Genomic DNA, 56,702 nt, shown 5'->3' with positions numbered 1-56,702 from the left:
AGGGACTTTGGACGATCGCCTTTGGTGCAGTAAAAAAAGGTCTTTTCGCAGATAACTTAGGAATTTATGTCGATTTAAGCTTTACCAACTTGCAGCGGGCGGGTAGCGAGGATTTGTGGCTGGCTATTTTTGCTTACGGGCTGCAACTTTATCTCGATTTTAGTGGCTATGTTGACATGGCGCGCGGTACTGCTTTGCTGCTGGGTTGGTATTTGCCACCAAATTTTGATTTTCCTTATTTTAGTGCCAGTATAGCTGATTTTTGGCGGCGCTGGCACATGACTTTAGGCGATTGGCTACGCAATTATTTGTATTTTCCTTTGGGCGGTTCGCGAGTCGGTTTGTGGCGCACTTGTCTGAATTTGGCTATTGTCATGTTAATTGCGGGAATTTGGCACGGTGCGGCTTGGGGATTTATTGTGTGGGGGGGTTTACACGGTTTGGCTTTGGCGGTTCACAGGCTGACTGATGTGCTGTTTAAGCGGTTGCGGATCGAGTTTTTGTGGGAAAATCCGATCGGGATTGCGATCGGTTGGCTGTTGACTCAGGCGATGGTTTTTGGTAGTTGGATATTTTTCCGTCTTCCCGATTTAAAAGATTCTGGATGGGCGATTTCGCATTTGTGGGGACACACTGCTGACGTGCAGTTTGCTGAGAAAGTTTATGGGGAAGCTTTGGGTTTGGAAAGAGTGCATTTAACTTGGATGTTGGCGGCTTTGGCTGCGGCGATGCTGGGGAATTATGCGTTGAGTCGGGGTTTGAAATTGGAGTTAAATTGGCCGCTGAAATTGGTGTTAGTGCCGCTTTGTTTGTATGCGGTTTGGGTGTTGGCTCCAGAAGGGGGTTTGCCTTATATTTATTTTGATTTTTAGGTGATCTTTGATTCCCGTTTTACTCCCCGTAAGGTGCGCAATGCGCACCTACAAATACATTGAGTTGCGCATTGCGGTTCCTGCAAGGTGCGCAGTTTTACTCCCCGTAAGGTGCGCAATGCGCACCCTACAAATACATTGCGCTTCCCGTAAGGTGCGCAATGCGCACCCTACAACTGATAAGAACACCAGTCACTCCAACTACCGACATAAAGTTTAGCATCGGAAATTCCGGCGATTTCTAAAGACAGTAAATTAACGCAAGCCGTCACCCCAGAACCGCAATAAACAATAATTTCTTCGGCTTTTTCTAATTCCGTCCACCGCTGTTTTTGTTCGGATGCCGATCGCACTTTTCCAGTTTCATCCGTCACCCCTTGCCAAGGATAGTTAACCGCACCCGGAATGTGACCTGCAATGGGGTCGATCGGCTCCCGCAAACCTTCATATCTCTCGCTTTCTCGCGAATCAACCAAAACCTTTCCCGGCAAGTCTTTACGCTCTTTTACAGCCTCAATATCTACCGCCAAATCCTGCTGCAAATGAGCCACAAATTTACCCTCGCGGGGGTCTGGCAAAATATTTGTTACCGGATAGCCCGCCGCTTTCCAGCCACTGAAACCGCCGTCTAACAAAGCAACTTTGCTGTGTCCCATATATCGCAGCAGCCACCACAAACGAGCCGCAAAAGCTAGCCGCGAATCGTCATAAGCTACGACTAAAGTTTCTGGTGAATTAATACCGATCGCGCTCAATTTCGCAGATAATTCTTCAATATTTGGCAGGGGATGTCTACCGCCGTGTTTGCCGACTGAACTCGCCAGGTCGCGGTTTAAATCTAAATAGAAAGCTCCGGGAATGTGACTTTCTTGATATTGTTTTTTTCCCAATTCAGGGTCGGCAAGGGAAAACCGACAGTCAATAATTACAACTTGCGGGTTGTCGGTATTGGTGGCTAACCATTCAGGAGAAACGATGTAGTTGTTGTCAGTCATAATTAGTCAAATCTATATTTTAACATCTATCTGGAAGGAGATTTTTTCTCTGGTTCTGCCTTGTCGGAAAGAGATTTATTAGAATTGGCTTTCTCTGAAGCTCTATTTTCAGAATTGGATTTTTTAGGAGTTGCTTTCTCCGAAGTTTCTTTGGGCGAATTGGATTTTTTAGGGGTTGCTTTTTCCGCAGGTGATTTTTCGGCTGGTGCCGGAGTTGGAGTTGGCAGAGGCGGAGTTACTGCTGCTTCTTGAGCGTAAAGCAGATATTTCTGATACTCAATTACTTTTGCTTGAGCTAGTTGATGGTTGGGGCTAGAAACTGGTACTCTTCTCATTAATGATACCGCTTCTTGCCAACGATCGGTAACTGTAGTCCAATCTTCCTTGGTTTTTGCCGATCGCCCTAATTCTGCTGCTTTGAGTGCGCTGTTAACGGCTTCTCGAAAAGTATCTGGTGCAGTTGCTAAATCTGCTGTTTCATCGGGATTATTCCCCGCAGTTGCTGTCGGCTCGTTTAAAATCTTACCGACAAACGCCACCACGGCGATCGCCAACATACCCGTTACTAGGCCGACTACAATGAAAGTCGATCGCAGCCGATTCTCAAATGCAGCAAGTTCGGGCGGTTTTTCCTCCTCAAAATTGTTCTCCATCTCTGTGCGATCGTCTATATTAGCAACAGCAGTATTTGGCACAGATTCTCCTGCAAAGCTCTGTTGTTCAAAATTGATGTTCTCCAAACTAAACTCTTGACTCCAAGCAGCAGCAATCTGACCGCTTTCTCGCCCCTCAACCTTCACTTTGCGAATCGAATCCGGCTGCAAATTCGTCAGCTCGGTGCGAACAAAATCAACTAATGTATCTTCTATCGGTACCTGCTCGGCCTCAAGAATTACATCCAAACAGTCGCCGTCGAGATTCGCCGAGGCTGTGATGCCTTCAGATTGTAACTTGCTGTTTAGCCAAGATGCGATAGCAGTGGCGAGATTTCCCTGCTTGGCAAGTTCCTGAAAATTAACCTCTGTCATAGCTGGACACCTGATAACGCAGAAGATAGAAGAGAGAAGGCAGAAAAAATAAAAAATTCAGAAAGAGTTTTTTGGAGTTGAAAACACAATAACTGAAATTCAACAAATAGTATAATGTATCGTGGCAAATCCCAGCCCAAAGATGCAAATTATCACTCTCGCTAGGCCTGGCATCCCTTGGGGCAGGACTTGCATTCCTAGCTAAAAACCGAATTCAGGTTTTTGGTGATGAATCCAAGTTCTCTCGCTCAGCCGTCAAATACTGCTGCAACCGGGTTTTTGATACCGGGCGCGCCAGTCCAGATATTGCAAGCATCGCCCCTAAAACCAGCCTCCGCCTGGAAAAATCCTCGATCGCGCGGATGGGAGATGGGAAATTTTAGGTGAAAAATTTGTGCGATCGCAGTGCCATCGGCCGGCAGCGAGTGATATCATCAGTTTGTCAATATTCAAGTTTTTATAGCAAATAACTCGATCGTACAATGGTAGCAATAGCAATTTTAGCGGCTGGACGCGGCACGCGCATGAAATCTGACTTGCCCAAAGTTCTACACGAATTGGGCGGTCGATCGCTAGTTGAGAGAGTCCTCCAAAGTTGTCAAGAAGTTCAAATTACCAGGCGACTTGTCATCGTCGGTTATCGAGGCGAACTCGTTAAAGAATCTCTAATTAGAGGCCAAGAAATATCGGAGAAAAATTCTCAACTTCCTCCCCTAGAATTTGTCGAGCAAACCGAACAATTGGGAACAGGTCATGCCATCCAACAATTGCTGCCTCACTTAGAAGGATTTCAAGGAGACTTGCTGGTCTTAAATGGGGATGTACCTTTGCTGAGGGCAGAAACTATCAAACAATTGATAGCAATTCACAAACAGCACCAAAACTCTGCTACTTTATTGACAGCTAATTTGCCGAATCCTCAAGGGTACGGCCGAGTATTTACCGACAGTCAAAACTTAGTCCAGCAAATTGTCGAAGACCGGGACTGCACACAAGCTCAAAAGCAAAATCACCGCATTAATGCAGGTGTTTACTGCTTTCACTGGCCGGATTTAGAGAAAATTTTGCCAGAATTGAAGGCAGACAATGACCAAAAAGAATATTACCTAACTGATACGGTAAATTTCCTCAATCCGGTGATGGCCGTGGATGTGGAAGATTATCAAGAAATATTGGGAATTAACGATCGCAAACATTTAGCCACAGCTTGCGATATTTTGCAAACGCGGATCAAGGACAAGTGGATGACGGCGGGAGTGACGCTGCTAGATCCCAACAGCATTACGATCGACGATACAGTAGAGTTGCAGCCGGATGCGGTAATTGAACCGCAAACTCACTTGCGGGGCAAAACTTCGATCGCCTCTGGGAGTCGCATCGGCCCCGGCAGTTTGATCGAAAACAGTCAGATTGGGGAAAATGTGACTGTGCTTTATTCGGTGGTTTCTGACAGTATAGTTGCTGAAAATTCGCGAATTGGCCCTTACGCACACTTGCGGGGACACGCAGAAATTGGGGCGAACTGCCGCGTCGGCAATTTTGTAGAGTTGAAAAATACTCAAATAGGCGATCGAACTAATGTCGCTCACTTGTCTTATTTAGGCGACGCGACTTTGGGAGAAAAAGTCAACATCGGTGCTGGGACAATTACGGCAAATTATGACGGAAAAAACAAGCACAAAACTCAAATAGGCGATCGGAGTAAAACTGGTTCTAACAGCGTGCTGGTGGCACCGATAACTGTGGGGGAAGATGTTACTGTAGCGGCGGGTTCTGTGGTAACAGAAGATGTGCCGAATGATTGTTTAGTAGTTGCGCGTTCTAGGCAAGTTGTCAAACCAGGTTGGAAGTTGAAAGAACCAAAAAAGTGAACAATTGTTCACTTTTTAGATGATTCAGTTTCCACCTGCGAGTTTGGCACTGGATACCAAAGAAAGCCGGTCTTTCTAACGGCAGCGATCGCACTCTAGAAGAGATTTTGGTGAAAAACCCGGTTTCTGCGTAAGTCCGCAACCTTGAGAAATCGGGTTGATCGCGATCGGCTATTTTGTGTTATTTTTGCTCGTGCAGATAGTTGTTAATCGCTTTGGCGATTTCTACTTGCTTGTAGGGACTCATCGTGTGGGGCAGGGATATTCGAGATCCTCCACAAACTAACAGTCTGACTTCGTACCAAGTGTCATTCTGCCGATCTTTGGTTCGATCGACTTCCACGCCATAAATCTCGCACAGAGAGTATTCAATTACTTTACGTGCAAGCAAACCCTGCTGTTTAACAGTCAAGGTGTTTAAATTTCCATCGAAGCTGAAGGTTTCATTATTTCTCAAGACGATCACTGCGGCTGCTGCGAGCAAAAATATGCCTCCTGTCCATCCCAACCAGCGATCTTCTTGGCTTAAGCGCAGCAATCGATCTTTGGCATTTTTAACAAAAAAATTGATGTCAGAAGCAACAGCGTCTTGGCTTCCCCAATTAGGGGAGTTAGCAGTGAAAGGAACATTGCCAACAGAAGTTAGAAGTACAACTCGGGTTTTATAGCCGCATCTTTGAACTTTAGCTCCCTGCAAAGAAGCCAGCTCAATTTCTTGGATTTTTGAACCCAGTAAATTCGATCGCACAATCTGGCAACTGCCTTGTTTGGCCTGCAATCGTTGGCAGCTCAGGGTTGCTTTATGATAATCAAAAGCCAGCCCGAACAGTCCAAAAGCCATGAATAAACAGCTAGGCAACCAAAAATCAAATATGCTTTGAGTCTGAATTATTAATTCACTTGCTGTTTGCTTGATTATTTTCATTTATTCCACCCTTCAATTCCAAAAATGATGTTACAGATCGCCTTACTCACCCCGGTTAGCCGAATTGTTAACTTATATATTATTTGAAGTCGTCCTCTGCCATGACCCCTTTTATTTTTGTAATAGGTTAGCACTAAAATTGCTGACCGACAACAAATATCGCTAGTTTACCTGCTGCTGGATTTAAGATAGCTTTCCATGATTTTAAATATATGAATCTTAAAAATATATTAATTATATTATGGGGAATAAAACGTTAACTTCGCGCTCCCTAGGAAAATAATCACCCAGATGAGTACAGGTTTACATTTTGTTACATTATCAGGTTTATTTGCGCCTACCTAATTATCGTTAGTTATCCATTTGGGCGATTTCCTACAGGATAGCTACGATTCACGGACTTGCACGGCAAATACATTGCTAAGGCTGCGATTATCGTTAATCGAGATATAGCTGCGAATCAAGTCAGCCATTTTGTGTTGTTCTGTTAGTGAATAGCTTCTTAAACAGATGATATCGCCCCCGAACATCCACAAATCGACATAATAGCTACGATTTCCCTCGCTATCTCTCACTTCCTCTAATTCCACCGCAGAAATCTCGTGAGTTGAGCATTCGGTAACATCATGAAACCATACACCCCGTCGTTTAATAGTCATTTTGCTAAAAGTTTTATCAAAAATGTATGTTTCATCTATCGGGCCGTCCAACAAAGAAAGCGAAAACAACAGAAATATGCCTCCCCCTATCCAATTTGATGCTAAAATAATCTGCAATAATCCAATGATGATGAAGGGACAAACTAATAGCAAGCCATCCCAGCAACTCGCAGTATTAATTATTAGTTTATTTGGTGTTTGCTTGAGAATCTTCATGAGTTTAATTGTTGTTGAATTTTAAAAAAATGTAAATTACTTATCTATCCGCTGTAGGCAACTTTTAATGCACGGATTATTATTTGACATTGTTTTGGACGATCGCACTTTTGGTGTTGTAAATAGCCTTGACAGCATAAGCATCGCCCGGACGTACCTGTAAAGCTCTGTTAAAATTGATTAAAGCGGTTTGATAGTCTCCCTGTCCGTAGTAGATATAACCGAGTTTCATCGATTGTTTGAAGTCATATTTTTGAGCAACAGGAGCAGAATTAGGCTCAGCAACAGGTGCTGCGGCAACAGGAAATGACTCGAAAGCAGGAGATAACTCTTGATAGGGTGATGGAGAAGTGTTGAAATCAGAAGGAAAATAAGAGGGCGATTGCTCGTTAGCCGCCTGCTCTACATTAGGCGCAGATTCAGAGATTTTTACAAAATTTTTGCCATAAAATACTGAAGTAGTAATTCCTCCCAATACAAACATCAGCAATCCCGCACCTTGAATTAAGAATGTTTTTCTGATTTTTTTATTGCTCCAATTTTTGATATAAAAAACCAATGAAGCCAAGGGGACAAGCAAGTAAAGCACTCCCCAAATAGTTTCCTCTCCAAAAGCTTGAATTAATCCCCAAAAATAGCCAACAAGACTTACAACTAAACCTAGGATGAAAAATAAGGCGATCGCAATTCCAGGCATTTTCTATTTTTCCGATTGAGGGATAGTTATTTTGCCAACTGTAAAAGAGCAGATTTTCTACCTGAAACTCACTACCCTGTTGGCTGTGTTAAAAATAGATTAGCGGTGACAACAGTTCGATCGCGCACAGCGAATGTTAGGATTTTGGTTAGGAATTTGACTAGGAACTCGATCGCGACTGCCGCAAATGATACCCTCTACCCTCGATCGACCCGAAGAACCATTTGCACGCGCAAGCAAAGGCTGGGACATCCAAAAGCTTTATACCGACTTGGCAAATGCCAAACAAGAATTCGCCCCCCACACCAGAAGAGGGCTGACACCCGTAGAAAAGCGGCATCTCTGTGGCTTGTTGTGCGGCTACAGCCCAGCGGAAATCGCGGTTTTTCTCAACAAACAAATCAAAGGTGTCGAAGTTGATTTGTCAAAAACTTTGTACCGATACATAGAATTATTGACAAATCGACCCCGAAATGCTCTCAAAAATTGGAGAGATGCGATCGACTGGCTGGAAATAGCCGGATATAAAACGCAGCCAAAAACCTCAACCGGCGCCATCTTAAAAGCGACTCTTCACCATTCAGACAGGATTTTATCTGCAGCTATCAGTCCCGACGGACAATTAGTGGCAACGGGATCTGACGACAGTACAGTGAAAATTTGGAGTTTGCACAGCGGTGAACTGCGGCAGACGATTTTCGGACATTCAACAGCGGTATTGCTAGTGGCTTTCAGCCCTGCCAGCAAAACGCTGCTGACACGATCGCGCGCGGGCACAGTCAAACTCTGGAACCTGCAAAACGGCGAACTGCTGAAGCGTTTGGCAGACGTGCACCGCCACGAATCCGTCGCCGTCAGCCCCGACTGGCAAATTTTGGCGATCGGCACCACCCGCGGCACCATCAAGCTTCTGCACCTCAACACCGGCCAACTGCTGCAAGTTTTGGAAGGCTATAAAGGGGATGACATTAGTGCGATCGCCCTCAGTCCCAACGGCAGAATGCTAGTAGCCAGCGGCCTCAATGCAGCCAGCGGTTTCTGCCGCGCCACAGTCACTTTGTGGGAATTGCCGGGAGGCGAAGTAAGGCGAACGTTTGGCAGCGAAAATTATGTAGCAATTTCTCCCGATAGCCAAATTCTTGTCAGTCACGGCGGCAAAACTATCAAACTGTGGAATTTGCAAACAGGCGAATTATTGCATTCGCTGCATACAGGAATTCGCATCACTTCCGCCGCCGCAATTAGCCCTGATGGGAAATACTTTGCAGTCGGCTGTTTTGACGGTACTGTTAGACTTTGGAATCTTCGCGGCGAATTGCTGCACACTTTAGATGGACATTCTAGCGCTGTGTCTGCGGTGGCGATCGGGCTTTTGGGCGAAACTATCGTCAGCGGCGGGGAGAATGGTACAGTTAAACTTTGGCAACTGCAGATTTAAGATTGCAGAGGTGACGGGCGATGGCTTAAATTATTAGTCCTGGACGCATAAACTTTATCTGTAGGGTGCGCAATGCGCACCTTACGATTATCTTATTAGAGTATAATTGATTTAAGGTTTTTTAGAATTGCCCAGACAATGCAACTGTCAGAAGAAAGAAATATTGCATTGAAACAGAATCGTCTGGCAGAACTGAGACAAAAAATTGCTAGCGGTACTCAGCAAATTGTTCAAGGAAAAGTGACTGATGGTGAATTAATTTTTACTAGATCGCAAGAAAAAATTCGCTCAATTTCTGAGTCGAAGGAATGAGGACAAGGCATTGCCGTTTCCCTACCCCAAAATAATCAATTTTCCTGGCTTTGTATGTAAGCATCGCCCGATTAATTGTAGAGAAACGGCACGGCACCGAGTCCTGACTGTGGGTAATATCAATTCGGATGCCACCAGATTTGATATAAAACTAACGCCGATCGAAAACCCCGACTTCTTGGAGAAGTCGAGGCTCAGAATCACCGATTAAGAACCATTTTAAGCAATAAAAATCAGCGTTCCCTTGCTCATTTCCAAAGTATCGCCCATTTGCATACCGTTGTGAAAAGCACCCAAAATCACCTCGCTAGTTTTGCCGAAAGCGATCGCCCCGCTAGCATCAATTCCAATTGCCCCAAAATCCCGTTGACGTTCGTCAGCTTCAGTAAAAGAACGCTCAAAAGCAGCTTTCAAACTTAAACCATCTGTCACCCTCACCACAATTCGCGCCGCCAAACACTCGTCCATAATGTGCTCGCCAATCCCCGTACAGCTTACCGCTGCATTTCCAGTCGCGTAATTACCCGCCGGCATCGCCGAGTCGCTAACCCGCCCGATGCGCTCAAAACCCTTGCCACCAGTCGAAGTCCCAGCAGCCAAGCGTCCATGCACATCCAAAGCTACGACTCCGATCGTACCAACACCGGCAGGTTCGGCCACCACGTCAGCCATTGCTTTGCTAAAATTGCCTTGGCGTTCCTGCATCCACTCGTGCAAACGCAAATCCGTCATCGGATCGTAAATCGGCAATTGAAGTTCTCGCAGCAATTCCGCCGAACCAAAATCAGAGAGAACTCGATCGTCCGAATGTTGCAAAAATTGAGCAAGTTCGATCGGATGTTGAACGCGAGAAACATTAATCGCCCCGCTGAAACGCTGCATCAAACCGTCCATCAGCGAAGCACTCATCCGAATTTGACCGTCCGACTGCACCACAGAACCAGTACCGGCATTGAATCGCGGGTCATCTTCCAACAATTGGCAGCCCCGCACCACTGCATCTACGGCACTTGCACCGTCTTTCAGCAGCGGATAAACTTCCTCCAAAACATCGTAAAGCGATTTCCGCACGGCCTCAATTCCGCCTTTACTGTGTAGAGAACTGCCGGCACCGCCGTGAATAACTAACTTTGGTTGCACTTGTTGCGATGCCATATTTTTTAACCTAAAATTTTTCCTTTGCAATCTTAACTTCGATCGAGCAACTTGCCCTAAATTCTTAATCTTGAGCCGCTTTCGCGGCGGCGGCGACAACGTTCGGAGCAGTATTTGACCTCATCCCAGCAGCCCGCCCATTTTTTGCGCCAAGTAAAAGGTCGATCGCACACTGGGCACATTTTTGTCGGTAAATCAGATTTCGATCTCTGCTTGGCCATGCTAACTTTGACATTACATTACTGATTAAATTTTAATCAAAACAAACAACACAACCAATTTCTGCCTAACACCTCCCCAAATAAAAATGCTCTCAACGGCCGGCGCCAACATCCGAATAGTCTTAGTCGAACCTGCAGGCCCATTGAATGTGGGTTCTGTTGCCCGCGTCATGAAAAATATGGGTTTGCACCAATTAGTTTTGGTAAATCCCCAATGCGATCATTTAGGGGAAGAAGCCCGACTGATGGCAGTTCGCGCCGCCGACATATTGGAAACTGCCAAAGTAGTCGAGAGTTTGCCTGCTGCTTTGGTTGGGTGTGTCAGAGCGATCGCAACTACAGGGGATGATTGTCGATCGTTACCAACACAACTAGAAGATCCCGCAGATGCCTTGCCTTGGCTCCTTGAAGCCCCCAGCGCCCTCATTTTCGGCCGAGAAGACTGCGGGTTGACCAATGCCGAATTAAACCGCGCTCAACGCCTGATCCGCATTCCCAGCAGCGATGCCTACACTTCCCTAAATCTCGCCCAAGCCGTCGCTATCTGCTGTTACGAACTATACCGGGAAGAAGGAAGAAGGAAGAAGGAAGAAGGAAGTTCGGCAACGGATTCTGTAACGGATGTAACGGATGTAACGGATGTCAGTCCGAGGGAAGTCGGAAGAGGGAAGAGGGAAGAGGGAAGAGGGAAGGAAGAAGAAGATTCCTCGTTCCCAGGCTCAGCCGGGGAACGCATATCCAGAGGCTCTACCTCTTCAATACCCGATGCCACAGATAATTTATCAACTTGTTACCAAGAACAACTTGCCACCCGCCAGACAGAAAATCCCTCAATTCCCCTCGCCAGTGCTCCCTTGGAAAATTTAGAGGGATATTACCAGCAACTAGAAACTTTGCTGTTAAAAATAGGATATTTGCAGTACCACACAGCAGCAAGCCGGATGGAAAAATTTCGGCGTTTGTACAACAGAGCCTATCCGACAATTGATGAAGTCGCCATGCTGCGGGGCGTCCTCCGCCAAACAGAATGGGCAATCAAAACTTACCCACGAGAGGCAAATTCTGATACTCTGGATGGGGCGTTGCCGGAAAATCCAACGGATAGCTAGGAGAAATGCTGATAATTGGGGATGTGAGATTGAGGATTTTTTTCACAGAGAACTTTCCTGCCCCCACTTGTCACCTTCCTAACCGGGTTTCTTGACTAAAAACCTAAGCTTTGGGATAATTTGCGAGCAATAAACTTGGTTGCTGATACCATGCAGCGTCTGGGGTAAATCTAAAATCTAAAATCTAAAATCTAAAATTGATTGGCTGGCAAGCTGAAAAATCTTAAACTTGAACTTTACATTAGTGATGAAGGAGTAAGACGTGGCAGAGCGGTTTCCCAAAGGATCGATATTATCGGTGATATCCTCGTCGATATCCTCTCCCAACTCCGGCTCAAAGCAGCCTAAGTCCGGCAAGGCCAGTCAGTCTGGCAACTCCGGCCGTCGCCGCCCGGAGCAACCGCGAAACGGCAATTCAGAAATTCGATCGCCCGAACCTGCGATTGTGCCACTGCAACAGGGCCGCGGCAGCAGAAAAGGAACCAATTCTCCCACATCTTCAGAAGAATTTACCACACAAGACTTTTTATCCGATCCTCGCTCGGCAATTAACCCCAGAAAACCCAGAACCAGCAAAACTCCGCAGTCGAAGACTCGCCAACCACGCAAAAAAGGTCTCGCTGCTGTCGATATGTTTGAGTTTCCAGACCCGACTCTGGAGCGGGAAAATGTAAGTTCGATCGCCAGCAATCCCAACAGCCAGATCCCCACAGCCACTCCCCCTACCACCCGTGGAAGTCGTCCCAGTTCGCCCCCTGTTCGCATTCAAGACACCGTAATCCCCGCAGATGCCAAAAAACCCCCCGTGCCTAAACCGCGCCCACAAGCGAGTGAGAGAACGGGTAAACGCTCTGCTCCTCGGAGCGTACCGCCGTTGGTGTATGCTACTCGCTTGCTGATTTTGGGAGTTGGCATAGCGGTGATTTGCGGTACGCTGCTGTCGGTGGTAAATGCTGTGAGTCGAGCATCCACTGTAGCGCCAGAAGAACAAACCACCGCAGGGCAGAACAACCCAGCCGATACCGCATCTGCGGCACCCGCGACCCCAGAAGTGCTGCAACTGAATCAAGAATTAGGAGCTTTGAAAACGCAAGTTCAGGTTTTAGCAACAGAAAATCCTAGTCTGACAGCCGGAATATTTCTAGTCGATTTAGATACTGGAAGCTACCTAAATTTTAATGGCGATACTGCTTTTGCTTCAGCTAGCACAATTAAAGTGCCAATTTTAGTAGCTTTTTTCCAAGCAGTAGATGAGGGCAAAGTGCAGTTAGATCAGGTGCTGACGCTGAAGCCGGAACACATTGTAGGCGGTTCTGGGGAGATGCAAGACGACTCTCCGGGTAAGAAGTATTCGGCTTTGGAAGTTGCCCAAAAGATGATTGTTGTCAGCGACAATACGGCGACAAATATGATGATTGAGTTGTTGGGAGGTGCTGAGGTTTTAAATCAGCAGTTTGCCAGTTGGGGTTTGAGTAGCACGGTTCTCCGCAATAATTTGCCTGATTTGGAGGGAACTAATACTACCAGTCCGCAGGATTTGATTAATATCATAGCCCAGATTGATCGGGGTAATTTGGTATCCGTCAAATCGCGCGATCGCATTTTGCAAATCATGCGCCAAACTAGAAATGATTCTTTGCTGCCGAAAGGTTTAGGCGAAGGTTCAGTTATTGCTCACAAAACCGGCAACATTGATACAATGCTTGCGGATGCGGGGATGGTGGATTTGCCCAACGGTAAGCGTTATTTGGTCGCGGTGATGGTGAAGCATTCACCGGAAACCGAAAAGCCTGCTCAAACATTAATTCGGGAGATTTCTCGGATTAGTTACCGCTATTTGTACGGTGGGGAAACGCCAGCGGATTCACAAGTGAAAATTAAAAATTGAAAATTCAACCGGGGTTTTTCCGGCTAGTCTCGTAGAGTTTATCAAACTATAAATCAGTTTGTATTATGAAACTAAACATTCGACTTGCTTGTCTGGTAGCGCTTTCAACTTTAGCTGTTGGAGTATCCCCCACCTTGAGTAAGGCTAATCCTGCTCCTGAATATGACACCGACGGGGTGAGAGTGATTAACAATAATATCGAACTCAATCGGGCGAAAAACTTAGCCCGTCAAGCAGCAGAAAGGGCTAATGGGGGTTTAGGCAACTATCGAGCTGAAGCTTCTATGCACGGTACTTCTAAGGAATCGCCGTTTGTTGACAATGGTGATGGAACTTGGACTTTTACTTTTAAGGGTTCCAAGCCTGGTTCGTCTGTCTTTACTGTAGAAACGGTTGTTACGGTTTCCCAAGATGGCCGAATCAGAGTTGATTACAACGGGCAAATTCGCCAGTGATCTCAATTTTGAACAACTTTGCAAATATCGGGCGCAGTTACAATCCTCGATCGGGATTTCAGTTAACGGCATTTTTTCCGTTTGTTACAATCAAGGGAATTCCCATCCTCACATCAGCACTAATGCAAATTATCCTAGAAGTTCCCGAAAGCCTGGGCGAAAAACTGCAACAATTGGGCGATCGTCTCCCGGAAGCCCTGGATCGCGCACTTCGGGAACTCGCCCCCGCAGAAACCATCCCCTACCAAGACGATCGCGAAATCGTCGAACTGCTAGCGAGTCAACCCAGCCCAGAAGAAATCCTCGCAATCCGCCCCACACCTGCGTTGCAAGCCCGCATGAGCGAACTGCTCGATCGCAATAAATCCGGCACTCTTTCGGCCAGAGAGGAAGTCGAACTCGATCGCTATTTGCTGTTAGAACATTGGATGCGTTTAGCCAAAGCTCACGCCTATAAACGCTTACAGACAGAAGCATGAGTTATGCTTGATGTTGGATTTTGGGTTTCAATATAGGGGTTTAGGTTGATTCCGGCGTTGACGCCGCGGGCGATCGCTTTTACAGCTTTTCGGTTTCAATCCCTGGTAGGGGTTTAGGTTGATTCCGGCCGACTCTGTTGCAGTCCGAGCGGTCAAAGTAGCCGTTTCAATCCCTGATAGGGGTTTAGGTTGATTCCGGCAAATTCTGATCGGCTCTCTCCCCTCTGATTTGGTTGTTTCAATCCCTGATAGGGGTTTAGGTTGATTCCGGCTTGAGTTCCTCAATCTCGTTTTCCTCTGCCAGTTTCAATCCCTGATAGGGGTTTAGGTTGATTCCGGCGAGGTTTAAGGCTTCCATTTCTCCATACTTTTTGTTGTTTCAATCCCTGATAGGGGTTTAGGTTGATTCCGGCATCATGCTGCTGCCAACTTCCAAAATCAAAGAGCTGTTTCAATCCCTGATAGGGGTTTAGGTTGATTCCGGCTTTCATGGCTTCCAGCCCGCATGGATGAAAACAGCCAAACTTGCAAGTTTCAATCCCTGATAGGGGTTTAGGTTGATTCCGGCATAAGTGTGCCATTTAGATCCTTTTTGAGTAGGAGTTTCAATCCCTGATAGGGGTTTAGGTTGATTCCGGCTTTCAATAGAATGGGAATATTATAAAAAGCAGCTAATGTTTCAATCCCTGATAGGGGTTTAGGTTGATTCCGGCCGATCGCTCCAGAAGCATTACAGTATTTAGTTTTCAAGGTACTGTTCCGTCAAGCATCCAAAAAATATCATTTCAGGCACCGACCTGTCAAGAGGCAAAATTTTCAACAAATCTTAAACCTATACACAGCAATGATTGCAGCGTTTCCGCGAACAGATTTTTTCAGCATAGAGGCTCAAACCCTTGTCGCACAAGCCATACAGCCGAAAGATTTGACCCCCTCAAAAAAACACCTATCCATTCACGGAAATTCCAGAAACCGGAAAGCGATTAAACACTCGCGACTGCTAACTGTTCGGCGGCCTCTTTTTCGTTCATCTCGTCGAGTTTCTGCCAAACTTGCTGCATCAATTCATCCAATCCAAGCCTACTAACGGCGGAAATCAACAACACAGGAGCGCCGCTAATTTCTTTAAGTCGGCTGATTAAATTACCGATTTCTTCGCTTTCGAGGTCGATCGCATCTACCTTATTAAAAGCCAAAATCTGCGGTTTATTGGCTAAACCACGCCTGTAAGCCTTCAATTCTTCCTGAATTGTGACATAATTGGCGATCGGATCTTCATCGGTAATATCGATCAGATGCAGCAACAACCGAGTCCGCTCAATGTGCCGCAAAAACTCGTAACCCAAACCAGCGCCTTCGTGAGCACCCTCAATCAATCCCGGAATGTCGGCAAACACCGTACCGTCGCCGCTGGGTTTTCTGACTACGCCCAAGTTCGGGACTAAAGTTGTAAACGGATAATCTGCTATTTTCGGGCGGGCTGCAGACAAAGCGGAAATTAAGGTTGATTTGCCAGCATTCGGCATCCCCAGAATTCCCACTTCTGCTAATAGCTTCAATTCCAAACGCAAAAATTTGTGTTCTCCTTCTTTACCCGGCATCGCATAATCAGGAGCGCGGTTAGAATTGGTCAGAAAACACTTGTTTCCCAAACCGCCTTTGCCGCCTTGGGCAACGCAAAAAGTCTGTCCGGGCGTTACTAAATCTGCTAAGATTGCCTGAGTTTCCGCGTCGTAAACAACTGTACCGCAGGGAACTTCGATCGTGCGATCGTCCCCACCGGCACCTGTCATATTTTTCGGCGCGCCCCGCTTCCCGTCTTCGGCTTTAAAAATCCGGTTGTACTGAAAATCTAGCAGCGTTTGCAGGCTTTCCACCGCCACCATATACACGGAACCGCCTTTGCCGCCCGTCCCACCAGAGGGGCCGCCCGCTGGTACATACTTTTCTCTGCGAAAAGCTACCATACCGTCGCCGCCTTTGCCGGCTGCGACTTGAATATCTGCTCGATCGATAAATTGCATAATTTAGTCAGTAGTCAATAGTCAGTGTCAATAGTCATTACTTATTATGATACCAGATCCAAGCACAATATTCGTCTTTGCCTTTAGTCGGGGTCGGTGAACGACAGCCAAGTTTAGTGGCGATTTACAGTTGCAGGAAAAATATAATTATACCAATTCTGAAAAGTAGTGCAGAGTTAAAAATTGTACGCGAGCATTTGTAGGTAAATGGCACTGCCCTGTCCGGCTCTCAAATCTTTTAATAATCTGTATAAGAAGTTGAGGATGATACCAATACTTGTGTTGAATTAGTATTATCAAAGCAGATTTGATATTAACAGGAATCACGCACACAAAATGAATTAACCGGGTTTTTCTACTGGCTTTTTCTGGCGCGGATGGTGTAACGATGTTTTGTCCTAGAAAAACCCGTTTTTTGTATCTTGGACTAATTAGTAGTCATTGGTTAATAGTTACAGTCATTAATCCCAGATTTCACAAGAATGACCAATGACTAATGACTACTGACTAATGACTACTAACTACTAACAATATGACGATACATCTTCCTTACATTCATCTGCCAAATAGCAGAGAGCTCGAAAGCGCATCCCGACTAACTGTTCGTAAAGCGGGTTAATCTGGCACATCGCCGGAATGTGGACGATTTTGTGACCAAATAACACGACATCTCGCTCAAACGGACACTGGGGCGGAATAATTTTACAGACAAAGTGTGCCAATTTTGGGTCGTGAATCTCCCAGCCGTCAAGCCAGTCTTTGACTGGTTGCAGGACATTTTTGTGGTGAGGTTTAGGTAGCCGAGATGAAAGAGGTGTTCCGGCGACGGGGGCGACATTGGCATCAAAGACTATTTGGCTGCTGGGCCCCTGCGGATCATCGCACTTGCAGTCTTCGATGGTGTGTCGCAGAGCTTCGAGCGCCTCTACATTGTGCCCCAAAGCTGTGCAAAACTTGTAGATTACCTCGTCTTCGCTGAGCGAGTAGGTACCGTCTGCCAAAGCTACCATAACTGCTGTCCTCAAAAAATCCTCGCCTTTGGCGGTGTCTTTCCCTAACACAGCGGCTAATTCCTCTGCGGCAATAGGTTCAAAACCCTCCTCAAAAGATACCGGGTGTACTTCATCCTGAGTTAGATTTGCAATCATTTTTTGCTCGTCTTCGTCAAAGTTGCCGTCTGCCCAAGCAATTGTCAGCAATCCCCGCAGCCAAGCAGTAATCTCTTCATTGGTGCAGGAAGATTTAGCGTTACTCATTAGCATTTCCACTTGGATGTACCAGTCAATTTGTTCGTTTACAGCGGACTCAATATTCCCCTCCCAATAATTTTTACTGGTTTTGTGGTCGATGGATGATCTATTTGTGGAAGGTTTGTGGCCGAAGATTGCTCCAAACGCTTGTAGTGGATGTGTTAAAAGCATATTTGTTTCTCAGCAGCATCGCTGACTAGCGAGCTAATCTATTGGCTAATCCTATTCCCTAAAAAGTCATCTATCGGGAGGAATAGGTTGGTTGAATTCATCTTAACTCTAGTTGCACCCATCAAGATGGCGATCGAATTTTATGCAAGCCCGATTGCCATTAGCCACCCGATTTTTCGCAAGAAACAAAAGGTTGGCAAGCGTTAAATCTAATCAGGCACTGGGTTTGTCTCCCAAAGGCATCGAACTTCGCTCTCTTTACATTTTAATATATATTTTTGTAAATTTTTCTGTGCAGGATGCACAATATTAACAACGAGCCTGATTTAAGCTGTTGAAATAAAAATCTTTGAGGAAAATGTTACTGCCGGTTAACAGTTTTGATTGCTGTGTCCGCCTAGAAATGACCAAATTTTTAACTTCGGCGGCACAAAATCCAGCGCAATTCCATTGGCGGGCGTGCGTTTGCCATCGGGAAGACATCTCGACCGGTGGCCCAACTGGGAAACCAGGGCGTCGGCGGCCAGGCTTCTTCCGGCAGGTGGTGGCGTTCGTATTCAAACACCAATTCGTTGGATATTTGGACTAAGGGCAACCCTTCCATTGCGGTGGCGAGTTCTTGGGGGGTAAATAAAGTAGACCAGGAGAGTTGGGCAACTTGTCGCACCAGGGCATCCGGCTGGTAGTCGCCGACTGTTAAAAACGTGCTGAACAGCAACAGACCTCCTGGACACAGGGAATCGCACATTTTAGCGAGGAAAAGCCGTACTTGATCGCTGTCTCGAAAATGTGAGATGACTTCGGCGGCAACTGCTAACTGATAGCGGGCCGGTTTCATCCGCATTAAGGGGTCGAGCACATCGCCTTCTGTCACTGTCACGGGAAGGTTTTCGGCTGTTACTGCCGCTTTCAATTGTTCTGCAAAAGCTGGAGTTAGTTCGATCGCATCTACAGAATAGCCCAATCTCGCCAGCGGCAAGGTATTGCGACCGGTACCAGCGCCCACGTCCAAAATCCGCACTCGATCGGGTGTACCCAATTTAGCAGCCGTGGTCATTAATTTTGCATCGGGATGAGAGCCGAAAAGCGGAGGTTCTCTGGTGTCTACCCAGCTTTTGTACTGTTCTCCAACTGTTGAGGTAGTAACAATCACTTTGCAAGCTAAACCGGTTTGTGGCGGCTGCACTGATTCGTATTGCAGGATCAGCATCGATGCTGTGGAGGTGCGGTAGCCTTGTTCCAACTTGGTGGCTAAAAGCTTGCTGAGTTCGTCTCGGCGGTCTTCGGGCAGGGGTCTGTCGAGAGTGCTAAATAGCTTTTCTATCGACTTGAGATAGTGGCTTAGCATTCCCGGTATGCAGGGGAAAACTAATTCTCCGCGAGCGTTTATGCGAGTATTAATTTTGTAGAGGATAGCTTGCTGGAGAATGTCGGGATTTACTACCAGCGGTAGCTGTTCGGTTTGGTCGATCGTACTTTCGGCGCCCATAGATTCCGCGAAGAAGGAAGAAGGAAGTTCGGCAACGGATTGTGTAACGGATGTAACGGATGTAACGGATGTCAGGAAGAAGGAATCCGCGTACAAGATTTAACGGATTTAACCCATGGATTTTGAGGAGCGAGGTTGGAGGTTCGGGGGAATTACGTTGAGAGCTGACTGTACAATTTAAGAGTATAAAAAAGCCGATTTTAGATTTATTTGGTTTGGTTGCTTAGTCTTTTTAGATTGTATAAAATCCGATTTGAGAGCTTTATTTTGGATAAATCTCTAATCTCAAATTTCCAATCGACCAAGCCCAAAACCCGCGTAGGTTCCAAAATCGGAGTTAGTATCTGGATAAGCTGTAGCGCATTGAAATTGTATGTTTTACGGCGAGGTGGAAAAAGCGTCAAATCCTCTCGCCTTCTCCCCTCTCTCCTTCCCCTTGTGAGCCATAACAGGCAATGTATATGGGTAGCAACTTAAAGCTGGGCTTAGTTGCTGCCGGTAAAAGTCACTAGGGGGAACTTTGATTGAGCTTCAGTCATCGGGCGCCGTCTGCCTTCCTCTTGCCAGTAGTTGATTACTTCTGTGGCTTGGTTGAGGATTTCGACGCGATCGTTGTCAGCAATCCAGTGTTTGGCTTCGAGTTCGTTTTTGAGGTCTTCCCACGCATCTTTGCGAGGCCAGAAAAAGTAGGATGTCAGCGGGCTAGTTCCTTTGCCGACAACTTGGTCAACGGCGAGGGCAACATTCTCTTCTAGCCAGAGAACTTTTAAGATGAACTTGGACAAGCAAACCTCCAGGGTTCCGATCGAACTTGTTAAAAATTTCTACAATCGCTAAGCGTAGCACACTCTGTTCGATAATTGGTCATCGGCTATGAAAAGTTTTGTGGCGCGGCTGGTTTTAGCGCCACTCAGGGGCTTGAAACCGATAAAATTTGGGTTCTCACGCGCCCTAGGTACAAGGATGGTTAAATTGTGAACAGAGTTATTTTAGTCTTTGACATTGATGGTGTGGTGCGGGATGTGTCCGGTTCCTATCGGCGGGCGATCGCCGATGCGGTGGAACATTTCACGGCGGGTGCTTTTCGCCCGGATTCTCTCGATATCGACTCTCTGAAGTCTGAGGGTGTGTGGAATAATGACTGGCAGGCGTCTTTTGAGTTAGTTTGCCGTTATTTTGAGGGGATTGGACGATCGAGAAACGAACTCGCTCTCAACTATGAGGAATTAGTGGCTTTTTTCCAAAGTCGCTATCGCGGGCCCGATGAGAAAAATTGGACTGGTTACATTTGCGACGAACCGCTGCTGTTAAGTCCGGCTTACCTGGAAAATTTAACGGTTGGGGGCATTGTTTGGGGCTTTTTTAGCGGGGCGATGCGGGATGAAGCTGCTTATGTTTTGTCAGGGAAACTGAGTTTAAATTCCCCGGTGTTGGTGGCGATGGAAGATGCACCGGGAAAACCCGATCCGGCTGGACTTTTCGCGGCAATTGAACAGTTGGAAACTCTGCACGGTTTAGAAGAAAATTTGCCGGTGATTTACGCGGGAGATACTGTTGCGGATATTTACACGGTTGTGAAGGCGCGGGAAGTGCAACCAAATCGCGTTTGGCTGGGGGCTGGAATTTTGCCGCCTCATGTTTTGGATGATGCTGGGCGCTGTGAGGCTTATGCTGCGGTGCTGGAAAATGCGGGTGCTGCAGCGGTTTTTAGGAATGTTGAGGAGTTGACGGCTGCGCGGATTTGGGAATTAGTCAGTTGACTGTTGGCTGTTGACTGTTGACTGTTGTCAGTTGTTAGTTGTCAGTTGTTAGTTGTCAGTTGTCAGTTGTCAGTTGTTAGTTGTCAGTTGTTAGTTGTCAGTTGTCAGTTGTCAGTTGTTAGTTGTCAGTTGTCAGTTGTCAGTTGTCAGTTGTCAGTTGTCAGTTAACTAATAATCACTAACCAATGACAAACAAATGTAATTTTGTTAAAAAATTTGGCAGCTTATTCTATTGACAAGTAAATGTAGTTTTGTTACATTTATTTGTCAATTTTTGCATCGTTGAGTTGACAATATCTGCTGCGGCGGCTTAGTACAGAGTAGAGGTCAATCTCTAGGAGAGTGCCACTATGTTAGTTTCGCGATCGACTGATAAACAACCTACGCTGGAAGAAATTCGGCAACTAGAAAAGCTCAAAGTCCAAATCGAGCGAGCTGTTGCTGACGGCAAGATATCTAAGCAACAAATGGAAGACATTAAGAGAGCGATTTGTGCGGACGGAAAAGTTACTGTTGAAGAACTGGAACTGTACAGAATATTGGTGACAGATAGGATTGTTGCTGGAGATGTGGAATACGAGTTTTGATAAGAGAATTCAACGGAGGAAACGGATTTAAGGGATGAATATTGAGGAAATAAGAAACCTGGAAGAAGAGTTTGAATTGTTCTTCAAGAGTTTATTTACTGCTAGCTTAGGATGATATTTGGCAATTCTTGGGAGCATCCCTTTTAGGAACTATACCCCACAATTATGGGATGCTCACAATTTTTCATTGGGGTTGTGAGATTATTGCAAGTGCAAGAATTTGTCTAATGCACTGACTGCAAGTGGCGGCCAGCGGCGGTTATTGGCAACCCAATCGAGGTCTTTGTAGCGGGAATCGAGGCCGATCGCTGCTACCCAATTGCTCTCTGCTTCGCCGCGATTTCCTGTTTCCCAAAGACAGGCGCTGAGGGCGGCTCTCATGTCGGCAAATTGGGGGTATCTGCGGACGATGTTTTTCATGTTGCGAATGGCTTCTTTGGTTTGCCCGTTTTGATAAAGTGCGAGGGCGTGGTTGGCGCGGGCAAAGGCGTATTCGGGGGCTAGTTCAAAGGCTTTGCTGTAGTCGGCTATTGCTTGTTCCCATTTTCCTAAACCGGCTTCGGCGTTGCCTCGGTTGTTGTAGGCGGCTGGATCTTGGGAGTCTAATTCTAGTACGTGATTGTAGTCGGCGATCGCCTCTTCCCAGCGTCCTAAACCTTCTAAGGCGGTGCCGCGGTTGAGGTAGGGATCGGGGGCGTCGGGTGCTAGCTCGATCGCTCTTTCGTAGTCGGTAATAGCGGCTTGTAGTTTGTTTTGGCTGACTCTAGAGTTGCCTCGGTTGCTCCAAGCGGCGGCTTCTGAGGGAAATTTGTCAATGATTTGAGTCCAAAAAGTTTCTGCGGCGGGAAATTTGCCTTCATTTGTAGCTTCAAAAGCTTTTTGAACGAGTTCTCCCAATTCCTGTTGGGGATCGGCGATATCTGTTGGTTGTACTTGGGCGGCTACGGGGGCGATATTTCCTAACCACACTAACCCGGTTACAATTAATACTGTAAAAAATGTGAAAAGTGAGCGAATCATTGTTGTTGGTCGTTTAAACTTGACTAAGCATATTATCAACCGAATTTGCCGGGGTTGGTTAGAAGATGTTTGAAAAGTCTCGGCGACTTAAGTCGCAGCTACACAGACAAAACCTGCCTCCGCAGGTTCGGGATTTGGTTTAGGCGGCGTAGGCGGACTTTGGTTGGGTAGTTGCGGGTTTAACTGAGATGTTGCACTATTCTCAATTACTGGTTTAGGAACAGGCAAGATGCCTGTTCCACAAGAAAATTCACTCTTTGTGGAACAGGCATCTTGCCTGTTCTTGAGAATGGTGGAAGATGTGAGTTTTAACTGCCAGTTTGTGTAGTTGGTAAGGATAATTTGGTGAAAAAACGGTTGCTAATTTTGGGGGGGACGGGGGATGCTGCGGAACTGGCGGTGAGAGCGTCTCAAATTGCTGAAATAGAGGTGGTATCTTCGCTAGCAGGACGCACTCAACAGCCTTTTACCCCAAAAACGGGTTCGGTGCGAATTGGGGGGTTTGGTGGGGCGGCTGGGCTGGCGGCGTTTTTGCTCGATCGCGCAGCCCTAGGAGTCGATCGCCCGATCGACTTTTTGATTGATGCTACTCATCCGTTTGCGGCTCAGATTTCTGCTAATGCTGCTGTTGCTGCTGCTGAATGTAATGTGCCTTATTTGATGCTGGTGCGGCCTGCTTGGGAGAGGGTGGAGGGCGATCGCTGGATTGATGTTGCGGGCCACTCGGAGGCTGCAAGGGCTTTATTAGGGCAGTCTCAGCGGGTGTTTCTGACGATTGGTAGGCAGGAATTGGCTGCTTTTGCTGGTTTGGATGCTATTTGGTTTTTGATGCGGGCGATCGATCCTCCGGCACTCAATTCTCCTATTCCTAATGGTAAATTGTTATTGGCAAGGGGGCCTTTTTCTTTGGAAGAGGAGCGCCAATTACTATTAGAATATGAGATTGATACTATTGTTAGTAAAAACAGCGGGGGCGGTGCTACTTATGCGAAAATTGTGGCGGCTAGGGAACTGGGAATTCCGGTGGTGATGGTGCAGCGGCCACGGATTGCCGATGTTGAGCAGGTTGCTGATGTTGAAGGGGCGATCGCTTGGTTAGTTAAGCAGTTATGATATCAATTTCGTTAGCATCGGAATAGTAATTTCGAGTTGACTGTTGACTGTTGACTGTTCACTGTCAACTGTCAACTGTCAACCGTCAACATCATTCTGGTGTTACCGGAAATGATATTAGTAGGGTTTCAAACATCGACCAGGTTCTGTCTTTGAGTAATAGTTGATTTCCTGGCTGGATGATTATTTGTTTTAGTTCTAGCTGCATTTTTTGACGGTTTTAAGAGGATTTGAAATATAAAATAATTTAAGTTAATAGATTTTAGCAATTCAGAACTTATGCGGAATTGCTGTTAGAGATTAAGATTAAATTTATTGAAAGCTATCATCGACGCTCAGTTAGTTACATTGTGCTCCTTCAGCAGTTCTCATTCCTCCTATGATAGTTTCCACGATCGCACACTGCTTAGCACCGCCATTAGCGGTAGAAACAGTAACTTGAAAAGGCAGTGTTGGTCTATTGTCTGGATCGAAAGCACCATTAAACTTAAAAGTGAGGGACTTTTGAGTAGAAGTAAGAGGAGGAACAATAGAAGGAGGAGGATTTTGTTGATCTTGACCAATAAACTCAAGTTTAATAGTACCTGATTTAACTTCACCTCCAGCATCTAACTTCTGCTCACTACCCCCCGTGGCTAGTGCCGGGTTAAAGGTAACTTTTGGTGGATCAAAAGATGTATCAAATATAATAGTCACATCGCGCTTAGTTCGCTTTGCTTCGCTTTGTGCCAGTCGTAATGATTGCAAAACGCGATCGTTCACGGTGCGAACTCTTTGTCTGTTGATGAAGGCCTCCCAGCTTGGAGCGGCGATCGAGCTGAATATACCTATGATTAAGGCTATCACGAGCACTTCTAGAAGCGTGAATCCTCCATCGCCTTTTCTGGATGCAGTATTTTTGTAATTGGGGTTTGCTTTTGTTGCAGAAATCTGCAAAACTTTTAATAATATTGGGGTTTTCATTTTATTCTCCTGTTTTATCTGCTAGTGTCGCGATTCGGAAATCTGTTTCAGACATAAGTTATTGTCCTCGCGCACCTAGACCTTGTACTTGCACGCTTGCTGTTGGGAAAAATGCCGATTTGTTGGGGTCGTAATTAGCATCGGTTTGAATGCGGCGGAGGCTGTTTCCTCTGAGCGTAACTCGGGCTATGTTTTTAGATGTATCAACACAAGCGTAAAAGCTCTTTACGATGTCGGGCGGCGCCGGGGGTATTCTTAGCGTTGTTTCTGGGATATCTGTGGGCGTGACTCCTGTTGTATCCTTGGGATTGCCAAGAGCGGTCTGGCATTCGGCTAGGTTAATTGGTATTCCTGTTAGCGGGCTGTGGTCGATGTAATTAACCAATACTTCAGCATCCTTCGTAAAACCGGTTCCTTTCGTCACATTTACTAAAGGCTTACTAATGTCAAAAGTTGGCTCAAAAGCTGCATCTGGTGCATATTCGTTTGCGTCAGTAAGACTGTAGTAAGGATTAGTGGGATCGGATGAATTTGGGTTTTTCACTCCATCCCTAATTTCATAGCGAGCAATACGAGTAGGACAAGTGCCTCCTGAAGGCTGACACCAAGTAGGGTTAGGTGTAGTATCTCTAATCTGGTAGTAGACAACTAATGATAGTACATAAGTGTCGTTGCACTCACTACCGTTAGGTGGGCAATCGCTTGGTTTTTTTGCATTAGCCGAATTAATAGGAACAGCATTTTTAATTTGCTGTCGCTTCCAGAATACTAAAACTGGAGTCCCTGTGGTATTTGTAGGAGGAGGAGGAAGTTTAGCAGTGGTAGCAGTGATTCCCGCCTGATCGTAAATATAAATAGCTTGGCTCAAATCTTGGGCGATGAAATCAACGGCCGCCTGAAGGTCTTGCTCGGTATTTGACTTTACTTGTTCCCTCCTGTCGGTATTCAGCATATCTACTACAAAACCGAGCATCGGCGTAATGATTATAAACGCCATAATTGCTCCGACTAATAGCTCGACCAGAGTCATGCCTTTGTCTGTTTGATCTGGCCCTGAGCGGTTTCGCTGGTGATGAGTTTTGAGAAGCAACCTGAGTAAAGTTTTCATTTTGACTGTTTCCTTTGTCAAATGGGGGGAGCGATTTTAAAGTTAATAACGGGGACTTTGATTATTACTTACAGCCTTTGGTACCTTTGAGTCGAGCGCACAACGATTCATACGCGGAGGTCTCTCCTGTAGTACGGGGAATTTGTGTAGTCATTTCTACTACCGGCATGGTACGATCGCCCAAACCCCCCACAACAGATTGCTTTTTCTCACTCTTTGGGTTCTGCTTTAAAGTCACGCCAGACGCAAAAGAATCAGCTCTGTAAACCCGCACCATTAACTCGTAGCCAGTTTTTGTGGGATCGGGGGGATTTGATGGATTTCGCCAAGCACCTTGAACGTAAAAGTCTGTGCTGCTGGTAGGGCTAAAACCTCCCCCATCCATGTCAAGGGGATATAATTTGCTGGAGTCGGCCGGAGCAGTCGCCTCTGCCACATTATTATTTTGGTTGGTGACTGGGATGGGGAAGCCTCGTACATCTGCTGGTTTTATAGCCCCCGTCCTGAGAGCGTCGATGTAAGTTCTCGCCGCCTGTGTGGCCAGTTCCGTCCGCCGCGCTTGTACGCGAGTCGCTACTGAGAAAGCCATCACAGGGGCGATCGCGATCATCAGCACGGAAACTACAATCATCGCTACCAATGACTCGATAATCGTGTAGCCACCATCTTGTGACTGGGATAAATTTTGCTGTTGTTGTCGCTTAGTCATAAATAGGACTCCAGTAATTGCGCGGCGGAAAGTTAGAGGGTTAAGTAGGACATTTAGCTCGGTCTGCAGGAGTGAGGGTTTCGGTGGCTTTCGTGGCGGGTGTCTCGTCAATGACTCCGCACATCAAAGTTGTTACCCACTCGTCATTGCGAGGTACTTCCCGGAAATACTCAGCCGGCTCAGTCTTTCTGGGAGGAGTAGTGAACCTTTGGGTAAACAAGTCAGGTGGCTGAGATAGCTGGCCTACATCAAAACCCCAATCCCGAGATGGCGGTACGAAGAAGGGAATGATAAGGTTATCAATTTTGTATCCAGGGAGCCTATTGTTGCTGACATCAAGAACTTCAAGAGGTGTATAAGCAACTGTCCCCCCCGTTGGGGGCGTGAAAAGACTTTTTAGCTTCTTAGCAGGATCTATCCTCGGCGGAGAGGTTGCTGGCAAAAGTGGCTGATAAGGCCCAGTGCTATAGGCACTGCGGTTTAGTTGGATGAAAGAACCTTGAATCTTAGCCTTAATGTTGTTTGTGCCATTATTCCAGCTCTCCAAGAAGCGGGGCAAGTTTTGCAAGCCACCGTTAAAGTCACCTGTAGTGCTGCTGCCGAGCTTTCGTGAAGGAATGTCCCCGGAGCCGATGATTAAATTAAATGTTGTCTCTGTGGCTCGTGTTATCCACCCCGTGCTTTTAACGGGAACACCTTGCGGTGGAGTATTTCCCGATCCTGTAATCTCTTTCACTGTTTGGAGCTGATCGACTGGCATCAGCAGCGGCTGGAGGGTAGGAGTGTCTGTGGATTTCGGCAAGGGTTGATTATTCCAGTCATTGACATTGGTGTTGAGTGCATAGGGCACACCAGAAGTCCCGTTGTAATTTATAGAAGCGCCATCTACCGCGGCAAACCACAGAGAATTGAGTTTGGGAGCACCACGACCAGGAGCAGCATTTCCCCCAATAATTCCTAATGGCTCTCCTGTCAGAGCATAAGTATTAGGGTCTCTTTTAAAAGCAACGCGGCGGGGGAAACGTTGCAACTCTGGTACTGGGGGAGTAGCAGTTGTTCCAGCTTTAAAGTTAGTGGCTGGGGCATAAGGCCCGCCGGTAGGAATGTTTGCCCTCACTCCTGCTACCGGATCGACATACCAGTCGTCAGCTTTGCACTCAGAAACAGGCAGTTTCATACAAACTTCCATCAAATACTCTGGGAAGTTCCCGCGCCGCTGGACTGGGGTGACGAAGTTAGTGAAGTAAGAACTATCAAGCTTACCGGTGACGTTCTGGTAGCTTTCGTCTTTAAGCCCTCCACTCCCAACGAGACTGCCAGTATTTGAAAATGCCTCGCTAGTGAGCCCGTTAGTGACAAAGTTGTTGTTGAAAAATCCTTGCTGTTTGCGAGGCACTACAGCAGCAGCGCCGACATTATTTCTGAGGTCAAAGTCACCCTCGTTGCGGAAGCCAAAACGGTAATTCTTTGACAGCAGGGTGACAGCATCTGCTAGTACAGTTGCCTGACGCCAATTGTCACCCAGACAATTTTTAAGTCGGGGATCGCCCTTGCGACAGGCAAAGCTATCATTAAGCTTGATCCGCTGTTCGTAGAAATTAGCTGCAGTCCACTCACCCGTCAGCGCCTGCTCAAACTCTTGTCCAGTAGTGCCCCCGGTGTGAAGATTAAACTCTCCTTTGATATAAACCGGCACGTTAGAAACTAAAATCAAGCCTTTTTGCTTGACCAAATCTGTCACACTCGTTACATCCGGGGTCGTGCCGCGGAATAGTTCCTTACCGTTGATTAGGACAATACCGTTGGGTTTGCGGCTTGGATCGAGCAGAGAGTCCGAGGGGCTGACTCTTTTGCTGGTCTTTTCATCGCCTGTCCGATTGCTGCGATCGGGCAGCGCGTCATCTCGGCTAGCATAAATTATCCCACTGTTAGGAAGCAAATACTCCGGGCTTGGGCCAGTAGTATTTGCTTGAGCGATAACTTTCTTCCGAAGTTGATCTAAGTCAATCTGAGTGGCGCGAATTTCTAGGGGTTGCCGTTCTTCGATGGGCTGATTGTAATCTCCTGTTAATTTGGCTGGTTTTATGTTTCCTACTCCTGGTACGAGAGGACTGCTCAGCGTAAAGGCTTCATTAACATTGGTATTCGGATCGTCCCGATCTACTGCCTTGATTTCTCTGGCATCCAAAAATGCTACTTCTTGAATTGCCCCGTGAGGAATCTTTGCGGGAGCGGGAGTGATAGCGCCTTTTAGAATGTCGAGTGCACAAAGCGTTGAATCAATAGCAGCTTTTTGTGCCAATGTGCGCTCCGTGTCAGCCACTTGGAGAGCGGATCTCAAAGGCCCGTTGGCAAAGCGACCGTCGGGGAAGACTAAGTTGGCTTGATTATCCAAAACTGTATTGCCACCGGTCAACAAGCCGTTAGTCCCACGAGTGGAAGCACCAGTTGGTCTGCCTGTTGTAGGAGCGGGGTAGGTGATGCCGTTGTTAGATCCGATGAATTTCCGCTGGGCTCCTCCAAGTGCCGGTAGCCCTGCTAATACGGCTGGTGACTGTGCTCCCTGTCCGCTGACATTGGCTAGCCCGTCGAGATTGAGGGCTGTCAAAGCGCTGCTGGGGTCGTAATAGCTGCTGACGCAGGCGATCGGCTTTTGGACTGGTTGAGCTGGTGGAACAATGTCGTCAGCCTTGTAGCCTTCCTCTGCATAGTGATAAACTGCCGATGCCCGCATCCGCAAATCGCCTTTGGCAAATTTTTTAGCGGTGCTGGCTTGCTCAACAATACCTGGAAGTAGAGTAGTAGAGTTGACTGCTGCTGGGAGATTTGCACTGATATCGGTAGGAATAGACCAAGCTGGCAGCCAAGAAGTCCAGTGATTGATGGGATCAGGATCAGTGAGAGTATTGTCATACACTTTCGACCCCGGCCCGAGGGGTGACATTGGCATAGAGTCCGGCCAGACGACACGGTACTCCTCCCTGTCGGCCGTTGCTGGGTCGTCGTAAGTATTGGTGATATCGGGATTGATAGCGATCGATGCGGGACCGCTTTTCGTCGTACCGGCCGGATCTATCCACTTAGGCGGCGGTAGGAAGGAATTAGTGCGATCGTAAACTCCAGCACTGGTGATGACACGCAAACCGCCAATCCCATCGACTGTTGTTTTAGGTATTCGGGCTGCTGATGCTTCCCAGAAACCGTCTCTTAGGTCTGGATCTGTCTTTTCTCCTAACCCGTTGCCTCGGTCTGTCGCCCCCACGTCAGCGAGCTGTGTTATCTGCGAAGTGCGCGTGCGAGTTGGTTGTGTTGCGTCGGTATTCCACTTTCCAGCGACTGCTTGCTCTGTGCTGACTAATTCACTTTTAGTGCTGTCCCACCACTTATTAGGCAAGCTGTTGCCTGCAACCACGCGATCGCCGAGGTATGTTTCTTCTTCGATCGGCTTGTTTGGAACGATCTCTGTTGCTTCTAGCTGGTTGAGATTGAGAGTTAGTTTAGTGTTGGCATCAGTCGGAAGGTTCCATTTCTCGACCGGTCGTAGATTCTGTCCGCTACTACCTGGTTCAATGGGCGAGGGTCCTGTTGGTGGAGGACCGTAGCCAGTAATTCCGCTGTCTCCAAATGCCACTTCAGCAAAGGGAACTTTTCGGGTTGTGAGTTTAAAATAATTTTCTAGTGCTTGCTCCCGGCTCTGAGTAGTCGGTCTCTTCTGGACTGACAATGGGTCATCAGTAACGGGTTTAAGAACCTGCCACTTCACTAGCAAATCGATGCGATCCTGAAAAGCGGCGTTGTTGTAAAGTACGTCTAAAGCTGTACTTTTGTTTTTGTCAACAGATTGACCCTTTAGTTTAGGATCTAGTGTCGCACTAATTTTTTGATTTATTATTGGAGCCGGCTTTTTAAACAGGTGTACTTGAACTGTCTTAGAGGGAAAATTATCACCCGAACCGCCATTTACTACATTACCACCTACAATTATTTTGCTATTTTCTTGTTCGTAATAACACGAATTCTGGCTGCTAACTTGATACAATTTTAAATTGTCATCACCGCCTATCCCCGACACAAGAAGATTACTATTTGTAACTATTCGCCCGTTGATATTTATGGGAGGACCAGGAGATATTTCTAAGTCGTCTTCGTACACAACCGCGTTGTTGCTGAGGGGAATGCGACTTTGATCTTGTTGGTATTCGAGAGCGGATATGCTGCTAGTGCCTGTGAATTCTTTATAATTACCACCTAAACTGCTAGCTTCCGAGGCTGTAATCGGTACATTAACCGTGTAGACAAAGAAACTTTTTGACAGTCGGCCGTTCATACTGTACCAACTGGAATCCCCAACCAAGCTAGCACTATTACCTGCCGCCGCCTCACATCCTTTTTTCAGTACCCCAAGGGACATCGGCGGGGTTCTGGCTTCCAGCGTTTTTCTTGGCCTGGTGAACTCGCCTGCATTAGCACCTGATGGAATGCGTGGGGGGCTGCGGAAAAATATGCCGTAGAGGGTAAAAGTGTCATATTGGCCGTCGTTATTCGTATCGACAGGATATCTCCAAGCAGTGTTTAGAGATTCATTGAGCTCGACACTGCGAGTATCGGTAAGGGGAAGATCGGGGGATAATATAGTACCGTTACCGTCTAGGTCAGCTTTAAGTTTTAGGCGTGTCTCGTCCCCAAAGGTATAATTATCGATACCAGTACCACCACCCGTGCTATCGGCTATCAGCCGGTACAATTCTGAATCGGATGGAGTTGCCAGTGGCTTGCGCGGGTCTTCCAGCAGCATAAACTGAATTTTTGCTTTTGCCCGATCGAGCGCGGGAGTCGCGGCCGCCAGCACCTGCTGGTTCACGCGCACGTTACGCGCCGTATTAGCCCGATCGAACGATCGCAGGGTAATCGCCACAGTCAACAATATAACTACCAGCAACACCATCGTCACCGTCGGCAGCACAAACCCCGCCACCGGCAGTCTCGCCCTCCGGCCCATAGCCATCAGGGTTTGCAGCATTGCTCTCATCAGCCGCTTAGCCCCGGATCTGGTAACACCAGCAATCCGCCGCAGCAGGGATACGATAATTTTGGATAATTTGCTCTTAAACATTGACGCCTTCCTGAATAATTTCAGAGATGGTATTGCTGGTAGTGACTGCTCGACAGTACAATCCCATCTTTATTGTTCCCATTTTTTGCAACTTGCATATCAGCCTCTTGCACAAATTTAAATCTGTACCTTGGCTGAAAAATAAAACCCACAAACCCGCAACCAAAATCGCCACCGATTATATATTTTTCCGCGAAAGATTTGACCCGCAGGGATTAGATCTTCCTTACTCCACTCTAATCTACTTAAATTGAAATGTCAGTGGTCAGACCCAGAGTGAATTCGATCGCCCAAAAACAGTGATCCCGATCGTATCCCATGTATTTCCCAGCCCTTATCTGGCCCGCTTTGTTGGTGTGTTCGCCTTGCTAGCGCTTTTCAACCACCGGAATCTACAATTACGATCGGTCGATCGAGAGATTATGCCTGTCAGCGCCATCGAATCTAAATTGGGCGATCGAACTTCCGTTTTGGGTCAAAGTGCGATCGAATTGCTGTAATGCCCCCAAGTGCGATCTCAACTGTTGCACCATAGTCAATAAGCCTTTTAGGGGCGGGCAAGATGCCCAACCCCTACTCCCCACAATAAAATTGATATGTTGTGGAACAGGCATCTTGCCTGTTCCGGGCAAGATGCCCAACCCCTACTCCCCACAATAAAATTGATATGTTGTGGAACAGGCATCTTGCCTGTTCTCCAAAATAGTGCAAGATATCAGTGCGATCGAATTTTCGTTTTACCCCCCGGCACACTGTCAGTACAAGTGCAAAATATAAACCTACCATCCCCACCCATGAAACAACCCTCCAAACCCCCCGACTTCATCATCATCGGTGCCCAAAAAGGCGGCACAACATCCCTGTACAATTACCTAATCCAACATCCCCAAATCGCCCCCGCCGCCCAAAAAGAAATCCATTACTTCGACTTCAACTTCGACAAAAGCCCCGACTGGTACTATGCCCAATTTCCCCAGCCCCAACCAGGCGAAAACCTACTAACCGGAGAAGCCAGCCCCTACTATATATGTCACCCCCAAGTTCCCCAACGAATTTATGATTTATGTCCCAAAGTTAAAATAATCGCCCTGCTGAGAAACCCAGTAGAACGCGCAATCTCCCACTATTATTACTATATCAAAATAGGCTACGAATCGCTATCATTAGAAAGTGCGATCGCCGCAGAACCCCAAAGACTCAAAGGCGAAATAGAAAAACTCCTAGCCAACCCAACCTACTATAGTTACGAACACCAACACCACAGCTATCTAACCCGCGGCATTTACGCAGATCAACTCCCAGCCTGGATGAAACTTTTTCCCAAATCACAAATCTCAATCATCAAAAGCGAAGACTTATATAGCAACCCAGAAAAAATCTGCAACAGCGTCCTCGAATTTTTAGACTTACCGCCCCACCAACTAAAAAGCTACGGCAAGCACAACTCCAGCGAATATCCGCCCATCAGCGACACAGTATACGACCAATTGAAAGCATATTTTCGATCGCACAACCAAAGACTAGCCGAATTGTGCGATCGAGACTTCGGCTGGGATTAATATCGAATATCCGTAGTGTGCAAAAGTTAAAGATTTTTTAGGGACGTAGTTGCCAAAAGAGCGCTATTTCATAGATATTAACAGCGCTTAAGCGCAACTACGTACCTTTTTTAATGTGTCAGTTGCGCTCAGGGCTAAAATATTAAACAGTGGCCGTAGCATTTGCTTCCAGAGGCTCGATTTCCTCCGGCGTAGCGTGACGGCGCGGATCATTAAAGCCCCAAGCAAATAACCAATCGGGGTCAGCGTGTCCGCAGCCGATCGAATATATCTGACTGTGCCTAAAATGTTTAAAAAACTCCTGACACTTTTCCTCAGTCATTAGCGACTCATCTAGCGGCAAATCATGAATCAGGGCATACAAATCAAATTCATCTCGCTCTGGATTCCATTGATAACGCAATTGTGGACTGTAACCAAGTTCGCTCAGTTTTGCCAAAGCCTCATCAGAATTGGCATAGCCGTCTAATCGAACGCGGTTGAGACAAACCACTACCTGAACCTGGCGGTACTTTGCGGGTGTTAATCGATATTCAGTCATGAGTTTTTCCCTCTTTTCTCATCACAAGTGTAATAAGCTCTCCCGGTTACATCCGAGTGTCTCGTTGCTTCGCGATTGTGTTTCTCGCAGCGTTTAAAAGCTTCTGCGTCACTCCGGGCATAAAAAGGTCTGTCCGGGTTTTCCGCTAGTTCGGCTTCTAAATCCTCCCAAGATTTCTCTGGGTTGTCTGAATCTCTCAGCATTTGTCCCTCGCGGTTTGTTCGAGGATGCCGTTTATTCGATATAGTCGATCGGTCATCAGTCTGTTTCCTCAGTTTGGGCGATCGTCTTGACGCGCTGCGGCTTTGGCTCTAAAACAGGTTCGTTTTCCTGTAACCAAGTTTCGATGTACTCCAACAGAACCTCATTCATACTGAGGCTACGCATGGCGCAAGATGCTTTGAACTTGGCTCTTGTCTCTTCAGGTAGATAGATTTTTACCGAAACAGTTTTACTTGTCGTCAAAGTTTCCATATCGCTATATCGATTTGTCTATGTGTCTAGCCTGACACACAGGCGCGCGATCGGATAGGGGCGCTTGTCGATATAAGGACTTGTCGGCTTGTCCCTATATCGATATAATAACAGACATAGCCAAAAAACGACAACCGCGCCGAGTTAAACGCGATTGCCGTTTGCCTACATTTTGCAAAAAATAACTTGACATCCCCTTCTCCCTGTGCTAGGTTGTCGAATAGTATTGTGTTTAATCCACAAATCGCAGCACTTCAACTATGTTCACAGCCAACAGCAATTTTTATTTTTGGTACTGGAGAGTTCGCCCGGAGTGAATTGCCAATTCACTGTGAACATCCGGGCGAACCGCAGATTAACACCTGCGGTTTTGTTTTTTCTACTTCTTTTCCCAACAACCAATCCAGTACAAGCGAAAACAGCAATGACATTATTCAGTAACTGGTACTACAGCTTTTATTTTTGGCCCCACAGGAGTTCTGGGTAAATTGTCGTGCTGTCTTTTCGCACCAACCCGGAACTCCTTAAAAGTTCCGGGTTTTTTGTTGTCAACCATCCACTTAATTTGCCAGGAAAATACCCTCATGTTAGAAGCCAAACTCGTAACCAAATCTCATCCCGAACACCAAACAATTGTCAAACTCTCAGAAACAGTCTCAGTCGGCGGCGAAGAATTATTAATCATCGGCGGCCCCTGTACCGTCGAAAGTTCCGCCCAAATGGAAACAGTCGCCCGCCAACTATCCGCCGCCTCCGTGCAAGCTTTGCGAGGCGGAGTCTACAAACCCCGCACTTCTCCCTATGCTTTCCAAGGCATGGGAATTGAGGGACTCGAAATTTTAGCCGATGTCAGTCGCCGTTACAGTTTGCCCGTCGTGACAGAGGTAATGTCGATCGCCCAAATCGAGCCAGTTGTCACATATACTGATATGCTGCAAGTAGGCAGTCGCAATATGCAAAACTTCGAGTTACTAAAGGCGATCGGTCAAGCCGGAAAACCAGTCCTACTAAAACGCGGCTTATCAGCCACAATCGAAGAATTTGTGATGGCCGCCGAATACATTCTCAGCCACGGAAATCCTCATGTAGTTCTCTGCGAAAGAGGCATCCGCAGCTTCGACAATTACACCCGGAATGTATTAGATTTAGGTGCCGTCGTAGCGCTGAAACAGTTAACTCATTTGCCAGTAATTGTAGACCCTTCTCACGCCGTCGGCAAGCGAGAATTAGTCGCACCACTAGCCAAAGCAGCGGTTGCTTGCGGTGCAGACGGATTAATTATTGAGTGTCACCCGCAACCGGAAAAATCGGTTTCTGACGCGCGGCAAGCTCTTTCTTTGCCAGATATGGTAGATTTAGTGGCGAGTTTACAGGCTGTAGCCGCCGCCGTTGGGCGGTGCATACCTGATACTAATTTACATTCAAAGCTATTAAGTTTGAAGTGATATTGGTAGGAAATAATGTATAACTTTTAACGTCAAACTCTACAGTCGGTTAAAACTGATATCTTGCACCATTGTCAGCAACAGGCTTTCCGGCCTGTTCCACAAGAAAATTTATCTTTTGTGGAACAGGCCAGAAAGCCTGTTCATAAAAGGTTAATTGAGAATGGTGCAACATATCAGTTTTAACCGAATTGAGCTTTGAGGCAGGGCTTAAACCCGTGCCGAAATCGGGAAAAGCGCGTGTTTCACTAATTTACATTACAATAAAAAATAATACTGTCATCTACAAAAATTTGCTGAATTATGGCAATACTACTTAACGTTCCGTCGATCGTCTGCTCTGGCTGCGCTGATACAATTACCAAAGCCATCAAAACTGTTGACTCCGATGCTACTGTCAATGTGGATGTCGCAGCTAAGACTGTTACAGTAGAAGCTCAAGCTTCTGAAGAATCAATTACACAGGCGGTTGTTGCTACGGGCCACACCGTCCAAGATTGATATTGAGTTTGGTGAGGGCGGGTTTACGAGATTATTGGTCTTAGGCTGAAATTATTGGTAAAAACCGCCCCTACACAATTTTAAATCCATTATCAATGCCCAATGCCTAAAAGCTTAATCTGCTTCGTCTAAGTGTTCGGCGACTGCTTGGTAAAGTTCAAAAACGTGACGATCGAGTAAACTATAAAAAACTTGTCTCCCAACCTTGCGGTAACTTACCAACCGCATCGCCCGCAATGCCCGCAACTGATGCGATACTGCTGACTCGCTCATACTCAACGCCGCAGCCAAGTCACACACGCACAGTTCTTGTTTTGCCAAAACCGACAGCAGCCGCAGGCGGTTCGCATCTCCCAAAAGACTGAAAAACTCAGCCATCCGCTGCGCTTTGGCGGTGTTGAGAACTTGTGTTTGGATTTCGCCGGCTCGCCAACTCTCAACTAAGTGCGGTCGATCGCACATTGGTGTATCGTTTAGTTCGCGAGGCTGACTTATCGCTCCGTTAACAGCAGAGTTGGGTGACATCTTTATCCCGGCTTGTTTTAATTCTCATTTTCATTTTAGTGCGATCGACAAACCTTTTGTAACAAAGTTTTTACATTCCCTTGACTAATATCTGAATATATGTTCAGATGTTAGTAGAGACAAACAAACCCACGAGGAAAATCTAAAATGACTACTGCCACCCAAACAAAATGTGCCTGTCCTTCATGTTCGTGCGTTGTCAGCCCCAGCGAAGCCATTGAAAAAGACGGCAAAACATACTGTTCCAGTGCTTGCGCTGACGGCCACCCCAACGGCAGCGGCTGCGGCCACACCGGCTGCGAGTGCCACAAATAAATATTCGGCTTCAGAAAAGGTTAATCACCAACTGCCAAATATATCTCAAGGGAGATGCGAACCGCGCATTTCCCATTTTTTGTGCTTTTAGGTTAAAGAAAAGTTAAAATTAAGCTAAATTAAGGTTAAGATTGCATTAATAGACTCAATACAGAGCGAAAAAGCACAATTGCTACTTACGCCATACAATAGAAGCAAGTTAGCGCCGCGAGACTGAGTACCCATAGTGCTATTAAAAGCAGAGACCGAACCAAAAGTTGAATACCAAAAGTTTAATTAGGAGGGGGCAATGAAAGAGCGGGAAGATTTTTTACATCCTCGCAATCGCTACTACGGTGATTTCACGCCAGAAAACTTGGCGTTTAATGCCAACTTGCAGGAGTTTGCTCAAAAAATAACTTATATTTGCTCGCTGGAAACAGGGGGGAAAATTAGTGCTGAGAAAGCCTATAAAGATATTAAGATGCTTTGGAAAGACTTAAAATCCTCTAAGAAGCAATTGGGAATTGGTCAAAAACCACCCAGTACCGAGGAGCAAAATTCACCTTAAAGCCATAGCAGCAAACGCAGCGTTTGCAATCGAAAACCCCTGCGATTGCAAACGCAGCGTTTTGCTGCGTACCCAGCAAACATCAGGTGCTTGCTAGGCGAACTTTAGAAAGTCTATGGTTTGGGATTTGGTGCAGTTTCTCCTGCAAAGGAAGTACAATTGCCACCGAGGCCAGAAATAATCGCGCAAGTATTAGTTTTCAGCATTCCCTGATATGTATCAGCACCGGTGCCGGGGCCGCCCAACTCGTCGCTGTAAAGTTCCTTGTCGGAAATTTCGACATTTGCCTCCCTCGCCACAGTCTCCATCAACTTCGGATTAGTTGTAGTTTCGGCAAAAATTGTCGGCACTCCTGCAGTCTTAATTTCTGAGGATAATTCGGCAATTCTTGCTGCCGTGGGCTGTTCCTCTGTCGTCACACCCTGCAAAGCTCCAGCCATCTCCAAACCGTAAGCATTGGCATAGTAACTCAGAGCATCGTGAGTTGTTACTAACTTGCGTTTTTCTGCTGGAATAGTCGCAATTTGAGCTTTGATCCAAGTATCTATTTTTTGCAACTCATCTGTTAAGCTTGCTGCATTTTTTGTATAAAGTTGAGCATTGCTGGGGGAAACTTTGATCAATTCATCGCGAATTGTTTCTACCATACGGATGCCATTTTTCGGGTTATGCCAAACGTGAGGATCAGGGACTTTTTCGCCTTCTGCGTGAGGTTGGTTTTCTGCTTTCTCTTCACCGTGTTCGTGTTCGTGTTTGCCCATCAGCGGTTTGGGAACGGCGAGTTCGTGGACGGCGATTTTGGGTGCGGAATTACTGCTGGATTGAATCAACTTAATGATGCTGGGTTCGTGGTTGTAGCCACCGTATAAAATCAGATTTGCTGTTTCAATGGCTTTGCGGTCTTCCGGCTTGGTTTGATAGGCGTGAGGGTCGTCTCCCGGCTTGATCAGACAGGTGGTGTCGATCGAACTTTGAGCAATTTCTTTAGTTAGGTTACAGATAACGCCAGTCGTGGCCACGACTTTGGGCAAGTTGCCGCCGGGACTGGCTTGAGTTGGAGTTGTGGCGGGACTCTCTGGCACTCCATTGCTTGCGTTCTGTGCTCCACTGCACCCAACCAGCCCGCAGCCAATTGCCAAAACAGCCACAGCACATAATCTGCCTGTTTTTCCAGCCAAGTTCGTTAACATTTTTACCTTTGGAACGATAATCGTTATTGCTTTTTCGAGTTATCCTATTCTAGTAGCTACGAACAAGAATCGTTCTCAAAATCTCTAATTATGCTAGAAGTGCAAGACTTGGCTGTCAATTATCGCGGAATTGCGGCCCTCAGCAGCGTGAATTTCCAGTTAGATCCCGGACAATTAACTGGTGTGTTCGGCCCCAACGGCGCGGGGAAAAGCACGATGGTGAAAGCGATGCTGGGATTGATCCCGACCTGTCGCGGTTTGGTGAAATATCAGGGACGGCTGCTGAAGCAACAGTTGTCGCGGGTGGCTTATGTGCCGCAGCGATCGCAAATTGACTGGGATTATCCGATTACGGTGTGGAATGCGGTGATGATGGCGCGAACTGTCCAGACTGGTTGGTTTCGCAGTCCCTCGAAGCAGTCGCAAGAATTGGTGAAAGCTGCTTTGCTGCGGGTGGGAATGTGGGATTTGCGCGATCGGCAAATTGGCGAACTCTCTGGCGGACAGCAGCAGCGGATTTTCTTAGCAAGGTCGATCGCCCAACAAGCCGATTTATTCTTCTTCGACGAACCTTTTAACGCGATCGACAAAGCAACCGAAGAAATTATTTTCGATATTTTTGCCGAACTAAAAGCCCAAAATAAAACATTGCTAGTAATCAGTCACGATTTAGGCGAAACTTTAAAACAGTACGACAATTTATTATTGCTAAATAAGCAGTTAATTGCAACTGGTTCCTGCCGGGAAGTGCTCACCTCAGCCAATATTCAAAAAGCCTATGGATACGATTTAAGTTTAGTTTCGGCGTAAGCAAAAAAAGATTTATCTTTAAAATTGATAGTGGCACGGGCGTCCCACCTGTGCAGTTGATTGTAGTTGAAAAAATCCTATTATTGACCTAATTCAATGTTAAACCTACTAATTGAGCCACTAAAATTCGAGTTCATGCGAAATGCGATCGCCGTCGGCATTTTGCTAGGAATTCTCTGCGCCGTTGTCGGCTCCTACTTAATTGTACAGCAAATGGGAATGATGGTTGACATGATTGCCCATTCAGTATTAGCAGGACTGCCGGTGGCTTTTTCTTTAGGTTTCAATATTTCCATCGGCGCGTTTATATCGGGAATTATCAGCGCGGTAATTATGGCGTGGATTCAATCACAATCGCGCCTAAAAATTGATGCTGTGATGGCATTAATTTTATCTACATTCTTAGCAATTAGCGTCACCCTAATTAGCCTGTTACGGACAACCAAATTAGACTTAGACGGTTTTTTGTTCGGGAATATCTTATCCGTTGCACCGACGGACGTGCAGCAGACTTTTGTTATAACTTTGATAATTTTGGTAGCGGTTAAACTCCTTTACAAAGAACTGCTATTTTATACTTTTGATCCACTAGGAGCGCAAGCGTCCGGTTTGCCGGTAAACTGGATTTATTTGGGGATGATTTCGGCGATTACGCTGACGATTGTTGCGAGTTTGCAAACTGTGGGGGCGCTGTTAGTAATTTCGCTGTTAATCGGGCCGGGAATAACGGCATATTTGTTGGTAAAAGAGCTACATTTAATGATGGGATTAGGAGCAATTATTGGGATTATAGCTAGCGTGACTGGTATGTATCTCAGCTATTATTTTAATATGCCCTCTGGGGCGGCAATTGTATTAGTTATTTTTGGGTTATTTTTAGGGGCTTTGCTGTTCAGTCCCAGTCAAGGAATTTTGACAAGAAAGAGAGGATAACAGTCCTAGACGCACTCTATCTGTTGTGCGATGGCGAGGTCGAGTTTACCTTCGTTCCACATTTAGTAGAACGAGTATTTCAGCAGGTGGTTTTGGTCGATAATAGTGTTTAGTTGTTCGAGAAATTGCTGCTGGGTGATAATTGTCGATCGCCTTTGAGGATAGTGCAGCCACTAAAATGGTATTGTAATCTAGCATTTTGTCAAGAGCAAGTTTTCAATTTTTATCTTTTGGTCAAACAGGTGCGCCCGTTATGCCCACTTAGCGCCGCCCGAAGCCTTGGCCGCGCATAGACTTTGACCAAACCAGCAATTCACCTCCACAGCCGCCAGCGGCCAGAAACTGGCCTTCGGGATGCCATGCAAGACAGGAAAAACCGCCCTCTGCACCTTCTAGAATTTGCAGCAATTGTTCTGCTTCCCCCCACAAACAAACTTGACCATCTGCGGCTGCGGAAGCTAATAAAAATGTGCTAGGTTGAAAGGCGATCGCATTTACCACATTTTCATGCACCTCTAACGCCCAAGAATCCCAACCGACTCTTTCATCAGCGTCTCTTTCCCAGACAGAAATGCCTTGAGAACTCGAAGCAGCTAACAAAGGTGCCCCCAAAGAATTAGTTTTATCCGACCAAGCTAACTCCCGAACTTTCCCCGGAAAACCCTGCATTACCCACGGTTCAAAATTGCCCCATTCATTAACAATGAGAGTATTGTCCATATTGCCACAAGCTAAATATTCCCCTTGTGGCGACCAAGAAATTGCACCTGTTGCAGAGGGGACTGATAAAATTTCCGGGTCTTCGTCCCAGTCTTCGCCATGCCAAACTTTGACGCCTTGATAGCCGCTAACTGCCAGATATTGAACCATAGGATGCCATGCTAAATCGAGGATAGATGATGAATCGAAATTCAGCGTTACTTCAACAACCTTATCCTCAGCATTCCAGACTTGAACGTAGCGGCCCATACTGAAAGCTAACTGGTTGCAGTTGGGACTCCAAGCTAACTTATCAACCCAGACACGCTGGTTGTCCAAATCAGCAATTAATTCCCCAGAATTAACGCGCCAAATTCGCACTTTTCCATCTTGTCCGCCAGCAGCTAGAAAGTGACTGTCGCGGGAAAAAGACAAGCAATCGGCTGATTTACCCGTGGCAGTTTGTAGCGTTTGCAAGGACAATTCATTAACTGCCCCTACTGCCGCCAGCATCACTTCGCCCGCAGCGGAACAGACTGCTACAGTTGTGCCATCCGGCGACCAAGTAACAGCAGTTACGTAGTCAGACAGCATGGCTTCGGCATGAATTTCCAGAGTTTGTTCACTTTTATTTGTCTTTTCGTTACCCATATTTATTGAATCTGAGATGTTGTACTCTTCTTAAGAACGGGCAAGATGCCCATTCCACAAGAAATGAATTTTATTCCTGTGGAACAGGCATCTTGCCTGTTCCATTCCACAAGAGATGAATTTTATTCTTGTGGAACCGGCATCTTGCCTGTTCCCTTCCACAAGAAATGAATTTTATTCTTGTGGAACAGGCATCTTGCCTGTTCCTAAAAGGCTGATTAAAAATGCTTCAATATGTCAGTTAAACCAGACATTTCCGAAAATCCTCTCGTAATTGATTTTCGTTTAAATTGCGACCGATGAATACAAGCTCGTTTTTCGGAGTTTCATTAGCTTTCCAAGGTCTATCTAGCCGGCCATCGAACACCATATGTACTCCTTGGAAAACAAATCGCTTGTTGTCTCCGGTGACATTCAAAATGCCTTTTGTGCGAAAAATATTCGGGCCTTGAGTTCGCAACAATTCCTCAATCCAATCGCTAAATTTGTTGCCGTCAATGGCGCCGGATTCGACTATTGCTACTGAGGTAACAGTTTCGTCATGTTCGTGTTCGTGTTCGCCCAAAAAGTCTGGTTCGATTTCTAATGCCCGGTTCAAATCAAATGCTTTAACGCCTAACAACGCTTCCATTTCTAGTTCGGCGTTGCGGGTGCGGTGGATTTTTGCCATTGCATTCATGCCGCGAATTCGCTTTTCTAACTCTGCCAATTCTTCCTCAGTTACTAAATCAGTTTTGTTGAGCAAAAGTACATCAGCGAAGGCAATTTGTTCTTGAGCTTCGTCGGCGTCCCAGTGCTGCCAGATGTGCTTGGCATCGACTACCGTGACAACTGCGTCTAGCAACAATTTGTCCCGCATATCTTCGTCTACAAAGAATGTTTGAATTACGGGTGCGGGGTCGGCTAAACCTGTGGTTTCGATGACTATGTGGTCGAATTTGTCGCGCCGCTTCATCAAGTTGCCGATAATCCGAATTAAATCACCCCGCACTGTACAGCAAATGCAGCCGTTGTTCATCTCAAAAATTTCTTCGTCGGCATCAATTATCAGTTGGTTGTCGATGCCTACTTCGCCAAATTCGTTGACGATGACTGCAACTTTTTTGCCATGTTCCTGTGTTAAAATGCGGTTCAGTAGCGTAGTTTTGCCTGCGCCGAGATAACCCGTGAGAACGGTAACAGGAACTGATTCGATCGCCCCAGCAGTCACCATACTTGACCTCGATTATTGTACAATGATAACCATTATCGCTATTTTACACCAAACTTGCTGCTAGTAGCAAGTTTATTAAAAAATGTTAAGAGTTTTTAACTACAGGAATACGCAGTCTTTGGTTCAGAGCTTACTCATAGGGCTAGAAACCGGGTTTCTACGAGTTTTGGGAACAGGAACGAGAAATATAGGAAGAAACCCGGTTTCTGAGGTCAGCGTGCGTGGCTAATGACTAATGACTCATGACAATTAATTGTTAATCATAGCTGCAATTCGATCGCGCTCTAACTCTCGACCGATCAGCACTAATTTGGTTTGACGGAGTTCCGAAGGTTGCCAAGGGCGATCGTAAAAATATTCTATGCGCGAACCCACACCTTGCAACACCATCCTCATCGGTTTCTTGGGAACCGCCACAAACCCTTTAATCCGATATATTTCCTCCTGCTGCATCAACGATTGCAGTTTTTTCACCAATGCTTCAGGTTCAAATTCGCGATCGGCAATAAAGAAAGTCGAGTTAATATCATCATCATGTTCGTGTTCCTCCTCAGTGTCGTGGTGACTCGGGCGAGACTCCAAATCATCCTCAACCGCCGCATTAAATCCCATGAGCACATCAGGGTTAATTTCGCCACCTTTGCAAGGCACAATTTTTACACTTGGACGTAACTCTTGCTGCAACCAGCTTTGGACTTTCTTGTGAGTTTCCGCATCTACGCGATCGACCTTCGTTAAAAGTACCATATCGGCACAGGCTAACTGGTCTTCAAACAATTCCTCGATCGGAGTTTCGTGATCTAAACTAGAATCAGCTTGCCGCTGTGCCATCAAAGCATCGATATCACCGACAAAAGTACCGCTAGCAACAGCTTCACAATCGACAACAGCAACCACACCGTCTACAGTAGCACCCGTGCGAATTTCCGGCCAGCGAAAAGCTTGAATCAAAGGTTTAGGAAGTGCCAGACCAGAAGTCTCAATTAAGATACAATCAATTTGTTCTCTACGCTTCAACAATTCCTGCATAGTCGGCAAGAATTCCTCTTGAACAGTGCAGCAAAGACAACCATTTGTTAGTTCAACAATATTGCTGCTGACATTTTCTTCTTCGTCGCAAACTTGACAATCGCGCAGCAATTCTCCGTCAATACCAATTTCGCCAAATTCGTTCACCAGAACAGCAATGCGGCGACCTTGATTATTTTGCAATAAGTGGCGAATTAAGGTAGTTTTGCCGCTACCGAGAAAACCAGTGATGACAGTTACAGGGATTTTGTGCATTAAATTTTTTGTCCGGTTGAGATGTACCGTAGGGTGCGCATTGCGCACCATTCTTTAGCGGGTAGGGCGCGCATTGCACATCATAAATTAATGGTAATATGGGCAATGCACACCCTACATAGAAGTATTTGGCGCAATTCCTAGTTCTAATTTCCCAGCGGCGGAATTTTTGCTAAAACGCCTTTTTTGAGAGCTTCAGGACGCTCAGACCAAGGCAACAAACCGTCTGGTTTAGCATAGTATTGACCCGCGCATTCGAGTACAGCTTCCGCAGTTTTCGGCTCATTTGCTGGTAAATCGCCAAACAAATAAGTGTACTTTCCAACAGCAGCAAAAGACACCGCACAAGAGTGACTGCAAGCACTCATGCACTCAACTTCTTGAATCTCAAATTTATCAGAAAACTCCCAATTTTGAGCGAGTTGCGATAAGTCTTCCATAAATTGTTGACCGCCGCTTTTGCCTTCTCGCTTGCCGTTTTTCCAAACACTAGCGCAAGCAGTGCAAACAAGTAGACTGTGCTTGGTGCGTACAGCCGCATTAATTCCATCCATCATCCGTACCTCGCAGATGCGTTCAAAAGTGAGTTAGATATCGGCGGGCATTCTGACTTGAGAAACCACAACGGTTTCATTACAGTTGCGGGACAGCGCCGGACTTGCACCGAACTTTCCCCGTTTCCTCTAGCGGCTGCTCCCCGCTAGAACCGATCGCGAAATCAAATCCTATCACACTTGCCGCCAATCGATTTTAGATTTTAGATTTTAGATTTTAGATTTCAGATTGGAGAAAGCCACCCCAGGGATAAATCTGGGGCTGGTTTAGTAGTTTGTAGGGTGCCCCACCGGCAGTTTACAGATTATCAATTATGCAGTTTCGTGCTGTTTGCGCCATGCGGGATGCCACAGCAATTCGGCAGTCGATCGCTTCTCGACCATTTCAGGAGTAATCATACAGTTAGCCACATCCTTGCGAGAAGGCAACTCGTACATCACATCCAGCATTAACTCTTCTAAAATGCTGCGAAGAGCTCTGGCGCCAGTTTTGCGGCGGTAGGCCTCTTGGGCGATCGCCCGTAGCGCTTCCGGCTGGAATTCCAATTCCACGCTGTCCATCTTCAACAGCTTTTGATACTGCTTCACCAGCGCATTCCGGGGCTCGGTCAATATCTGCATCAAAGCTGCCTCATCCAGCGGCGAAATCACCGTCACCACCGGAATCCGCCCGACAAACTCAGGAATCAAACCAAACTTGACTAAATCGTCCGGCTGTACCTGCTGCAAAATATCAGCCGCCCGCTTGTCTTTCGCCGGCAAAGTCGAGTTGCTGTCGCTTTCCGTTGGCTGAATAAAGCCCAAGGATTTTTTACCCAAACGCTGTTCAACTATTTTTTCCAAACCGACAAAAGCACCGCCACAAATAAATAGAATTTTGCTAGTGTCAACTTGAATAAAATCTTGGTAAGGATGTTTGCGGCCGCCTTGCGGGGGAACATTAACCACTGTTCCTTCCAACATTTTTAGCAGCGCTTGCTGCACTCCTTCTCCCGATACATCCCTAGTGATCGAAGTGTTTTCGCTTTTGCGAGCAATCTTGTCAATTTCATCAATATAAATAATGCCGCGCTGCGCCGCTTCGACATCAAAATCTGACATTTGCAACAGCCGCAGCAAGATATTTTCTACATCGTCGCCGACATATCCAGCTTCAGTCAGTGTCGTTGCATCGGCTACCGCAAACGGCACTTCGAGCATTTGCGCCAAACTTTGCGCTAACAAAGTTTTGCCACAACCTGTCGGCCCGACTAGGAGGATGTTGGATTTTTGCAGTTCTACATCGCTGTCAGGAGAAGACTTGTCGCTATCTTTAGCTTGGTCAACGCTCAAGCGCTTGTAGTGGTTATAAACTGCTACAGAAAGGACTTTTTTTGCTGAATGCTGGCCGATGACGTGGTTGTCTAAATGCTGCTTAATCTCTGTTGGTTTCGGAATTTGAGCTAAAACAATTTTCGATTTGTTCGATCGACCCGGACGCCGTGTTCCTTGTCCCTGAGACTCTCGCACCTCTGATTGGGGAATCTGTTGACCAATTGTTTTACTGGAGTCAAAGAACTCCTCCTCTAAAATTTCATTGCACAGTTCCACGCATTCATCGCAAATGTAGACGCCGGGCCCAGCTATTAACTTGCGGACGTACTCTTGCGACTTGCCGCAAAACGAGCATCTGAGATGGGAGTCATATTTTGACATATTTGCCTCTTACTTTACGGTTGCGGTTGCTTGTTTCTACTGGGGAAGTTGCCGCGGGAGCGACCTTAGCTTTGCCCTAGAAGGGTTTCCCGATCGGACACCCAAGCCAGTCAAGCTTCGCGATCTCTATTTCTAAGTTAACACTTTTGAGGCTTCAGTCATTAGTCCTGAGTCATTCGAGCCAATTTGAATTTTTAATTTTCACTTGAAAGTAAAGCCGCACGGGCTTACCATTTTTTGTATTCCAAAAATTTTCCCGACATAATTATTTTCACTCGATCGCCTTTTGGGTCTGCTTCTTTCTCGACATCCAAAGTAAAGTCGATCGCGCTCATAATCCCGTCACCAAATTTTTCGTGTATCACTGCTTTGAGCGGCATCCCGTAAACCTGCATAATTTCATAGAAGCGATAAATCAAAGGGTCAACTGGAACGGAGGCATCCAAAGAACCTTTTAACGGAGGTTCACAGAGAACCGCAGCCGTCTCGCTATCTAGTCCCAAAGCCGAGACAATTTTCTCGGCTTCATCTTCTGATGCGGTAGCTTGACGGTAAATAACTGCGGCAATCCAAACTTCGTCGCGCCCCAAAACTTTTTCCAAATCTGCAAAACTAATTCCCTTAGCTTTTTTAGCCGCCAAAAGCTTTTCTGTAATTCCTGAAATTGCCATTAAATATTCTCCCCTTCAGTTCTGTGTCAGATGTGAAATATTTCTCACATTTTGGTAATTTTGTCAATACTAACTTGAGAAAAAAAGTCGAATTGATAGCTCGCAACTTCAGCAAAAGTAGGTCTCCTTAACCCCCGCAACTCATAGAATTTGAGATTTGAGATGTTAGATTAGCAATGACTGATGACTACTAGGGTTGAGAGCGAGTCAACAGTTGCATTTTTTTTTCCAACTGGTCTTACAACTGGTAAATCATAAAATAACTCATAACGGCCCTGTGGCAATGGTACAGTTGGCAGTATATGTAATAAAAGTTACACACGCAAAGGTCTTCGGCATTCGGCAAACGGCTGAATTTTGATCGTGCTAGCCTGAAGCTCAATCATCGCTCACGCAGCCAAAGCCCCTTTACCACTCAAAACCGGCAACTGACAAAAGTATGGAGATTCAGACCAGAGATTACACGATCCAGTACGATCGCGCTACGCAAACAGTCACCTGTAGCGGCTCGTTCCGACTCAGCCAGGTGGAAGAGTACGCACCGATCGTCGATCTGCTCAACGAAGTGGCTGACTCCTGCCCAAATACGGTGACTCTAGACTTGCGAAAGCTAGAATTTTTAAATAGCTCTGGAATTAATATTGTCTCAAAATTTGTGATCAAAGTGCGCCAGCAAAAAAATATTCAAATCGCCATCAAAGGTTCTAAACAGATCCCCTGGCAGCTCAAATCCCTGAAGAACTTGCAGCGGCTGATGCCTTCCTTGCACTTAGAATTCGAATAGCAACGAAAAAGGTAAAGATAAATCCCCGGCTAAGTCGGGGAACCAGGATGAGGGTGGCTGAAGTTAATCGGAATAAGTCATAGTTAAACTAGCACAAAACCCTAAAAAACTTCACAACCGACTAAAAATTACCAATTTTCAATTGCTATGCAGGAAGAACCCTCGACAGAACAGCTACTTTTCGACGTTCAGCGGCTGAGTGCGGAACTTGAAAACTTGAAGCGCGAAAAGGTTGACCTAGAAATTTTGCTGGAGACTACCACCGAACATTCAGATACGATGGAAGCTCACTTGCTGAGCAAAGCTCAGTTGGCCCTGCGTTCAAGCGAAGAGCAGTTTCGGGCGATCGCCTCGGCAACTCCCGTGCCGATATTAGTTTCTCGCCTCTGTGACGGCTTAATTCTGTATGCGAACGCTCAATTGGCTTCTCTCCTGAACATACCCCTAGAAAAATTGATCGGCTGCAGCACTCCAGACTTTTACTTCAACCCCGCCGATCGCCCCAAGGTACTTGAGGCACTTGCTCAAGAGGGATACCTCCAAAACTACGAAATCCACTGCAAAAAATCAGACGGCATTGCTTTCTGGGCGATGATCTCAGTTCAGTCGCTGGTGTTTAACGGGCAGCAGACGGCTTTGTGCGTCTTGTACGACCTCACCCAGCGCAAGGAAGCAGAACAAACCCTCCAAGAGAGCGAAAAGCGTCTCCGCCGCCAGAGTTTGGCTTTGTTGCAGCTAGGTCGCCAGAGGACTCTCAATAGCGGTGCCCTGAATGTGGGAATTCGCGAAATTACTGAGGCTGCAGCCCGGACTTTGGATGTGGAAAAAGTCAGCGTCTGGCTTTACAACCATGGAGGATTTGGAACTCGCTACCCCACAGATCCCCAGCTAAATTTTACCGAGAGAGTGCTCGCCCAAAACCAAACAGAGGCACTCGGTACAGAGGCTGCTACCCCAGAGCAACACGAGGGGGTGAATCATTCTAAGTTTAAAATCCCCAACCTCAAATTAGTTTGTCTCGACTTGTACGATCGCAGCCAAGAGAATCATTTGAGCCGGGAGTCCATATCGGCAAGCGATTTAAATTTATCAAGTTTAGATGTTGAAGGCGACACACCGGGCGAAAATTTGCGATCGGACACTGCTTTAGAACCTACGACCAAGACTCAAAACTCTCTACAAACAAATTTGTCCCATTCATCTTCGCTAGCCGAACATTCCGCTGTGCTGCCAAATGCCAGCAAGCCGAATTCATCCATATTAAATGTAGCAATTAGGCTCGGCGGCCAGATCGTGGGCATCCTCTCTCTCGAACATATCGGCGCACCCCGCCAGTGGGCTCTGGAGGAGCGCACCTTCGCTGATTCTTTGGCAAATTTGGTAGCGCTGGCGATCGAAGGATTTGAGCGCCAGCGGGCTCAGGAAGCACTCTCCAAAGCCAAAGCGCAGCTAGAAATGACCGTCGATCAGCGCACCGCTCAACTCACCGCTGCCAATAAACTGCTCCGCATCGAAATTGCCGAGCGCAAAAGAGCCGAAATAGCCTTGCAAGAAGCCTTACACAAAGCTGAAGCAGCTTCGAGAGCTAAAAGCACTTTTTTAGCCAATATGAGCCACGAGTTGCGGACGCCACTCAACGCGATTATCGGTTACAGCGAAATGCTACAAGAAGAAGCACGGGAATCGGGACTCGAAGAGATCATTCCCGATACCCAAAAAATTTATAACGCCGGCAAACACTTGCTGACTTTAATTAACGATATTCTAGACCTTTCTAAGATAGAAGCCGGTCGGATGGAGCTTTATTTAGAGAAATTTGATCTGAGTAATTTAATAGAAGAAGTCGTTGCAACTTTGCACCCTTTGGTCGAAAAAAATCACAATCAATTGCAAGTTTCTTGCTCTGAAAATTTGGGAGTGATGTATGCAGATTTGACTAAAGTTCGGCAAATTCTGTTCAATTTGCTCTCGAATGCCCTGAAGTTTACCGAAGGTGGAACGGTGCTGTTGAGCGCGACTCGCGAACCAGCAGGCGACAGCGATTGGGTTTATTTGCAGGTATCTGATACCGGGATTGGAATGTCGGCCGAACAGCAGCAGGGTTTGTTTCAACCTTTTATTCAAGGGGACGCTTCGACTACTCGCAAGTACGGTGGCACCGGTTTAGGATTGGCAATTAGCCGCTTGTTTTGCCAGATGATGGGCGGCGATATCACTGTGGAGAGTGAATTGGGTGTTGGCTCTACTTTTACTGTTCATTTAAAGACAAAAGTTGATATTAGTTAGAAGCAAGTTGGGCAACTAGGAAGGTAGCGGATTTAAGGGATTTAACGGGTGGGGGTTTTTCCAGGAATTGTGTACCGGATTTAACGGATTCAACCCATAGCAAAAGATGGAATAATTTCCCCATAACCAATTTTCCCCTTCCCCATTACCCATTACCAATTACCCATTCCCTTTTTAATTGTGACACCGATCGCGCTCAACCTCTGTTGTCGATCACACAGTAGCATTTTTTTTCAGCCTAGAATACCTATATTATTCCAAGATTGTCCTGCAGGCACGATCGGGCGCCTCGCTGCATTCACAAGTCCCACCTCAACCTAATTAAGGCGGTGGGGGGTTGCTTCCAGAAAGGCAATTTGGTAAAAGTAATGCTATGGTCGCGAAGCAGTAGAAGGCAAAATTTAACAGGAAATCAGGAAGTTTCAAAAGTCTCTGGACGCAGAAACACAATTCTGCTTTTTGCCTTCATACTGCTTCTACGGGCGAGATAGCATTGCTGCTGAAAGCAATGCACAATTTCTCAGAATCAAAGGAGTGCATCTACATGATTAAACCTTGCAGTCAACCGCTAAAAATAAACCCTTTTACTTGTTATCGCGATCCGGCTACAGGCAGGTGGACTACTGTAGTTACAAGTGTTCCAAACACTTGTGAAACAGATTCTAGTTTAAAAGCAGAAGCCGAAGGCGAAAACGAAGGTAAAGCAGAAACTATCCTTTCTGCTTCGCCTGCTGTCTCGGTGTCGAAAAAAGTTCTTTCTTTCTCCCTGCCTCAGTTTAAACACCGTGCCAAAAAATCTGCTGTTAGTGTCAGCAGATAGCTATCCTAGGGGTCTAATCTAGTTTCCACGGTTAGTCCCCGGCGCTCGTTAAACCAAATAAAACAAACTTATTCATCGCCTCAACTGCCAACAAGTGATATACTGGCAGCAAACTTTCTCCTTCAATATCCGTGAAGTATTTGCTCGATCGCTGCCTCCACTTTGTATGGACAGACCGACCAATTCGCCAGCAGGGAACAGTCATCATTGCTATCCCCATTATTTTTCTGTTTGCTTCGCTGCTAGCAATTGCACGCCTCCGGGAGATTACCCTACAGATAAGAGAGCGAGCAGATACTAATAGGGCAATACTTCAGGAAACTAACCGCTTGTTAACCCTCGTGGTGGATGCGGAAACGGGCATTCGAGGTTACGGGTTGACGAAGCGTCGCGCATTTCTCTCACCCTACTTAGAAGCCCAGAAGAGTTTGCCTTCCCTACTGGCTGAACTCAAGGTGATGGTTCAACAAAACAAACTGCAAGCTCAGCGATTTGAAGATATAAAAAAAAGTACCGAACAGCATATAAATTTCTTGCAAAACACTTGGAATAAGCTCGACAGTTCGGCAACAAGCGTGCAGTCGCCGGAAATAATTGAGGTGTTCACTCAAGGCAAACTGAGGAGAGATAACCTGCGCGCACAAATTAATGTGTTTGCTAATGTCGGCGAAGCCTACCAGAAAGATCTAGATCAGCAAAGACGAGGTTTGATAGATTTCACTAATTTTGTGCAAGTTGCTGGTTTGCTTTTCGGCTGTTTGGGTGCGGGGGCTTCCTGGTATTTATTGGATAGTTTAGAGAAGGAATTGAGGAAGCGGGAAGCGGGCTTGGAAGAAACTAAAAGTCGCATTCAAGCTGTGGTAGACAATGCGGCTGACGGGATTATTACTTTGGACGAGCGGGGAAATATTGAGTCTTTTAATAGGGCAGCAGAAAACATTTTTGGCGAGAAAGCCGATCGAATAATTGGCTCTAACCTGCGGCGACTGATAGCTCAACCGCAGCCGTACAGCAGCGTGGGGGATTATTCGGTCGAATATTTTGTGTTACATCCAGATACTACGCTGAAGACTTACCAGCAAGAAACAGTTGGAATTCGCCACGACGGAACTAAGTTTCCGATGGAATTAGCTATCAGCGAAATGCGTCTGGCAAATCAACACTTGTTTATTGCAATTTGCCGCGATGCCAGAGGACGGAAACAAGCCGAGGAAACTCTGCGGAAGCAAGCGCAAATGCTGGATTTGGCAAACGATACGATCGCGGTACTAGACTTGGACGGGGCAATTTCTTATTGGAATTCGGGCGCAAAGTGGCTCTACGGCTGGCGGAAGTCGAAAGCAATAGGAAAAAATATTCACCAGCTTTTAAAAACAGAATGGAGCCAACCTTTTGAGGTAATTCAAAAAATATTTTTCGAGCAGGGTTCTTGGCAAGGAGAACTGGTGCGAACCAAGAAAGATGGCACAAAAATAACGGTGGCAAGCCGGTGGACTTTGCAGTACGACGATCAAGATCAACCAGTTGCTATTTTGGAAATTAGCAATGATATTAGCGATCGCAAACGCTCAGAAATTGCTTTAGCCCAAAGCGCGCAGCGGTTTCGCGCTACTTTTGAGCAGGCGGCAGTCGGCATGGCCCAAGCAAGTGTAGAAGGCAAATTTCTGTTAGTCAATCAAAAACTTTGCGATATTTTGGGCTACAGCCGCCAAGAATTGGCGGAGAAAAGATTTCAGGATATTACTTGGCCTGGAGATTTGGCAAGCGAACGGGAACTTTTGCGCCAATTGTTAGCAGCAGAAATTGAAAATTTCTCTCTGGAAAAACGCTACATCCGCAAAGACGGAGAGTTAGTGTGGGCAAACTTAACGGTTTCGCTGTTGCGAGAACAAGATGGCAGTCAATTTCTGATGGCTGTGATAGAAGATATTAGGGAACGCAAACAAGCTGAGGAATCGCTGCGGTTGCGCGCTCAAGAATTGAGGTTAACGGCGCAAAATCTGGCTCAAACGACGAATAGTTTAAGAAAGCGGAATCAAGAATTAGACCAGTTTGCTTATGTAGTTTCTCACGATTTGAAAGCGCCACTCAGGGCGATCGCCAATCTCAGCAGTTGGATAGAAGAAGACCTCAGCGAGTCGATGACAGAGGATACTCTGCACCAAATGAACCTGCTGCGCGGCCGAGTTCACAGGATGGAAGGTTTGATTGAGGGACTGCTGCAATATTCGCGCGTCGGACGGATTCAAGTGCCTTCAGAAATGGTAAAAGTTGAGAAATTATTAGCAGAAATTATTGATTCGTTGGCGCCGCCGTCTGAATTTGAGGTGAAAGTTGAACCGGGAATGCCAGCTTTTGTGACCGAAAAATTGCCGCTACAGCAGGTTTTTTCTAATTTAATTAGCAACGCAATTAAGCACAACCGAGCTGAATCCGGTTACGTAAAAATCTCGGTTAAAGAGTTAGATGATTTTTACGAGTTTTCTGTAGAGGATGACGGGCCGGGGATTGCTCCTCAATATCACGATAAAGTTTTTGTGATTTTTCAGACCTTGGAAGCTCGCGATAAAGTTGAAAATACTGGGATTGGTTTGTCGCTTGTGAAAAAAATTGTCGAAGGTCAAGGAGGCAGTATTTCCCTGGAATCTGCCGAAGGTGAGGGAGCAACTTTTCGGTTTACTTGGCCGAAGCAACCTATTAGCCAAGACGGCCAATAAAACTACTCACGGCGAGCCAAAGAGTAAATGTAGGGTACACCCGGACTACCGAGAACCCGATAGCGACTGTTTAAACTGGATCGCAACGGATTTCGATGATAAATCCATCAGGATCGTAAAAGTAAATGCCGCGTCCTGTAGCGCGAGTGACGGGGCCGCTATCGATCGCAATTTGATTTGACTTTAGCACTTCCAGAGCGCGATCGAACAAAGCCGGCTCGATGTCGAAGGCTAAGTGGTTGGCGCGGGTAAAAGCTTTCTCCGGGTCTGGGTTTGGCGGTTCCAAGTCTGGCTGCCAAAATAAGTCAATAACAGTGCCGTCAGGGGTAACGAAATTCGCGACTTTACCAGCGGCTACCATTTCTGTTAAAGTTGCGGGAATTTCTGCACCTGTTAGTTCGTGGAGGCCGAGAATTGTACCGTAGAAGTGCCGGGAAGCTTTCATGTCGCGCACGTTTAAAGCGATATGGTGAACGCGGCGCAAATTCCCCGGCGCGAGGACAATTTTGACGTTGTTTTCGGTAGTTTGCATGATTGTCAATTGCGAATGTTCAAATTGAATGCAGTTTGATTTATTCAGAGGGTGTCCTGTAAAATAAGCATTTTAAGTTGGTAGTGAGGAGTGCAGTCCTCCAATTTCTAGGATAACTGAAGTCCTCACTACCAACACTTTTATTCGAGTTGTGCGATCGCACATACTATCCCTTAGTATTATTATTCTTTAGGAAAGGATGCCATGCCTACAAATAACATGACTATACCGCCTGCAAGAATTGCGAAAGCAAGTACACCTACAACTAAATCTAATCCCGATGTATTTTCCATGAAATTAAACTGTTCTCCAATTAAATACAATCATCGGTATTTGTTCATGGTTGAGTGCTTGCACACAATGGGGAAGATCAGAAGAAAAAAATTAGCTCTCAATTTATTAGAAAAAAAGCCTATTAATTTCTTCCGTCTTCCCTAAACATCCATCCGTTAAATCAGTTACATCCTCTACACAGCTTAGTTGCCGAACTTCTTATTTTGCTAATTCTCGCTCAATAGCAGCGATTAGTTCTGGCGAATCGGGGCCAACACTGCTGCGGAATCTGGCCACCACTTCACCCTGTTTGCTAACTAAGAATTTCTCAAAATTCCACGAAACCTCACCCTTGGGATCGACTGCACTCGTAAGCTTAGCGTATAGCGGGTGCTGCTGAGTACCTTTAGCGCGTACTTTGTCAAATAATTCAAAGGTGACGCCGTATTTTGTAGTACAGAAATTGACGATTTCTGGATTACTTCCGGGTTCTTGACCTCCGAAGTCGTTGCAGGGAAATCCTAAAACACGGAGTCCAGCCGCGCTGTACTTCTGGCTCAATTCTTCGAGCCCTTTGTATTGAGGTGTATAGCCACATTTCGAGGCTACATTAACTATCAAGAGTACCTTGCCAGCGTACTCTCCTAGCTGCTTGTCTTCGCCTGCGATCGTTTTTACTTTAATGTCGGAGATTGTGCTGGGCATTTTCAAATACTTTTAAATTTGACCACCACAATTTTACCGCAAGTCGTTACAATTTTGTCGAGAGGTCGATCGCTAAAAATTAAAATATCCCGGTCGGGGCGGGTTTACGGATATCGGGCTTATATTAGAGATATTGGTGAACCCGCCTCTAGCAAAATCACGGTTAATTTACGGAACACGATCTTAGTAGATGGCGGTGAACTTTCCCCACAGCATCTATCGCCACAGTCAGCTATTAGATTTAAGTTTCTCGCTAATAGCTAAAATCTACACCGAAAAGGACGAATATTTTAACTCTCTGAGTGGTGTTCCGTCATCCATTTTTGGTAAGTATCCTCAAGTTGCTTGTCTTCGAGAACGAGTTCTAGGCGAACTTTGACGCAACCGTGACGGGGCTGAGAGGCGATCGAATTTAAGATTTTGCTAGCTTTCTGCACAGAGGTAAATTCCGCCTTAACTGTCGGTTCATGGCGATCGCTCTTAATCTCGGTCAAATCTATACCGGTGATGTTTCCCTCACCTAAATCTATTTCTGCCAACACCTTCGGATCGTCGCCGACTTGTTCGACAATCAGCTTTTCCCACTGGATGGGTACTTGTACCATCCGAGTTTCAATTTCTTTACGCACTATCACTTCGCCGACTTTGCGCTTGCTGCGATTGATCACCAATCGTTCTTCTAGCAGGCGAATTACTTCTTGATCGACAATATCCAAGTTTTCCTCATCCCGATCTGTCTCCCAATTTGCATCTGTGCGATCGGCATCTGTTAGATTTGACATAACTGTTGAGGGATTTGTTAACTCACTATTGCTAAATTCACTATCCGGTTCAGAGGCATTTTCTAAATACGGATGCGAGCCGTTGGCAGACACTACCGGCAGCATATCGACTTGAGCCGAATTAATAGTTACAAACAGCGACTTTTGGTGATAATCTACTTTTTTGAGCAGCTTAATACTTAATAAAAAAGTGCGGGGATTTTCGCTACCTAGCCCGGCTACCACAAAGTTTAACTGACCTTTAGCATCAAAATAGACATCTTTAACTTTGCCTACCAAGTGACCTTTGTTGTCTTTGACGGTAAAACTTTTTAGCTTAGTTCTGACTTTTTCAGGCACCCGGTTGAGACGGGTTATTGATTGGGCAGTTGCTATCTTTTCTGCTGATGCTTGACCGTTCATTTTTTAAACTTTCCTGCTTAGGGATTTTTATTATGAAGTGGTAAGGGGAAATTGGTAAAGGCGGGGAAAGTGCATCAACTTTGCCAAAACTAGACAAGTTTTGTACCCCCCCCGCCGCTCACATAGGAATTGTGCCATGTTACCAATCCAATCAAACCTGCGCG

The 56,702-nt window shown here is 46.2% G+C and carries 55 protein-coding genes, 1 CRISPR repeat array and 1 riboswitch (1 of these 57 only partly in view); of the genes, 24 read left to right on the top strand and 31 right to left on the bottom strand.

Annotated features, from left to right (window positions below; genetic code table 11):
* A protein-coding gene (locus QUB77_RS09250; RefSeq protein ID WP_333171607.1) for an MBOAT family protein crosses the window boundary here: on the top strand, positions 1-872 show its 3' portion. 601 nt of this gene lie to the left of the window's left edge; the window shows 872 of its 1,473 coding nt (coding positions 602-1,473); its start codon lies beyond the left edge, outside the window; its stop codon occupies positions 870-872.
* 170 nt (positions 873-1,042) lie between these two features.
* Here the strand turns inward: QUB77_RS09250 and QUB77_RS09245 are convergent, their stop codons facing one another.
* Both QUB77_RS09245 and QUB77_RS09240 read right to left on the bottom strand, forming a co-directional pair.
* A complete protein-coding gene (locus QUB77_RS09245; protein ID WP_333171605.1) occupies positions 1,043-1,867 on the bottom strand; it encodes a sulfurtransferase in 825 nt (274 codons plus the stop codon).
* A 26-nt stretch (positions 1,868-1,893) separates the two neighbouring features.
* Positions 1,894-2,895, bottom strand: a complete 1,002-nt coding sequence (locus tag QUB77_RS09240) for a hypothetical protein (RefSeq protein WP_333171603.1) — start codon at positions 2,893-2,895, stop codon at positions 1,894-1,896.
* Between the two features lie 228 nt (positions 2,896-3,123).
* On the opposite strand from QUB77_RS09240, the gene QUB77_RS09235 reads away from it, so the two are divergent.
* Together QUB77_RS09235 and glmU are read left to right on the top strand one after the other, a co-directional pair.
* A complete protein-coding gene (locus QUB77_RS09235; RefSeq protein ID WP_333171601.1) occupies positions 3,124-3,282 on the top strand; it encodes a hypothetical protein in 159 nt (52 codons plus the stop codon).
* 95 nt (positions 3,283-3,377) lie between these two features.
* Positions 3,378-4,766: a bifunctional UDP-N-acetylglucosamine diphosphorylase/glucosamine-1-phosphate N-acetyltransferase GlmU gene (glmU, locus tag QUB77_RS09230; RefSeq protein WP_333171599.1), complete on the top strand. Its 1,389-nt coding sequence runs from the start codon at positions 3,378-3,380 to the stop codon at positions 4,764-4,766.
* A gap of 181 nt (positions 4,767-4,947) precedes the next feature.
* Here the strand turns inward: glmU and QUB77_RS09225 are convergent, their stop codons facing one another.
* The 3 genes from QUB77_RS09225 to QUB77_RS09215 all read right to left on the bottom strand — a co-directional run bounded on the left by QUB77_RS09225 (position 4,948) and on the right by QUB77_RS09215 (position 7,263).
* On the bottom strand, positions 4,948-5,691 hold the full coding sequence (locus QUB77_RS09225) for a hypothetical protein (RefSeq protein WP_333171597.1): 744 nt from the start codon (positions 5,689-5,691) through the stop codon (positions 4,948-4,950).
* A 386-nt stretch (positions 5,692-6,077) separates the two neighbouring features.
* Entirely contained in the window at positions 6,078-6,566 is a 489-nt protein-coding gene (locus QUB77_RS09220) for a hypothetical protein (RefSeq protein ID WP_333171595.1), read from the bottom strand.
* 79 nt (positions 6,567-6,645) lie between these two features.
* Positions 6,646-7,263, bottom strand: a complete 618-nt coding sequence (locus QUB77_RS09215) for a tetratricopeptide repeat protein (protein WP_333171593.1) — start codon at positions 7,261-7,263, stop codon at positions 6,646-6,648.
* Between the two features lie 187 nt (positions 7,264-7,450).
* Between QUB77_RS09215 and QUB77_RS09210 the strand changes: the two genes are divergently transcribed.
* Together QUB77_RS09210 and QUB77_RS09205 are read left to right on the top strand one after the other, a co-directional pair.
* The gene (locus QUB77_RS09210; protein ID WP_333171591.1) at positions 7,451-8,701 is read left to right on the top strand and encodes a WD40 repeat domain-containing protein; all 1,251 of its coding nucleotides are present in this window, start codon (positions 7,451-7,453) and stop codon (positions 8,699-8,701) included.
* A gap of 138 nt (positions 8,702-8,839) precedes the next feature.
* Positions 8,840-9,013, top strand: coding sequence for a hypothetical protein (locus QUB77_RS09205; protein ID WP_333171589.1), 174 nt, complete (start codon positions 8,840-8,842; stop codon positions 9,011-9,013).
* Between the two features lie 219 nt (positions 9,014-9,232).
* Here QUB77_RS09205 and QUB77_RS09200 read toward each other — a convergent pair whose 3' ends face one another.
* Together QUB77_RS09200 and QUB77_RS09195 are read right to left on the bottom strand one after the other, a co-directional pair.
* Positions 9,233-10,168: an isoaspartyl peptidase/L-asparaginase gene (locus tag QUB77_RS09200; protein WP_333171587.1), complete on the bottom strand. Its 936-nt coding sequence runs from the start codon at positions 10,166-10,168 to the stop codon at positions 9,233-9,235.
* Between the two features lie 56 nt (positions 10,169-10,224).
* Positions 10,225-10,389, bottom strand: a complete 165-nt coding sequence (locus QUB77_RS09195) for a DUF2256 domain-containing protein (protein WP_333171585.1) — start codon at positions 10,387-10,389, stop codon at positions 10,225-10,227.
* An 86-nt stretch (positions 10,390-10,475) separates the two neighbouring features.
* On the opposite strand from QUB77_RS09195, the gene QUB77_RS09190 reads away from it, so the two are divergent.
* The 4 genes from QUB77_RS09190 to QUB77_RS09175 all read left to right on the top strand — a co-directional run bounded on the left by QUB77_RS09190 (position 10,476) and on the right by QUB77_RS09175 (position 14,320).
* Positions 10,476-11,498 (top strand): RNA methyltransferase, encoded by a 1,023-nt coding sequence (locus QUB77_RS09190; RefSeq protein ID WP_333171583.1) that lies wholly within the window; start codon positions 10,476-10,478, stop codon positions 11,496-11,498.
* 262 nt (positions 11,499-11,760) lie between these two features.
* Complete coding sequence (locus QUB77_RS09185; RefSeq protein WP_333171581.1) at positions 11,761-13,386, top strand: serine hydrolase; 1,626 nt, start codon at positions 11,761-11,763, stop codon at positions 13,384-13,386.
* Between the two features lie 65 nt (positions 13,387-13,451).
* Entirely contained in the window at positions 13,452-13,841 is a 390-nt protein-coding gene (locus QUB77_RS09180; protein ID WP_333171579.1) for a hypothetical protein, read from the top strand.
* 8 nt (positions 13,842-13,849) lie between these two features.
* Entirely contained in the window at positions 13,850-14,320 is a 471-nt protein-coding gene (locus QUB77_RS09175; RefSeq protein ID WP_333171577.1) for a hypothetical protein, read from the top strand.
* 92 nt (positions 14,321-14,412) lie between these two features.
* Positions 14,413-15,033: direct repeats of the CRISPR family, unit length 37 nt; unit sequence GTTTCAATCCCTGATAGGGGTTTAGGTTGATTCCGGC.
* 270 nt (positions 15,034-15,303) lie between these two features.
* Here QUB77_RS09175 and obgE read toward each other — a convergent pair.
* From obgE to QUB77_RS09155, 4 genes are all read right to left on the bottom strand, one after another.
* Positions 15,304-16,344, bottom strand: a complete 1,041-nt coding sequence (gene obgE / locus QUB77_RS09170; protein ID WP_333171575.1) for a GTPase ObgE — start codon at positions 16,342-16,344, stop codon at positions 15,304-15,306.
* A 524-nt stretch (positions 16,345-16,868) separates the two neighbouring features.
* A complete protein-coding gene (locus QUB77_RS09165) occupies positions 16,869-17,765 on the bottom strand; it encodes a Mo-dependent nitrogenase C-terminal domain-containing protein (RefSeq protein ID WP_333171573.1) in 897 nt (298 codons plus the stop codon).
* Positions 17,766-18,180: 415 nt separating this feature from the next.
* On the bottom strand, positions 18,181-19,254 hold the full coding sequence (locus QUB77_RS09160) for a class I SAM-dependent methyltransferase (protein WP_333171572.1): 1,074 nt from the start codon (positions 19,252-19,254) through the stop codon (positions 18,181-18,183).
* Between the two features lie 485 nt (positions 19,255-19,739).
* Positions 19,740-20,051, bottom strand: coding sequence for a 30S ribosomal protein PSRP-3 (locus QUB77_RS09155; RefSeq protein WP_333056906.1), 312 nt, complete (start codon positions 20,049-20,051; stop codon positions 19,740-19,742).
* A gap of 177 nt (positions 20,052-20,228) precedes the next feature.
* Between QUB77_RS09155 and QUB77_RS09150 the strand changes: the two genes are divergently transcribed.
* Together QUB77_RS09150 and QUB77_RS09145 are read left to right on the top strand one after the other, a co-directional pair.
* On the top strand, positions 20,229-21,014 hold the full coding sequence (locus QUB77_RS09150; RefSeq protein WP_333322976.1) for a TIGR01548 family HAD-type hydrolase: 786 nt from the start codon (positions 20,229-20,231) through the stop codon (positions 21,012-21,014).
* 350 nt (positions 21,015-21,364) lie between these two features.
* Complete coding sequence (locus QUB77_RS09145) at positions 21,365-21,601, top strand: hypothetical protein (RefSeq protein WP_333322974.1); 237 nt, start codon at positions 21,365-21,367, stop codon at positions 21,599-21,601.
* 201 nt (positions 21,602-21,802) lie between these two features.
* Here QUB77_RS09145 and QUB77_RS09140 read toward each other — a convergent pair whose 3' ends face one another.
* A complete protein-coding gene (locus QUB77_RS09140) occupies positions 21,803-22,621 on the bottom strand; it encodes a tetratricopeptide repeat protein (protein WP_333322972.1) in 819 nt (272 codons plus the stop codon).
* Positions 22,622-22,966: 345 nt separating this feature from the next.
* Between QUB77_RS09140 and QUB77_RS09135 the strand changes: the two genes are divergently transcribed.
* Complete coding sequence (locus tag QUB77_RS09135) at positions 22,967-23,734, top strand: cobalt-precorrin-6A reductase (RefSeq protein ID WP_333322970.1); 768 nt, start codon at positions 22,967-22,969, stop codon at positions 23,732-23,734.
* A gap of 339 nt (positions 23,735-24,073) precedes the next feature.
* On the opposite strand, the gene QUB77_RS09130 is transcribed toward QUB77_RS09135, so the two are convergent.
* The 4 genes from QUB77_RS09130 to hpsA all read right to left on the bottom strand — a co-directional run bounded on the left by QUB77_RS09130 (position 24,074) and on the right by hpsA (position 31,627).
* Complete coding sequence (locus tag QUB77_RS09130; protein WP_333322968.1) at positions 24,074-24,697, bottom strand: GspH/FimT family pseudopilin; 624 nt, start codon at positions 24,695-24,697, stop codon at positions 24,074-24,076.
* A 58-nt stretch (positions 24,698-24,755) separates the two neighbouring features.
* Complete coding sequence (gene hpsC / locus QUB77_RS09125; RefSeq protein WP_333322966.1) at positions 24,756-25,805, bottom strand: hormogonium polysaccharide secretion pseudopilin HpsC; 1,050 nt, start codon at positions 25,803-25,805, stop codon at positions 24,756-24,758.
* A gap of 64 nt (positions 25,806-25,869) precedes the next feature.
* Positions 25,870-26,514, bottom strand: coding sequence for a hormogonium polysaccharide secretion pseudopilin HpsB (hpsB, locus tag QUB77_RS09120; protein ID WP_333322964.1), 645 nt, complete (start codon positions 26,512-26,514; stop codon positions 25,870-25,872).
* Positions 26,515-26,554: 40 nt separating this feature from the next.
* Positions 26,555-31,627 carry a hormogonium polysaccharide biosynthesis protein HpsA gene (gene hpsA, locus QUB77_RS09115; RefSeq protein ID WP_333322962.1) on the bottom strand — a complete coding sequence of 1,691 codons (5,073 nt, stop codon included), beginning with the start codon at positions 31,625-31,627 and terminating at the stop codon, positions 26,555-26,557.
* Positions 31,628-31,926: 299 nt separating this feature from the next.
* Between hpsA and QUB77_RS09110 the strand changes: the two genes are divergently transcribed.
* Entirely contained in the window at positions 31,927-32,127 is a 201-nt protein-coding gene (locus QUB77_RS09110; protein ID WP_333322960.1) for a hypothetical protein, read from the top strand.
* Between the two features lie 294 nt (positions 32,128-32,421).
* The gene (locus QUB77_RS09105; protein ID WP_333322958.1) at positions 32,422-33,186 is read left to right on the top strand and encodes a sulfotransferase domain-containing protein; all 765 of its coding nucleotides are present in this window, start codon (positions 32,422-32,424) and stop codon (positions 33,184-33,186) included.
* Positions 33,187-33,328: 142 nt separating this feature from the next.
* On the opposite strand, the gene QUB77_RS09100 is transcribed toward QUB77_RS09105, so the two are convergent.
* The 4 genes from QUB77_RS09100 to QUB77_RS09085 form a co-directional block, all read right to left on the bottom strand.
* A complete protein-coding gene (locus QUB77_RS09100) occupies positions 33,329-33,727 on the bottom strand; it encodes a hypothetical protein (protein WP_333322956.1) in 399 nt (132 codons plus the stop codon).
* Positions 33,724-33,930: a hypothetical protein gene (locus QUB77_RS09095; RefSeq protein WP_333322954.1), complete on the bottom strand. Its 207-nt coding sequence runs from the start codon at positions 33,928-33,930 to the stop codon at positions 33,724-33,726. Before QUB77_RS09095 ends, QUB77_RS09100 begins: the two co-directional genes overlap by 4 nt.
* 55 nt (positions 33,931-33,985) lie before the next feature.
* The gene (locus QUB77_RS09090; protein ID WP_333322952.1) at positions 33,986-34,201 is read right to left on the bottom strand and encodes a plasmid partition protein ParG; all 216 of its coding nucleotides are present in this window, start codon (positions 34,199-34,201) and stop codon (positions 33,986-33,988) included.
* 430 nt (positions 34,202-34,631) lie between these two features.
* Complete coding sequence (locus QUB77_RS09085; protein WP_333171552.1) at positions 34,632-34,757, bottom strand: hypothetical protein; 126 nt, start codon at positions 34,755-34,757, stop codon at positions 34,632-34,634.
* A 28-nt stretch (positions 34,758-34,785) separates the two neighbouring features.
* Here QUB77_RS09085 and aroF point away from each other — a divergent pair, with 28 nt between their 5' ends.
* Complete coding sequence (aroF, locus tag QUB77_RS09080) at positions 34,786-35,646, top strand: 3-deoxy-7-phosphoheptulonate synthase (RefSeq protein WP_333171550.1); 861 nt, start codon at positions 34,786-34,788, stop codon at positions 35,644-35,646.
* Positions 35,647-35,949: 303 nt separating this feature from the next.
* The gene (locus tag QUB77_RS09075; RefSeq protein WP_333037087.1) at positions 35,950-36,147 is read left to right on the top strand and encodes a heavy-metal-associated domain-containing protein; all 198 of its coding nucleotides are present in this window, start codon (positions 35,950-35,952) and stop codon (positions 36,145-36,147) included.
* Positions 36,148-36,261: 114 nt separating this feature from the next.
* Here QUB77_RS09075 and QUB77_RS09070 read toward each other — a convergent pair whose 3' ends face one another.
* The gene (locus QUB77_RS09070) at positions 36,262-36,672 is read right to left on the bottom strand and encodes a metalloregulator ArsR/SmtB family transcription factor (RefSeq protein ID WP_333171548.1); all 411 of its coding nucleotides are present in this window, start codon (positions 36,670-36,672) and stop codon (positions 36,262-36,264) included.
* 147 nt (positions 36,673-36,819) lie between these two features.
* Here QUB77_RS09070 and QUB77_RS09065 point away from each other — a divergent pair, with 147 nt between their 5' ends.
* The gene (locus tag QUB77_RS09065; RefSeq protein ID WP_333171546.1) at positions 36,820-36,987 is read left to right on the top strand and encodes a metallothionein; all 168 of its coding nucleotides are present in this window, start codon (positions 36,820-36,822) and stop codon (positions 36,985-36,987) included.
* A gap of 289 nt (positions 36,988-37,276) precedes the next feature.
* The gene (locus QUB77_RS09060) at positions 37,277-37,537 is read left to right on the top strand and encodes a DUF7219 family protein (protein WP_006631574.1); all 261 of its coding nucleotides are present in this window, start codon (positions 37,277-37,279) and stop codon (positions 37,535-37,537) included.
* A 113-nt stretch (positions 37,538-37,650) separates the two neighbouring features.
* Here QUB77_RS09060 and QUB77_RS09055 read toward each other — a convergent pair whose 3' ends face one another.
* On the bottom strand, positions 37,651-38,727 hold the full coding sequence (locus QUB77_RS09055) for a metal ABC transporter solute-binding protein, Zn/Mn family (RefSeq protein WP_333322949.1): 1,077 nt from the start codon (positions 38,725-38,727) through the stop codon (positions 37,651-37,653).
* Positions 38,728-38,817: 90 nt separating this feature from the next.
* Here QUB77_RS09055 and QUB77_RS09050 point away from each other — a divergent pair, with 90 nt between their 5' ends.
* Entirely contained in the window at positions 38,818-39,537 is a 720-nt protein-coding gene (locus QUB77_RS09050; protein WP_333322947.1) for a metal ABC transporter ATP-binding protein, read from the top strand.
* Positions 39,538-39,633: 96 nt separating this feature from the next.
* Complete coding sequence (locus QUB77_RS09045) at positions 39,634-40,470, top strand: metal ABC transporter permease (RefSeq protein WP_333322945.1); 837 nt, start codon at positions 39,634-39,636, stop codon at positions 40,468-40,470.
* A gap of 261 nt (positions 40,471-40,731) precedes the next feature.
* Here the strand turns inward: QUB77_RS09045 and QUB77_RS09040 are convergent, their stop codons facing one another.
* From QUB77_RS09040 to cynS, 6 genes are all read right to left on the bottom strand, one after another.
* Positions 40,732-41,820 (bottom strand): WD40 repeat domain-containing protein, encoded by a 1,089-nt coding sequence (locus QUB77_RS09040; RefSeq protein ID WP_333171538.1) that lies wholly within the window; start codon positions 41,818-41,820, stop codon positions 40,732-40,734.
* Between the two features lie 241 nt (positions 41,821-42,061).
* Positions 42,062-43,033, bottom strand: a complete 972-nt coding sequence (locus QUB77_RS09035; RefSeq protein ID WP_333171536.1) for a GTP-binding protein — start codon at positions 43,031-43,033, stop codon at positions 42,062-42,064.
* A 249-nt stretch (positions 43,034-43,282) separates the two neighbouring features.
* A complete protein-coding gene (gene cobW, locus QUB77_RS09030; RefSeq protein ID WP_172185239.1) occupies positions 43,283-44,317 on the bottom strand; it encodes a cobalamin biosynthesis protein CobW in 1,035 nt (344 codons plus the stop codon).
* Positions 44,318-44,463: 146 nt separating this feature from the next.
* Positions 44,464-44,874, bottom strand: a complete 411-nt coding sequence (locus QUB77_RS09025) for a DUF1636 domain-containing protein (protein ID WP_333322942.1) — start codon at positions 44,872-44,874, stop codon at positions 44,464-44,466.
* A gap of 22 nt (positions 44,875-44,896) precedes the next feature.
* A riboswitch (cobalamin riboswitch) is annotated at positions 44,897-45,043 on the bottom strand.
* Positions 45,044-45,183: 140 nt separating this feature from the next.
* The gene (gene clpX, locus QUB77_RS09020; RefSeq protein WP_006631585.1) at positions 45,184-46,566 is read right to left on the bottom strand and encodes an ATP-dependent protease ATP-binding subunit ClpX; all 1,383 of its coding nucleotides are present in this window, start codon (positions 46,564-46,566) and stop codon (positions 45,184-45,186) included.
* Between the two features lie 227 nt (positions 46,567-46,793).
* Complete coding sequence (gene cynS / locus QUB77_RS09015) at positions 46,794-47,237, bottom strand: cyanase (protein ID WP_333171523.1); 444 nt, start codon at positions 47,235-47,237, stop codon at positions 46,794-46,796.
* Positions 47,238-47,676: 439 nt separating this feature from the next.
* Here cynS and QUB77_RS09010 point away from each other — a divergent pair, with 439 nt between their 5' ends.
* The 4 genes from QUB77_RS09010 to QUB77_RS08995 all read left to right on the top strand — a co-directional run bounded on the left by QUB77_RS09010 (position 47,677) and on the right by QUB77_RS08995 (position 53,844).
* Positions 47,677-48,021 (top strand): slr1659 superfamily regulator, encoded by a 345-nt coding sequence (locus tag QUB77_RS09010; protein WP_333171521.1) that lies wholly within the window; start codon positions 47,677-47,679, stop codon positions 48,019-48,021.
* Positions 48,022-48,168: 147 nt separating this feature from the next.
* Positions 48,169-50,307, top strand: a complete 2,139-nt coding sequence (locus tag QUB77_RS09005; RefSeq protein WP_333171519.1) for an ATP-binding protein — start codon at positions 48,169-48,171, stop codon at positions 50,305-50,307.
* A gap of 508 nt (positions 50,308-50,815) precedes the next feature.
* A complete protein-coding gene (locus QUB77_RS09000; protein WP_333171517.1) occupies positions 50,816-51,127 on the top strand; it encodes a hypothetical protein in 312 nt (103 codons plus the stop codon).
* Positions 51,128-51,258: 131 nt separating this feature from the next.
* Complete coding sequence (locus tag QUB77_RS08995; RefSeq protein ID WP_333322940.1) at positions 51,259-53,844, top strand: PAS domain S-box protein; 2,586 nt, start codon at positions 51,259-51,261, stop codon at positions 53,842-53,844.
* A 70-nt stretch (positions 53,845-53,914) separates the two neighbouring features.
* On the opposite strand, the gene QUB77_RS08990 is transcribed toward QUB77_RS08995, so the two are convergent.
* The 3 genes from QUB77_RS08990 to QUB77_RS08980 all read right to left on the bottom strand — a co-directional run bounded on the left by QUB77_RS08990 (position 53,915) and on the right by QUB77_RS08980 (position 56,538).
* Positions 53,915-54,376 carry a VOC family protein gene (locus tag QUB77_RS08990; protein ID WP_333171513.1) on the bottom strand — a complete coding sequence of 154 codons (462 nt, stop codon included), beginning with the start codon at positions 54,374-54,376 and terminating at the stop codon, positions 53,915-53,917.
* A 492-nt stretch (positions 54,377-54,868) separates the two neighbouring features.
* Entirely contained in the window at positions 54,869-55,354 is a 486-nt protein-coding gene (locus QUB77_RS08985) for a glutathione peroxidase (protein ID WP_333171511.1), read from the bottom strand.
* A gap of 290 nt (positions 55,355-55,644) precedes the next feature.
* Positions 55,645-56,538, bottom strand: a complete 894-nt coding sequence (locus QUB77_RS08980; RefSeq protein WP_333171509.1) for a DUF2382 domain-containing protein — start codon at positions 56,536-56,538, stop codon at positions 55,645-55,647.
* Between the last annotated feature and the right edge of the window lie 164 nt (positions 56,539-56,702).

Source organism: Microcoleus sp. AT9b-C3, assembly GCF_036705485.1.
Taxonomy (GTDB): domain Bacteria; phylum Cyanobacteriota; class Cyanobacteriia; order Cyanobacteriales; family Microcoleaceae; genus Microcoleus.
This window is presented reverse-complemented; position numbering and strand designations above follow the sequence as displayed.

Excerpts from the sequence above, each read along its gene's own strand:
- QUB77_RS09245 (WP_333171605.1), bottom strand. The coding sequence starts at position 1,867 with ATGACTGACAACAACTACATCGTTTCTCCTGAATGGTTAGCCACCAAT.
- QUB77_RS09240 (WP_333171603.1), bottom strand. The coding sequence starts at position 2,895 with ATGACAGAGGTTAATTTTCAGGAACTTGCCAAGCAGGGAAATCTCGCC.
- QUB77_RS09235 (WP_333171601.1), top strand. The coding sequence starts at position 3,124 with ATGAATCCAAGTTCTCTCGCTCAGCCGTCAAATACTGCTGCAACCGGG.
- glmU (WP_333171599.1), top strand. The coding sequence starts at position 3,378 with ATGGTAGCAATAGCAATTTTAGCGGCTGGACGCGGCACGCGCATGAAA.
- QUB77_RS09225 (WP_333171597.1), bottom strand. The coding sequence starts at position 5,691 with ATGAAAATAATCAAGCAAACAGCAAGTGAATTAATAATTCAGACTCAA.
- QUB77_RS09220 (WP_333171595.1), bottom strand. The coding sequence starts at position 6,566 with ATGAAGATTCTCAAGCAAACACCAAATAAACTAATAATTAATACTGCG.
- QUB77_RS09215 (WP_333171593.1), bottom strand. The coding sequence starts at position 7,263 with ATGCCTGGAATTGCGATCGCCTTATTTTTCATCCTAGGTTTAGTTGTA.
- QUB77_RS09210 (WP_333171591.1), top strand. The coding sequence starts at position 7,451 with ATGATACCCTCTACCCTCGATCGACCCGAAGAACCATTTGCACGCGCA.
- QUB77_RS09205 (WP_333171589.1), top strand. The coding sequence starts at position 8,840 with ATGCAACTGTCAGAAGAAAGAAATATTGCATTGAAACAGAATCGTCTG.
- QUB77_RS09200 (WP_333171587.1), bottom strand. The coding sequence starts at position 10,168 with ATGGCATCGCAACAAGTGCAACCAAAGTTAGTTATTCACGGCGGTGCC.
- QUB77_RS09195 (WP_333171585.1), bottom strand. The coding sequence starts at position 10,389 with ATGGCCAAGCAGAGATCGAAATCTGATTTACCGACAAAAATGTGCCCA.
- QUB77_RS09190 (WP_333171583.1), top strand. The coding sequence starts at position 10,476 with ATGCTCTCAACGGCCGGCGCCAACATCCGAATAGTCTTAGTCGAACCT.
- QUB77_RS09180 (WP_333171579.1), top strand. The coding sequence starts at position 13,452 with ATGAAACTAAACATTCGACTTGCTTGTCTGGTAGCGCTTTCAACTTTA.
- obgE (WP_333171575.1), bottom strand. The coding sequence starts at position 16,344 with ATGCAATTTATCGATCGAGCAGATATTCAAGTCGCAGCCGGCAAAGGC.
- QUB77_RS09165 (WP_333171573.1), bottom strand. The coding sequence starts at position 17,765 with ATGCTTTTAACACATCCACTACAAGCGTTTGGAGCAATCTTCGGCCAC.
- QUB77_RS09160 (WP_333171572.1), bottom strand. The coding sequence starts at position 19,254 with ATGGGCGCCGAAAGTACGATCGACCAAACCGAACAGCTACCGCTGGTA.
- QUB77_RS09145 (WP_333322974.1), top strand. The coding sequence starts at position 21,365 with ATGTTAGTTTCGCGATCGACTGATAAACAACCTACGCTGGAAGAAATT.
- QUB77_RS09140 (WP_333322972.1), bottom strand. The coding sequence starts at position 22,621 with ATGATTCGCTCACTTTTCACATTTTTTACAGTATTAATTGTAACCGGG.
- QUB77_RS09130 (WP_333322968.1), bottom strand. The coding sequence starts at position 24,697 with ATGAAAACCCCAATATTATTAAAAGTTTTGCAGATTTCTGCAACAAAA.
- hpsC (WP_333322966.1), bottom strand. The coding sequence starts at position 25,805 with ATGAAAACTTTACTCAGGTTGCTTCTCAAAACTCATCACCAGCGAAAC.
- hpsB (WP_333322964.1), bottom strand. The coding sequence starts at position 26,514 with ATGACTAAGCGACAACAACAGCAAAATTTATCCCAGTCACAAGATGGT.
- hpsA (WP_333322962.1), bottom strand. The coding sequence starts at position 31,627 with ATGTTTAAGAGCAAATTATCCAAAATTATCGTATCCCTGCTGCGGCGG.
- QUB77_RS09105 (WP_333322958.1), top strand. The coding sequence starts at position 32,422 with ATGAAACAACCCTCCAAACCCCCCGACTTCATCATCATCGGTGCCCAA.
- QUB77_RS09100 (WP_333322956.1), bottom strand. The coding sequence starts at position 33,727 with ATGACTGAATATCGATTAACACCCGCAAAGTACCGCCAGGTTCAGGTA.
- QUB77_RS09095 (WP_333322954.1), bottom strand. The coding sequence starts at position 33,930 with ATGCTGAGAGATTCAGACAACCCAGAGAAATCTTGGGAGGATTTAGAA.
- QUB77_RS09090 (WP_333322952.1), bottom strand. The coding sequence starts at position 34,201 with ATGGAAACTTTGACGACAAGTAAAACTGTTTCGGTAAAAATCTATCTA.
- QUB77_RS09085 (WP_333171552.1), bottom strand. The coding sequence starts at position 34,757 with ATGGTTGACAACAAAAAACCCGGAACTTTTAAGGAGTTCCGGGTTGGT.
- aroF (WP_333171550.1), top strand. The coding sequence starts at position 34,786 with ATGTTAGAAGCCAAACTCGTAACCAAATCTCATCCCGAACACCAAACA.
- QUB77_RS09075 (WP_333037087.1), top strand. The coding sequence starts at position 35,950 with ATGGCAATACTACTTAACGTTCCGTCGATCGTCTGCTCTGGCTGCGCT.
- QUB77_RS09070 (WP_333171548.1), bottom strand. The coding sequence starts at position 36,672 with ATGTCACCCAACTCTGCTGTTAACGGAGCGATAAGTCAGCCTCGCGAA.
- QUB77_RS09065 (WP_333171546.1), top strand. The coding sequence starts at position 36,820 with ATGACTACTGCCACCCAAACAAAATGTGCCTGTCCTTCATGTTCGTGC.
- QUB77_RS09060 (WP_006631574.1), top strand. The coding sequence starts at position 37,277 with ATGAAAGAGCGGGAAGATTTTTTACATCCTCGCAATCGCTACTACGGT.
- QUB77_RS09055 (WP_333322949.1), bottom strand. The coding sequence starts at position 38,727 with ATGTTAACGAACTTGGCTGGAAAAACAGGCAGATTATGTGCTGTGGCT.
- QUB77_RS09050 (WP_333322947.1), top strand. The coding sequence starts at position 38,818 with ATGCTAGAAGTGCAAGACTTGGCTGTCAATTATCGCGGAATTGCGGCC.
- QUB77_RS09045 (WP_333322945.1), top strand. The coding sequence starts at position 39,634 with ATGTTAAACCTACTAATTGAGCCACTAAAATTCGAGTTCATGCGAAAT.
- QUB77_RS09040 (WP_333171538.1), bottom strand. The coding sequence starts at position 41,820 with ATGGGTAACGAAAAGACAAATAAAAGTGAACAAACTCTGGAAATTCAT.
- QUB77_RS09035 (WP_333171536.1), bottom strand. The coding sequence starts at position 43,033 with ATGGTGACTGCTGGGGCGATCGAATCAGTTCCTGTTACCGTTCTCACG.
- cobW (WP_172185239.1), bottom strand. The coding sequence starts at position 44,317 with ATGCACAAAATCCCTGTAACTGTCATCACTGGTTTTCTCGGTAGCGGC.
- QUB77_RS09025 (WP_333322942.1), bottom strand. The coding sequence starts at position 44,874 with ATGATGGATGGAATTAATGCGGCTGTACGCACCAAGCACAGTCTACTT.
- clpX (WP_006631585.1), bottom strand. The coding sequence starts at position 46,566 with ATGTCAAAATATGACTCCCATCTCAGATGCTCGTTTTGCGGCAAGTCG.
- cynS (WP_333171523.1), bottom strand. The coding sequence starts at position 47,237 with ATGGCAATTTCAGGAATTACAGAAAAGCTTTTGGCGGCTAAAAAAGCT.
- QUB77_RS09010 (WP_333171521.1), top strand. The coding sequence starts at position 47,677 with ATGGAGATTCAGACCAGAGATTACACGATCCAGTACGATCGCGCTACG.
- QUB77_RS09005 (WP_333171519.1), top strand. The coding sequence starts at position 48,169 with ATGCAGGAAGAACCCTCGACAGAACAGCTACTTTTCGACGTTCAGCGG.
- QUB77_RS09000 (WP_333171517.1), top strand. The coding sequence starts at position 50,816 with ATGCACAATTTCTCAGAATCAAAGGAGTGCATCTACATGATTAAACCT.
- QUB77_RS08990 (WP_333171513.1), bottom strand. The coding sequence starts at position 54,376 with ATGCAAACTACCGAAAACAACGTCAAAATTGTCCTCGCGCCGGGGAAT.
- QUB77_RS08985 (WP_333171511.1), bottom strand. The coding sequence starts at position 55,354 with ATGCCCAGCACAATCTCCGACATTAAAGTAAAAACGATCGCAGGCGAA.
- QUB77_RS08980 (WP_333171509.1), bottom strand. The coding sequence starts at position 56,538 with ATGAACGGTCAAGCATCAGCAGAAAAGATAGCAACTGCCCAATCAATA.